54 protein-coding genes and 7 pseudogenes (2 of these 61 only partly in view) are annotated in these 56,602 nt (G+C 55.8%); 33 read left to right on the top strand and 28 right to left on the bottom strand.

Going from position 1 to position 56,602, the window contains the following annotated elements:
* The 8 genes from BDK61_RS22040 to BDK61_RS22005 all read right to left on the bottom strand — a co-directional run.
* On the bottom strand, nucleotides 1-611 hold the 5' portion of the coding sequence (locus tag BDK61_RS22040; RefSeq protein ID WP_167467421.1) for a CNNM domain-containing protein. The gene continues 457 nt to the left of window position 1, outside the view; only the first 611 of its 1,068 coding nucleotides appear in the window; it begins with the start codon at nucleotides 609-611; the stop codon falls past the left edge of the window.
* Nucleotides 612-1,159: 548 nt separating this feature from the next.
* Complete coding sequence (locus tag BDK61_RS22035; RefSeq protein WP_007189614.1) at nucleotides 1,160-1,369, bottom strand: hypothetical protein; 210 nt, start codon at nucleotides 1,367-1,369, stop codon at nucleotides 1,160-1,162.
* 520 nt (nucleotides 1,370-1,889) lie between these two features.
* Complete coding sequence (locus BDK61_RS22030; protein ID WP_121304759.1) at nucleotides 1,890-2,393, bottom strand: hypothetical protein; 504 nt, start codon at nucleotides 2,391-2,393, stop codon at nucleotides 1,890-1,892.
* A gap of 307 nt (nucleotides 2,394-2,700) precedes the next feature.
* On the bottom strand, nucleotides 2,701-3,144 hold the full coding sequence (locus BDK61_RS22025; RefSeq protein WP_121304757.1) for a hypothetical protein: 444 nt from the start codon (nucleotides 3,142-3,144) through the stop codon (nucleotides 2,701-2,703).
* A gap of 1,804 nt (nucleotides 3,145-4,948) precedes the next feature.
* Complete coding sequence (locus BDK61_RS22020) at nucleotides 4,949-6,505, bottom strand: primase-associated protein (RefSeq protein WP_121304756.1); 1,557 nt, start codon at nucleotides 6,503-6,505, stop codon at nucleotides 4,949-4,951.
* Between the two features lie 2 nt (nucleotides 6,506-6,507).
* A complete protein-coding gene (locus BDK61_RS22015; protein WP_121304754.1) occupies nucleotides 6,508-7,392 on the bottom strand; it encodes a bifunctional DNA primase/polymerase in 885 nt (294 codons plus the stop codon).
* 7 nt (nucleotides 7,393-7,399) lie between these two features.
* On the bottom strand, nucleotides 7,400-8,143 hold the full coding sequence (locus BDK61_RS22010) for a hypothetical protein (protein WP_121304752.1): 744 nt from the start codon (nucleotides 8,141-8,143) through the stop codon (nucleotides 7,400-7,402).
* A 13-nt stretch (nucleotides 8,144-8,156) separates the two neighbouring features.
* Nucleotides 8,157-8,987, bottom strand: a complete 831-nt coding sequence (locus BDK61_RS22005) for an IS5 family transposase (RefSeq protein WP_121304750.1) — start codon at nucleotides 8,985-8,987, stop codon at nucleotides 8,157-8,159.
* Between the two features lie 78 nt (nucleotides 8,988-9,065).
* Here BDK61_RS22005 and BDK61_RS22000 point away from each other — a divergent pair.
* The 4 genes and pseudogenes from BDK61_RS22000 to BDK61_RS24525 form a co-directional block, all read left to right on the top strand.
* A pseudogene (locus BDK61_RS22000) lies at nucleotides 9,066-9,227 on the top strand (IS4 family transposase); the annotation flags it as partial.
* 233 nt (nucleotides 9,228-9,460) lie between these two features.
* A complete protein-coding gene (locus tag BDK61_RS21995) occupies nucleotides 9,461-10,459 on the top strand; it encodes an IS110 family RNA-guided transposase (protein ID WP_121304748.1) in 999 nt (332 codons plus the stop codon).
* A gap of 281 nt (nucleotides 10,460-10,740) precedes the next feature.
* Nucleotides 10,741-11,541 (top strand): annotated as a pseudogene (locus BDK61_RS21990) (transposase); the annotation flags it as partial.
* A 346-nt stretch (nucleotides 11,542-11,887) separates the two neighbouring features.
* Nucleotides 11,888-12,220 (top strand): annotated as a pseudogene (locus BDK61_RS24525) (zinc ribbon domain-containing protein); the annotation flags it as partial.
* A 24-nt stretch (nucleotides 12,221-12,244) separates the two neighbouring features.
* On the opposite strand, the gene BDK61_RS21980 reads toward BDK61_RS24525, so the two are convergent.
* A complete protein-coding gene (locus BDK61_RS21980; protein ID WP_244209997.1) occupies nucleotides 12,245-14,131 on the bottom strand; it encodes a hypothetical protein in 1,887 nt (628 codons plus the stop codon).
* A 418-nt stretch (nucleotides 14,132-14,549) separates the two neighbouring features.
* Nucleotides 14,550-15,608 (bottom strand): annotated as a pseudogene (locus BDK61_RS21970) (ISH3 family transposase); the annotation flags it as partial.
* On the opposite strand from BDK61_RS21970, the gene BDK61_RS21965 reads away from it, so the two are divergent.
* The 3 genes from BDK61_RS21965 (at nucleotide 15,522) to BDK61_RS21955 (ending at nucleotide 19,421) form a co-directional block, all read left to right on the top strand.
* Nucleotides 15,522-16,301, top strand: coding sequence for a Cdc6/Cdc18 family protein (locus BDK61_RS21965; RefSeq protein ID WP_121304742.1), 780 nt, complete (start codon nucleotides 15,522-15,524; stop codon nucleotides 16,299-16,301). The pseudogene BDK61_RS21970 and the gene BDK61_RS21965 sit on opposite strands and share 87 nt — an antisense overlap.
* A gap of 572 nt (nucleotides 16,302-16,873) precedes the next feature.
* The gene (locus BDK61_RS21960) at nucleotides 16,874-17,329 is read left to right on the top strand and encodes a pilin (protein WP_121304740.1); all 456 of its coding nucleotides are present in this window, start codon (nucleotides 16,874-16,876) and stop codon (nucleotides 17,327-17,329) included.
* A gap of 7 nt (nucleotides 17,330-17,336) precedes the next feature.
* Nucleotides 17,337-19,421 carry a hypothetical protein gene (locus BDK61_RS21955; protein ID WP_121304737.1) on the top strand — a complete coding sequence of 695 codons (2,085 nt, stop codon included), beginning with the start codon at nucleotides 17,337-17,339 and terminating at the stop codon, nucleotides 19,419-19,421.
* Between the two features lie 194 nt (nucleotides 19,422-19,615).
* Here the strand turns inward: BDK61_RS21955 and BDK61_RS21945 are convergent, their stop codons facing one another.
* The gene (locus tag BDK61_RS21945) at nucleotides 19,616-20,296 is read right to left on the bottom strand and encodes an IS6-like element ISH17 family transposase (protein WP_121302507.1); all 681 of its coding nucleotides are present in this window, start codon (nucleotides 20,294-20,296) and stop codon (nucleotides 19,616-19,618) included.
* 57 nt (nucleotides 20,297-20,353) lie between these two features.
* Here BDK61_RS21945 and BDK61_RS21940 point away from each other — a divergent pair, with 57 nt between their 5' ends.
* From BDK61_RS21940 to BDK61_RS21930, 3 genes are read left to right on the top strand one after another with little or no spacing between them, the layout of a single operon-like run.
* Complete coding sequence (locus tag BDK61_RS21940) at nucleotides 20,354-21,013, top strand: hypothetical protein (protein WP_244209996.1); 660 nt, start codon at nucleotides 20,354-20,356, stop codon at nucleotides 21,011-21,013.
* Between the two features lie 2 nt (nucleotides 21,014-21,015).
* Nucleotides 21,016-22,635 (top strand): hypothetical protein, encoded by a 1,620-nt coding sequence (locus BDK61_RS21935; RefSeq protein WP_121304735.1) that lies wholly within the window; start codon nucleotides 21,016-21,018, stop codon nucleotides 22,633-22,635.
* An 18-nt stretch (nucleotides 22,636-22,653) separates the two neighbouring features.
* The gene (locus BDK61_RS21930) at nucleotides 22,654-23,505 is read left to right on the top strand and encodes an IS5-like element ISHma10 family transposase (RefSeq protein ID WP_121302209.1); all 852 of its coding nucleotides are present in this window, start codon (nucleotides 22,654-22,656) and stop codon (nucleotides 23,503-23,505) included.
* Between the two features lie 62 nt (nucleotides 23,506-23,567).
* Here BDK61_RS21930 and BDK61_RS21925 read toward each other — a convergent pair whose 3' ends face one another.
* The 3 genes from BDK61_RS21925 to BDK61_RS21915 all read right to left on the bottom strand — a co-directional run bounded on the left by BDK61_RS21925 (nucleotide 23,568) and on the right by BDK61_RS21915 (nucleotide 26,316).
* Nucleotides 23,568-24,866, bottom strand: coding sequence for a tyrosine-type recombinase/integrase (locus tag BDK61_RS21925; protein ID WP_121304733.1), 1,299 nt, complete (start codon nucleotides 24,864-24,866; stop codon nucleotides 23,568-23,570).
* Nucleotides 24,867-25,051: 185 nt separating this feature from the next.
* Nucleotides 25,052-25,447, bottom strand: coding sequence for a hypothetical protein (locus BDK61_RS21920; RefSeq protein ID WP_004965280.1), 396 nt, complete (start codon nucleotides 25,445-25,447; stop codon nucleotides 25,052-25,054).
* Nucleotides 25,444-26,316 (bottom strand): ParA family protein, encoded by an 873-nt coding sequence (locus tag BDK61_RS21915; RefSeq protein ID WP_121304731.1) that lies wholly within the window; start codon nucleotides 26,314-26,316, stop codon nucleotides 25,444-25,446. Before BDK61_RS21915 ends, BDK61_RS21920 begins: the two co-directional genes overlap by 4 nt.
* Before the next feature lie 235 nt (nucleotides 26,317-26,551).
* Between BDK61_RS21915 and BDK61_RS21910 the strand changes: the two genes are divergently transcribed.
* On the top strand, nucleotides 26,552-26,863 hold the full coding sequence (locus tag BDK61_RS21910; RefSeq protein WP_241244170.1) for a hypothetical protein: 312 nt from the start codon (nucleotides 26,552-26,554) through the stop codon (nucleotides 26,861-26,863).
* 2 nt (nucleotides 26,864-26,865) lie between these two features.
* On the opposite strand, the gene BDK61_RS21905 is transcribed toward BDK61_RS21910, so the two are convergent.
* A complete protein-coding gene (locus BDK61_RS21905) occupies nucleotides 26,866-27,372 on the bottom strand; it encodes a twitching motility protein PilT (protein ID WP_121304730.1) in 507 nt (168 codons plus the stop codon).
* Nucleotides 27,369-27,695 carry a UPF0175 family protein gene (locus BDK61_RS21900; RefSeq protein WP_014030574.1) on the bottom strand — a complete coding sequence of 109 codons (327 nt, stop codon included), beginning with the start codon at nucleotides 27,693-27,695 and terminating at the stop codon, nucleotides 27,369-27,371. Before BDK61_RS21900 ends, BDK61_RS21905 begins: the two co-directional genes overlap by 4 nt.
* Nucleotides 27,696-28,177: 482 nt before the next feature.
* Between BDK61_RS21900 and BDK61_RS21895 the strand changes: the two genes are divergently transcribed.
* Both BDK61_RS21895 and BDK61_RS24520 read left to right on the top strand, forming a co-directional pair.
* Nucleotides 28,178-28,639: a ferritin-like domain-containing protein gene (locus tag BDK61_RS21895; protein WP_004965268.1), complete on the top strand. Its 462-nt coding sequence runs from the start codon at nucleotides 28,178-28,180 to the stop codon at nucleotides 28,637-28,639.
* A gap of 174 nt (nucleotides 28,640-28,813) precedes the next feature.
* Nucleotides 28,814-28,876, top strand: a complete 63-nt coding sequence (locus tag BDK61_RS24520) for a DUF7563 family protein (RefSeq protein WP_449405077.1) — start codon at nucleotides 28,814-28,816, stop codon at nucleotides 28,874-28,876.
* Nucleotides 28,877-28,896: 20 nt separating this feature from the next.
* Here BDK61_RS24520 and BDK61_RS21890 read toward each other — a convergent pair whose 3' ends face one another.
* Nucleotides 28,897-29,748 (bottom strand): IS5-like element ISHma10 family transposase, encoded by an 852-nt coding sequence (locus BDK61_RS21890; protein ID WP_121301968.1) that lies wholly within the window; start codon nucleotides 29,746-29,748, stop codon nucleotides 28,897-28,899.
* Nucleotides 29,749-29,783: 35 nt separating this feature from the next.
* Between BDK61_RS21890 and BDK61_RS24515 the strand changes: the two genes are divergently transcribed.
* Entirely contained in the window at nucleotides 29,784-29,912 is a 129-nt protein-coding gene (locus BDK61_RS24515; RefSeq protein WP_449405076.1) for a DUF7563 family protein, read from the top strand.
* Nucleotides 29,913-29,932: 20 nt separating this feature from the next.
* Here BDK61_RS24515 and BDK61_RS21885 read toward each other — a convergent pair whose 3' ends face one another.
* A complete protein-coding gene (locus BDK61_RS21885; protein WP_121304728.1) occupies nucleotides 29,933-30,649 on the bottom strand; it encodes a helix-turn-helix domain-containing protein in 717 nt (238 codons plus the stop codon).
* 151 nt (nucleotides 30,650-30,800) lie between these two features.
* Here BDK61_RS21885 and BDK61_RS24280 point away from each other — a divergent pair, with 151 nt between their 5' ends.
* The 7 genes from BDK61_RS24280 to BDK61_RS23140 all read left to right on the top strand — a co-directional run bounded on the left by BDK61_RS24280 (nucleotide 30,801) and on the right by BDK61_RS23140 (nucleotide 36,949).
* Entirely contained in the window at nucleotides 30,801-30,923 is a 123-nt protein-coding gene (locus BDK61_RS24280; protein ID WP_279629733.1) for a hypothetical protein, read from the top strand.
* Between the two features lie 141 nt (nucleotides 30,924-31,064).
* Nucleotides 31,065-31,943, top strand: coding sequence for a sulfurtransferase (locus tag BDK61_RS21880; protein ID WP_121304726.1), 879 nt, complete (start codon nucleotides 31,065-31,067; stop codon nucleotides 31,941-31,943).
* Between the two features lie 276 nt (nucleotides 31,944-32,219).
* Nucleotides 32,220-32,996: a sulfite exporter TauE/SafE family protein gene (locus BDK61_RS21870; RefSeq protein ID WP_394337639.1), complete on the top strand. Its 777-nt coding sequence runs from the start codon at nucleotides 32,220-32,222 to the stop codon at nucleotides 32,994-32,996.
* Between the two features lie 288 nt (nucleotides 32,997-33,284).
* Complete coding sequence (locus BDK61_RS21865; RefSeq protein ID WP_244209995.1) at nucleotides 33,285-33,773, top strand: halocyanin; 489 nt, start codon at nucleotides 33,285-33,287, stop codon at nucleotides 33,771-33,773.
* A gap of 1 nt (nucleotide 33,774) precedes the next feature.
* Nucleotides 33,775-34,290, top strand: coding sequence for a cytochrome c oxidase subunit II (locus tag BDK61_RS21860; protein ID WP_004965248.1), 516 nt, complete (start codon nucleotides 33,775-33,777; stop codon nucleotides 34,288-34,290).
* A 1-nt stretch (nucleotide 34,291) separates the two neighbouring features.
* Nucleotides 34,292-36,040, top strand: a complete 1,749-nt coding sequence (locus tag BDK61_RS21855) for a b(o/a)3-type cytochrome-c oxidase subunit 1 (protein ID WP_121304721.1) — start codon at nucleotides 34,292-34,294, stop codon at nucleotides 36,038-36,040.
* Between the two features lie 684 nt (nucleotides 36,041-36,724).
* The gene (locus BDK61_RS23140) at nucleotides 36,725-36,949 is read left to right on the top strand and encodes a hypothetical protein (RefSeq protein WP_148709173.1); all 225 of its coding nucleotides are present in this window, start codon (nucleotides 36,725-36,727) and stop codon (nucleotides 36,947-36,949) included.
* 120 nt (nucleotides 36,950-37,069) lie between these two features.
* On the opposite strand, the pseudogene BDK61_RS24310 reads toward BDK61_RS23140, so the two are convergent.
* The 4 genes and pseudogenes from BDK61_RS24310 to BDK61_RS21830 form a co-directional block, all read right to left on the bottom strand.
* A pseudogene (locus BDK61_RS24310) lies at nucleotides 37,070-37,369 on the bottom strand (ZIP family metal transporter); the annotation flags it as partial.
* A 184-nt stretch (nucleotides 37,370-37,553) separates the two neighbouring features.
* On the bottom strand, nucleotides 37,554-37,757 hold the full coding sequence (locus BDK61_RS21840) for a hypothetical protein (protein WP_229380454.1): 204 nt from the start codon (nucleotides 37,755-37,757) through the stop codon (nucleotides 37,554-37,556).
* A gap of 2 nt (nucleotides 37,758-37,759) precedes the next feature.
* Complete coding sequence (locus tag BDK61_RS21835) at nucleotides 37,760-38,761, bottom strand: cytochrome d ubiquinol oxidase subunit II (protein ID WP_004965228.1); 1,002 nt, start codon at nucleotides 38,759-38,761, stop codon at nucleotides 37,760-37,762.
* Nucleotides 38,754-40,208, bottom strand: coding sequence for a cytochrome ubiquinol oxidase subunit I (locus BDK61_RS21830; RefSeq protein WP_121304718.1), 1,455 nt, complete (start codon nucleotides 40,206-40,208; stop codon nucleotides 38,754-38,756). Before BDK61_RS21830 ends, BDK61_RS21835 begins: the two co-directional genes overlap by 8 nt.
* A 122-nt stretch (nucleotides 40,209-40,330) precedes the next feature.
* Between BDK61_RS21830 and BDK61_RS21825 the strand changes: the two genes are divergently transcribed.
* Entirely contained in the window at nucleotides 40,331-40,513 is a 183-nt protein-coding gene (locus BDK61_RS21825) for a hypothetical protein (protein ID WP_004965224.1), read from the top strand.
* A 312-nt stretch (nucleotides 40,514-40,825) separates the two neighbouring features.
* On the opposite strand, the gene BDK61_RS23775 is transcribed toward BDK61_RS21825, so the two are convergent.
* Nucleotides 40,826-41,188 (bottom strand): hypothetical protein, encoded by a 363-nt coding sequence (locus tag BDK61_RS23775; protein ID WP_004965219.1) that lies wholly within the window; start codon nucleotides 41,186-41,188, stop codon nucleotides 40,826-40,828.
* A gap of 188 nt (nucleotides 41,189-41,376) precedes the next feature.
* On the opposite strand from BDK61_RS23775, the gene BDK61_RS21815 reads away from it, so the two are divergent.
* A complete protein-coding gene (locus tag BDK61_RS21815; RefSeq protein WP_121304716.1) occupies nucleotides 41,377-42,381 on the top strand; it encodes an arsenic resistance protein in 1,005 nt (334 codons plus the stop codon).
* Here BDK61_RS21815 and BDK61_RS21810 read toward each other — a convergent pair.
* A complete protein-coding gene (locus BDK61_RS21810) occupies nucleotides 42,262-43,230 on the bottom strand; it encodes a sulfite exporter TauE/SafE family protein (RefSeq protein ID WP_082229922.1) in 969 nt (322 codons plus the stop codon). The two genes, BDK61_RS21815 and BDK61_RS21810, sit on opposite strands and share 120 nt — an antisense overlap.
* Nucleotides 43,231-43,558: 328 nt before the next feature.
* On the opposite strand from BDK61_RS21810, the gene BDK61_RS21805 reads away from it, so the two are divergent.
* The gene (locus BDK61_RS21805) at nucleotides 43,559-44,155 is read left to right on the top strand and encodes a site-specific integrase (protein WP_121304706.1); all 597 of its coding nucleotides are present in this window, start codon (nucleotides 43,559-43,561) and stop codon (nucleotides 44,153-44,155) included.
* A 495-nt stretch (nucleotides 44,156-44,650) separates the two neighbouring features.
* Here BDK61_RS21805 and BDK61_RS21800 read toward each other — a convergent pair whose 3' ends face one another.
* The gene (locus tag BDK61_RS21800) at nucleotides 44,651-44,902 is read right to left on the bottom strand and encodes a hypothetical protein (RefSeq protein WP_121304704.1); all 252 of its coding nucleotides are present in this window, start codon (nucleotides 44,900-44,902) and stop codon (nucleotides 44,651-44,653) included.
* Nucleotides 44,899-45,204: a hypothetical protein gene (locus tag BDK61_RS21795; RefSeq protein ID WP_121304702.1), complete on the bottom strand. Its 306-nt coding sequence runs from the start codon at nucleotides 45,202-45,204 to the stop codon at nucleotides 44,899-44,901. The genes BDK61_RS21800 and BDK61_RS21795 overlap by 4 nt, the downstream gene beginning before the upstream one ends.
* 127 nt (nucleotides 45,205-45,331) lie before the next feature.
* On the opposite strand from BDK61_RS21795, the gene BDK61_RS21790 reads away from it, so the two are divergent.
* A complete protein-coding gene (locus BDK61_RS21790; RefSeq protein ID WP_229380466.1) occupies nucleotides 45,332-45,586 on the top strand; it encodes a hypothetical protein in 255 nt (84 codons plus the stop codon).
* 900 nt (nucleotides 45,587-46,486) lie between these two features.
* Here BDK61_RS21790 and BDK61_RS21785 read toward each other — a convergent pair.
* A complete protein-coding gene (locus BDK61_RS21785; protein ID WP_167467420.1) occupies nucleotides 46,487-47,716 on the bottom strand; it encodes a LolA family protein in 1,230 nt (409 codons plus the stop codon).
* An 83-nt stretch (nucleotides 47,717-47,799) separates the two neighbouring features.
* On the opposite strand from BDK61_RS21785, the pseudogene BDK61_RS21780 reads away from it, so the two are divergent.
* The 5 genes and pseudogenes from BDK61_RS21780 to BDK61_RS21755 form a co-directional block, all read left to right on the top strand.
* Nucleotides 47,800-48,753: pseudogene (locus BDK61_RS21780) on the top strand (ISH3 family transposase); the annotation flags it as partial.
* Between the two features lie 39 nt (nucleotides 48,754-48,792).
* Nucleotides 48,793-49,791 carry a transposase gene (locus BDK61_RS21775; protein ID WP_121302241.1) on the top strand — a complete coding sequence of 333 codons (999 nt, stop codon included), beginning with the start codon at nucleotides 48,793-48,795 and terminating at the stop codon, nucleotides 49,789-49,791.
* 28 nt (nucleotides 49,792-49,819) lie between these two features.
* Nucleotides 49,820-50,020 (top strand): annotated as a pseudogene (locus BDK61_RS21770) (ISH3 family transposase); the annotation flags it as partial.
* Nucleotides 50,021-50,323: 303 nt separating this feature from the next.
* The gene (locus BDK61_RS21760; protein ID WP_121304699.1) at nucleotides 50,324-51,826 is read left to right on the top strand and encodes a hybrid sensor histidine kinase/response regulator; all 1,503 of its coding nucleotides are present in this window, start codon (nucleotides 50,324-50,326) and stop codon (nucleotides 51,824-51,826) included.
* A 349-nt stretch (nucleotides 51,827-52,175) separates the two neighbouring features.
* On the top strand, nucleotides 52,176-52,430 hold the full coding sequence (locus BDK61_RS21755; RefSeq protein WP_121304697.1) for a PRC-barrel domain-containing protein: 255 nt from the start codon (nucleotides 52,176-52,178) through the stop codon (nucleotides 52,428-52,430).
* Nucleotides 52,431-52,600: 170 nt separating this feature from the next.
* Here BDK61_RS21755 and BDK61_RS21750 read toward each other — a convergent pair whose 3' ends face one another.
* Complete coding sequence (locus tag BDK61_RS21750) at nucleotides 52,601-53,593, bottom strand: hypothetical protein (protein WP_121304695.1); 993 nt, start codon at nucleotides 53,591-53,593, stop codon at nucleotides 52,601-52,603.
* Between the two features lie 231 nt (nucleotides 53,594-53,824).
* Between BDK61_RS21750 and BDK61_RS21745 the strand changes: the two genes are divergently transcribed.
* From BDK61_RS21745 to BDK61_RS21735, 3 genes are all read left to right on the top strand, one after another.
* Nucleotides 53,825-54,091 carry a hypothetical protein gene (locus tag BDK61_RS21745; RefSeq protein ID WP_121304693.1) on the top strand — a complete coding sequence of 89 codons (267 nt, stop codon included), beginning with the start codon at nucleotides 53,825-53,827 and terminating at the stop codon, nucleotides 54,089-54,091.
* Nucleotides 54,088-54,954, top strand: coding sequence for a hypothetical protein (locus BDK61_RS21740; protein ID WP_121304691.1), 867 nt, complete (start codon nucleotides 54,088-54,090; stop codon nucleotides 54,952-54,954). Before BDK61_RS21745 ends, BDK61_RS21740 begins: the two co-directional genes overlap by 4 nt.
* A 582-nt stretch (nucleotides 54,955-55,536) precedes the next feature.
* Nucleotides 55,537-56,602, top strand: the 5' portion of a protein-coding gene (locus BDK61_RS21735; protein WP_148709172.1) for a PD-(D/E)XK nuclease family protein. The gene runs 722 nt beyond the window's last position; the window shows 1,066 of its 1,788 coding nt (coding positions 1-1,066); its start codon is at nucleotides 55,537-55,539; the stop codon falls past the right edge of the window.

The raw sequence follows: 56,602 nt of genomic DNA, 5'->3' as shown, positions 1-56,602 counted from the left end.
CGCTCCGCAGGCAATTCACCCTCTTCGAGTACCGATCCAAGCCGGTTCCGAAGGTCAGCGCGGGTTTCGATGACTTCTTTTTCGGTTTCTGTCCATGCCTGAGTCATCTCGATGCCGAACAGGCCCAGTGTTCCCTTTGCAACCGAATCACCGACCCAGATAGCTGGAGCGAGTATCTTGGCAAACCAGTACAGCGGTCGTGATCCATACCGGGCGACCTGTTTGGAGCGTTCGACACCAAGGTAGGTAGGCGTCTGTTCCCCGTGCGTGAGGTGGACTAAGTTGATAATAAGAAAGCCGAGTAACGAGCCAGCCCCAACCGATGCGAACGTGGTGTTCTCAAACACCGGTTCAATCAAAGCCGCTAGTCCAGGTTCGGCGATAATCCCTAGTGCGATACTGGTTGCGGAAATCCAGACTTGGCAAGTGGTTAAGTAAAACTCCAGATCAGTGGTCATTTCCCAGGCAAGCTCAAGCCCAGGCGTATCGAACTCCGATTTTGAATACTGTCTGACACGAGTCAACGCGAACTCGATTGCGACGAAATACGCGTTCACCCCGATGAGAATGATACCACCGAGAATCCGTAATCCAATCTCAAGCGGCTCCATCATCCGGCCGTACCAACACCAGACAAAAAATAGTGTGCAGTTCAAGATCAGTAGACATACTCTTTGGGCGGCTGTTTCAATCCGGAGTTTGGCGAAACCAATCCACTGATTGTCTCTATAACACGCTTTTTTAGTGAGCCGTACCAGCGGTGACAGTACCTTCCGAACGGACTGTAAATGTATGTCTGAGTATCCACCGACAGATCCTCGCAGTATGCTGCTTGAAGACCTACTTGCCACGTATCAAGCCGGGGCGATAACAACTAATTGTTTTCTGCGGGTAGCAGCATAAATTATAGCCAATAATTATGTCCTTCTGTGAATATCTCTGGTACAGATGAGCATACTCAATTGGAATCTGGGGACAACAGAGCGGTATATCGAATGTCGCCAGTGTGGTCAGACGGTTGATCATCCTGACCAACCATGTTCATGTTGTGGCAGTACGGAAGTTGCCTCTTACACGTTCTAATGAGAAATTCCTGACAACGTGATTTTAGAAGCCGTCTCTTGAAGATGTTACAATGTACAAAAGAGCGGTGTAGAGATTAGATCCGGCGCATTGTCGTCACGATTTCCCGACCAGTCACACGCCAGCGACACCCGTTCCAGATGGCCTCAACGCGCTCGAAGCGACCGTCTGATCGCGGGTTGAATTGGATTTTGCGCTTCGGACCACGAACTGGTTCGTAGACGAACCCTTTTGCGTCGGTCAGCGATACGGTACGACTGTCCGTTGAGTTGTCTGGATCAGTCATTGGTGGGCTACAAGAATAGACAGAAACCGCGTTCAGTCGCGTTTAGACGGCAGGAAACGAGAGAGGATAACATGCCAGATAAATCTAATTTGGCACCGTCTGCTTGCAATTAGCACTGCTGTATTGGACGTAGACGGTGCAGTACTGCTTTAGCGCTGAATACTATTCCTGATGTATCCCGTCAGATCGGATTTATCGAGTCAGACCCTCTCGGCAGTTGTCAATACAGGCTCTTTGCCCGTCAAAAGGAGTGAAGAGGCTGCTCAGTAGACCCGCTTTCTGAACGAGCTGATGGCACAACAACTTAACGGGTCGTCAAAGTGTTGTCTGTATGGAACCGAAAGACTACGCGATTTTGTTTGTACTCGACGTGGTAGCGACCGTAATTGGCATTTTCGTGTATATCGCCATTGGGGGCTCATTCTAACCGGTGTACTGTCCATATTACGAATCGGTTCACTGTCTGAAGACTACCTGACGTGCGTTCGCTGATGACGTATTCGTGGTGCAATCACGCTGTTCAGACCGATACCACCCTATTAGTGGTACAATCAAGCTCAAAGCTGGCGTTCTGGATCTCTCCGGTGTAGACGGCTGTCGACGGGTCGAGACTGACCGGGAGGTACAGCCCACGGTCTCCGACATCGCCCAGCGAGACGGTGATCGTCCTGAGGGACTTGGTGCCCTTGCTGAGTTCGACCTCAACGAAGCTCATGCGAGCGAAGTCGCCGGAGCCAACCGAATCGGGGACGGTGGCCTCGACCGGCGGTTCGGCGTCCGGGCCGACGCCCTCGCGGTACTGCAGGTCCTCGCGAATGGCGTCGATTTCAGGCTCTTCTAGAGCCTTCGACGGCGGCGCTGGCTGGCCGTTCTCGCAGGGGGCACACAGGAGGGCCTCGTCGTTCTGGTCTGCACTGTAGGCCGTCGTCTCGTCGGTGAGGAACCCGCCGCCGCAGTTGTCACAGGTAACGCTCACCGTCTCGGGACGGGGCGTGTCCACCGTGTTGAGCGCGGTGCGGCTCATAGGAGGAGGCCTCCGAAGAGTGCGCCAACGAACGTGACCCAGATGAGTGCGATGCAACCGACCACTGCTGCCTTGGTGTACAGGCTGAACATGGCTCACTCTGGCCTGCATACTCGAATATCGCTGCGGGGCGTCCAGTTTCATCAACGGCGAGTATCGGCCAGTGACCCAGAGGCGGGACCGCCGGGCCGACTTGTCGGCCCAAGGTGGAGCGTAGCCCCGAGCGCTTGCGCTCGGGAACCGCGCGGGTGAGTGCCGATCGGGACGCCGGCGGGTGTCGGCTGCCAAAAAAAGAGCCTCGTGGGCGTCAATCGAAAGTCGCGCCGCAGTTCATGCACTCGCCGTACGTCTCTCGATGGCGCCGCCCGGGGAGCTTGGCGCTTCGAGTTGGAACCTGGACCACGTTGGGGTCGTCACAGCACGGGTCGGCCGTGTCGCCCTCTGAGTCTTCCGCGCAGTCTTGACAGTAAACCTCAATGTCGTCGAAGACATCGACGGCTTGGACTGGCGAACAGGACTGCCCGCACCCGTCGCACGTGTCGCCTCGTTCCCGAGCAATGGATAGAGCGATGTGGGCGAACTGCCGCTCGAAGCGAGCAGTGCAGTTCCGGCACTGTGCGACGACCTTCTCGAAGTGGTCGGTGCGTTCACGCAGCTGCCACGGGACCTTCGAGATGTCGGGCGTGTCACAGCAAAGGTAGTTGGCGATGTACTGTTCGTCGTTGGTCAGGTCGGTGGTGTTGGTAGTCATCTCTCTTCGAACTCCGGCACTCCCCTTGCGGGAGTGTATAATCGACCGCCGGGATTGCCGGTCTGGTCAGCCCCCGAACCGGGTGTATACGCTTCCTGATAGGTTCGGGTATCGAGCGCCTCGGGTACCGGCGCTGTCATGCTGGCCGTTGGTGCGTCTGGCCCGCCGGCTGTTTTCACTCTGGCCCCGGGGTACGCCTCACCCTCGCCCGGTGGCTGGAATCACGGTTGCGTCCCATCGCGGGACTCGCCGTTTCGTGACCTTCTATCAGGTTCTATATGTGTCTTTCCACACTTCGTGTCGCTGGTGGCTTCGTAAAATTCCAGCGTTTCTGTTGTCCGAGTCACGACACTGAATCGATTCCACAACTGGTCGTGCTGCTGGAGGGAGTCGCGTCGCTTGTCGCCGGCTATGACCTCCCCACGATGACGGGCCATTCGGAGTCGTGTGCTTCGGCGTTATCTCGACTTTTTGATATACGTCTGACGGGGCACTCGGAGCGCGTGGCGCCGTCGCCACAGCCGCCGGCTGGGTGGACTGAAAGGGGGCGGGTGGTCGATCCGTCCCGGACCCCGTAAGCACCGCAGCTTGCGAGGCGCGCAGCGCGGGTCCCGGAACGGTCGGTCGACCACCCGCGGGCTTTCGAAGGCTGGTCACTCTCGGTCACGGTCGTCGCGGTCGCGTTCCCGGTAGTCCCACCGAGGGCGGACACCCCACCGTTTCCGCTGAAAGAGCGCCCCCCGTTTCGAGTGTTGTTGTGGGCCGTCGCGACGGCGATGACCCAGTCCGATAACGCGCGAAAATGCCTGTGTTGTGAACCTGATAGGATTGCGGTCGTCCCCATGGAGTGTCTACTGTCTCGCCCACTGTGTCTTCCTCTTCGTTCAGGGCCCACTACCCCGTGTGCAAGATGACTTCCCGTGCTGCTCCTCGAGTCACCTATCCTCACCTGTCGCCATGATGGCCGCCCACCCAGTTGTCGCGATCTCCCTCCCACTCTGGCCCTGGCCCGGCCCACTGTCCCACCGTCGACGACGTCGACTGTCCGACCTCAGTCTGCACTGCCGGCGGCCCACTGCTGTCTCGCCACACCTGCCTCTCACCCTTCGCACCTGTCTAGCCATCTTGATAGTTCGCCCCTCCTGGGGGTCGCCCCCTTGGCGCTCGCCTGAAGCCCTCTTTCGGTCGGCTCTGGCTTCACCTCCGTATTGTCGTATTGTCCCCCTTCTCTTTGGACAAATACCCCGACAATACGCGAGCTTTAAGAGCCGCAAAATTAACCAAATAGTCTCTAATCAATTCTAAGCCTATAATCTATGGTGGAACAATTATTTTCGCCTGTAAAATAACGAGATATAGTCTCTGAAGGCTTGAACCGACTGTAAACTGCTGTATGTTTGTTCTGCCATCCTATTCACAGCCCTGTTTCATGGTGGAACCGTCGCGTGAAGGTGGCACTCGCTTGATTTCGGCACTTTAGCTGTTTTGAGCCAGTAGTAATCTGGTTATATCCCATGTATCGCTTCGTGAAGGTGGCACTCGCCTGATTTCGGGCATTACGGCTCTATGTTGGCTCTCATGAAGTAGCGTATATGCTGATAATACGCCTTTGAAGGTGGCAATCGCTAATTTTCACGTATTGGCTTATGAATTAGCCTTGGAGCAAAAAACAGTCCAAACTCTAATAGGATCTCCCCAATACCTCCACCAAGATAGCGCCCCACCTAGGCACGATAGAGTGGTGACTGCGAGACTGTGGCTAGCTGACTGAGGAAAATTGAGTTCTATCTATCTGGGGCTACGCTTAGTACTGACCTACGCCATCACTGTCATCGAGCTGGTCGTACATCGACTCGGGGAAGGGGAGACTCTGATAGATGTTGTATGGACAGAACGATTTACCGATGCAGTGACGCTGCATATCGTGGTTGTCACAGTTCATTGGGAGCGGGGCTTCCCCGTCGATTTCTCCGTGTCGCAATTCATAACGAGCCTGATAATCAGTAGTCTCCTCGTCGTACCAGTCCCACTTACTTTCGAAGAGATCATGTATGTCATCAACCACTGCGTCTTCGCGCTGTGACCCGTCCAATTCGTGGTAGCCTTCGAGCCAGTAGACCATCCGAACGAAGTTGAACAGGTCTTTGCGTACAGGCCCACCGTTGTCTAATTTTAGAGCGTCAATCATATTCTGGAAGCACGGCAGTTTAAATATATCATCAAGCTCATCGACTGTAATTTGCTTGTAGTTTCCACTCCCACGCCCGACAGAATAATCTGCCGGGCCTCTATCATACCGCTGGATTTCAACAGCAGGATACTCCGATGAATCTGCTATTTTTCCTAACTTTTTTGCAAGTGACATCACGCTCTTGATATTTCGTTTAGCCTGCCCCTCACCGAACCCATCGGCGTCGTATTCCTTGACCGCTTCGTAGTAGTCTTCGGCTTGGTGGAACTCGGTGGCATCTAAATCGTCGGCCTCCTTGGCCGCGTTTCGGACAAGCCGCAGGAGATTTTGCTGGGGGTCCCAGTCGGTCCAGAGGTTTTCCTGTTCGCCGTGACGTATCAGGTCCTCAATACGGTCTTTGATTCTGTCTACTTGGTTGTAGACGTACTGGTACTGCTTCTGTGGTACCGAGGTCCAGGCGATCTCAGCGATCTGTTCAAACACTTCTTTTTGTCGGGTCGAAAGGAGGGTTGCTCCGTGCTCTTCCGGCACGTAGATACAATTGTTGTCGATGTGGTAGTTCGGCTCGCCAACTACTTCGTTTGTCTCCGGATCGTACTCGCCACCCCACATGCCATTGTGGAAGCGAGCTTGGCAGATTTCGTTTGCTGCGGCCAGCGGAATTTCGATGAATTTGTCGAATTCGGGATGTTCGTCAGGGCGGACTCGGAACCCACTGGCCCCACTCATTGGCCGGGGCCGTTCGTGGTCGATCTCTGCTTTATACACCTTGTCGTAGATCTCTGCAACTGTTTGCGGCCCCATCTCGACCACGATATCCAGCAGCAATACTGTGTGATATTTGCGAACGTGCTGGATGAGTTCGATTTTCTCTGCCGGAGCGTTTTCGAGTTTCGGGTGTTGCCTGATCGCAGAGGCGGTGGTGACAGAGATAGCGACGACCCGCGCTGGGTTTGAAATCGGCGGGTCGCCTTCGGGATCTTTCGTCCGATTGTCGGGGTCTTGTGACTGTCTGAAAAAGTAGTCAACGTCGGCAGCGAGTTTGTCGGCGTCGTCGTTATACCAGTTGAATCCCCGGTCAAGCAACTGCAGGATCTCTTTCTCAGAGTGGATATCAGCGAACAGTGCCACTTCGATGGCTTCACGGTCAGTCTCGATTTGCTCGTGCATGGTTACTGAGTTGTTGAGGCGCTGTTGAGAACCGATGGAACGGCTTCTGAGCGGTAGTCAAAGTCTGGGCTCTCGATTGGTGTGACGACCCGAGAGACGCCGGCATGAAGCGAATATGGGAGTCTGATGACCCGTGATTCGTCGGTCGTCACTGGCGTATCGATGGGGATGCCCTCCTTCTCCTCAAGTGCGGTGGCGATGTGTCGGCGTGGGATCTCGCTGTACCGGTACTCCGACGCTGGGTCATACATATAGACGTGACACCCTTGCCCAGAGTAGACGACCTGTGTGGCGTCGGTATCAAGACTACTCTCGAAGTAGTCCTTCACGTCAAACCCGTACTCAAGTGCGTGGTCGATATCCTCGAACCGGTACGGGTAGCCCTCTGGTGGGGCGTCGAAGACGCCAGCACGCCGCTTGAGGGCATCGTTGGCGGCTTCTTCGTCGTCGCCAACAACGAGCTTCGCATACTCCAGGGCAACGTCTTTGGCGTCAATATCGACGATGAGGACCCAGTTCCGGTCGTGGAAATCAGCCGCGAAGTAGACGGCTTCCGGCACGGTGGGTTTGTCGGTCACTTCCGGCGACCCGAGTTTGTGCTTCCCACTGATCGGGTCATTCGCTGGCGGGGACTTGATGAATTCGGTGATCCCACCGCTGCCGGTCCACTTTGTGAAGTCACTGCTACTGTCACCGAAGGCATCTCGACGGACGAACTGTTTGGGAGGAACCGTGTCGCCTTTGACGGGATACGCTTCTTGAAAGGCGACTGCGATTTCTTTAGGCTGAGACTCTCGGATGAACGCCGGTATCTTCTCGAAGTGGTCGTCAAATTCGGTCTGATAGTACTGTGCGATTTCGTCTGTTGTGGCTTCTTCCCAAGTCATTGCTGGTTCAATTGAGCTTCCCGTAGGTCTTTGCAGTGATGTCAGAGATATTGTTCCGGTCAAGGAATTCTTCTAACTCGTGGGTCCTGTGGGCTGCTTGCTTGGGAAGGTTTCCATCAAGGGCGTGCTCATTGATCATCCCCCAGACTTCTGAGAATGCCCGCTCACTTGGATGCACCCAGATCATGTCTCCAGGGGCCTCCGAGAGTTTCTTGTAGTCCTCGACGACAGCTTTCGCGTTGTTGCTTTCTGTCTCTACTTCGCCGGTTACTACGATATTGCCACTGCTGTCGTATCCGATAACATCGTATGTTTCGCCGTCATATCGTTCGTATGACTCTGCCGATTCTACATCATCTCTCTCTAAGATATATTGTGACAACAGGTGGACGCCAACGCGGTGGGGCATCTTTTCCATGTGGTCGCCAAATTCATTCCCGGGGACGCTTTCGCCGATTGTCCTCCATCCCTTGCGCGTAAGCGAGTAGTACCGCTTGTTTAGAAGTCTGGAACTATCGATGTACCCGCATTCGACTAAGGCGTTAACGTTTGGTTCACCGGCACGATCCCGCACACTGGTCATTGATTCAGTTAGCGAATACCAGTCTAACTCATTGCGAAACGCGGACCCAATGAATGCCATGAACTGCTTGTCGTCATCAGAGAATTCATGATCGTCGTGGCGGTCGAGATTGAAGTCTGCGTATGCCTCCGGCAGTGGAGTGTCTAAAGGGCTGTGTTGAATCGCCATAAGGCGGTGGAATTCACTGTTTGACGGCACGTTTGATGTTATAGACGACACACATCAGGGCGATTTCTCGGAACTCACGAAACCAGGAACGCGCTCGCACGGCGAAGCCGAGCGAGCGCTTCACGGCCGAATTAACGGTCTCAGTCATAGAGCGCTGATTGTAGCGTCGTTTGTCGATTCTGGCGTTGTGAGCGTGGTCGTAGGGAGCGAAGATGCGGTGCTTGATGAGCGGTCTGATGCCGAGTTCACGCAGTGCTTTACGGAGCGCTTGCTTGTCGTAGCCTTTATCGGCCGCTAGAGACCGCAGATCGCCCGCGTTCCGGCGGACGATCTGCTCAGCGAGGTCTGCGTCGCTTCCTTCCCGAGTCGTTGAGCAGTGTACGTCAAGGATTGCTTGGGTCTCTGTATCGACGAGTTTCGTGACTTTCAGCTTCTGGACGCGGTAGCTTATGCGCTGGCAGTAGTGACGGCTCGCTGCTGAGCGTTCGTAGAATGTAGCGTCGATAGCAGCGTGTTTCGATGGGTCGTGCAGCTGCGCCGACTGGCGCAGCAACACTCGGCAGACGCTCATTTCGATTCGGTCGAACGCTTTACACAACGTAGATGGAGAGGGGAGATCGGCCGCGCTGAGGCCGATCTCCCCGATTATTTGTGGCATCTCTTTGAGCAGGTCAATCGTCATCCGGTAGGATGTATCAAGATAGATCCGCAGACAATGCAGGGAAACGATGGCATAGTCGGCGAATCCGCCGCCGCCTTCCGGGGCGGCGGATTCGTCTCCATCACCGGTAACAACTTGAGCAATCGGCACAATCTCACCAGTGAAGCGGGAGATTTGTGTCATAGGCAACCGAATCATCCCGCTTCAACTCCTTTGATTTAGCGACCTATCCCGACGCCGTCTAGTGATTCAACAGAGCCGTTCAGACGCAGCTACAACTCTACAGCCGACGAGACGATCTCTCCCGGTGGATTCTATCAGCGGTTGACGCCGATGCTGGCGAAGTACCTCCGCGACCTCGTCGAGCACGGCCTCGACGAGGTCGCTGTTCCCGATACTGTTGACGCTGATATCGGCCGATTCTGCTGTGTTGACTTGATGGAAACGCTGCTATCCCAAGAGAGCGTGAACTAAGACATGGGGCGCAAGAGACCGACCGCTATTCCGTGCCATCGAGCACGTCGTGTTGACTGGTCCGTGTGCGAAGGAAGCCGAGTCATGGGCGTTACAGCCCGGATGCCGCGCCCCGCGGCATCCGGGAAAGCCCGAATAGGTGAATCTCTGCTTCACGCACTGGCGTCCCGGGTGAACAGACAATGTACCTCGGAATTGATGTCCACAAACGGTACGCACAGGTGGCAGTAGTGGATGAGGCTGGTGAGATCGTCGAAGAGGTTCGCGTCGAGAACGCGAACCTCGACGACCTCGCCCAGCGATACGCTGGTGCTGAAGCCGCAATCGAAGCGACCAGCAATTACTACCACATCCACGATACGCTGTCGGAACATTTGGATGTGACTGTCGCTCACCCGAAGGAGCTGAATCAGATCGCTGACACCGACAAGAAAACTGATCGCGTCGACGCTAAAGAACTAGCGCGGATGGTACGGCTGAACTCTGTCCCTGAAAGCTATGTTCCAACCGACGAAGTCAGGGAAGCCCGCGCACTCGTGCGCGGGCGACAGACGTTAGTCGAAAACCGTACCAAATACGCCAACAAGATCCACGGGCTCCTTTCCGACCACGGTATCATTGAGGACGTGAAGCCGTTAACCATAGAGGGACGAGAGTTCCTGCGGGAACTCTCGATCCCGTCACCATGGGACTCGTTACTAGAGTCGTACATCGAGTTGATTGAGACGCTCACCGAGGAAATTCAGAACCTCGAAGAAGCGATCGAAGAGCGCGCTGGGTCTCTGAAGGAGACCCAGCTGCTGATGACGATTCCCGGCGTGAGTTACTATACGGCGTTGTCGATTTACGCCGAGTTAGGCGAGATCAGTCGGTTTGACGGTGACAAATCGGTCGTCAGTTATGTCGGATTGAACCCGGTGATCCGCGAGTCAGGCGACTCGCGGATCGAGGGGAGTATTTCGAAACGTGGATCCGGTCGTGTCCGGTGGTTGCTCGTCCAGGCTGCAAATACAGCAGTTCACACCTGTAACGATGAGTATCTAAGCCGTTTCTATGAGCGGCTAGCAAGCCGGAAGAATTCACAGAAGGCGATCGTAGCCTGCGCTCGGAAAATGCTGGTGTTGATTTACCACATGCTAGACCGAGGCGAGGTGTACGATCCACCTGATGTGAGTGCGTAGACGAGGGAACTGAGGGCCGCCGGGCGGGCGGCCCTCAGTGGTCGGTCGGGGCCAGCGTTAGCGACAGCTATCGCCGTATCGCGACCGCACCGCCTGAAGATATCCGCCGCCTGCCAGCTGGGAGAACGGCAGACCACAGTACGGCGAAACTATTTTTTCGAAAACGGTGGTTTGTGTAGACAGCAGCGTTTCCATAGGTGAATAGCGGCCTCTGAGCCACACTGAGACTATCTTGGTCTTGAGACCACTAGCGTCAGCTACTAACGAGCAACTCAAACTCCGACTACCCCGACCAACACCGCTATTCAACAGAGCAGGGGAAGCAAGCGGGCAAGCCCGACTCGGGCGGGCTTGCCCGCGAGGCCCACATAGTCGCTCACTGCATTCGTAAAGAAGAAGGCCACAGCCACGCCGAGCTTGTTGATCGGCTCGGTCTCATGCCGGAGATATGCGACCGACTCGGCCTTCACTCGGATACGTTACCTGATCCAACCACGTTCTACCACTCACTCGACCGGTATGCGATGTACATCTGGCGGGCGTTGCTGCGCGTTTCAGCGCAGCAACTCCCGCAATCAGGCCACGTTGCCTTGGACAGCACATTCATGGAGCGGCAGCAGGCTTCTCAACACTACCTCCAACGCTGTGGCCGGCGCGTAAAAACGATCAAAGCGACGACGCTGACCGATACAGAGTCGTTAGCAGTGCTGGACGTACATTGCTGTATCGAGCGTGAACACGACACGAAGGCTGGACCGCGGGTCGTCCACCGGAACGTGGACGACCTGCGGTCTGTCGTCGCCGACAATGGGTTCCAAGACTGGAACAGGGAATACCAAGTTGCTGCGCTCAATGTCGAGTATCTCGTTCACTACCGCGGATCTTCGATGATGGCAACCGCCAATAACGCACTCATCCGAGCAAAGGGCTACACGCAACGCTGGATGGCTGAAACAACGTGCTCCTCGGTCAAGCGAACGCAGGCCGCTGCCCTGCGTTCGCGGTTCTGGTACCGACAGTTCCGTGAAATCGTTCTTCTCTTCGCTCTCAACAACATCAAGAAACTCGCTAGAACGCTCTAATCGTCTTTCTGTCTTGCAGTTTCAATAGAGCACACTAGACGACTCCTATGACCAGCGCGTGCGCAAAGTGAGTCTTTGCACCTCACGGCGACGCTCTAATTGAGACAACGATACCTCTATCTTTTTGTCGACCTGCGTACGTTTCTAATATGGGTTGCGGTAACTCTTGGATCTATTATCCGTTGTGACAGACCGCAACCCCGCGCCAGGGCCTGCTTTTACGCAGGTCCATGATGGCGCAAGTACGTGATTGTGACTGACGAGCGATTGATATGTGCGCCTTTGGACATTTAGGATCGACGCGTGCTAATTGACAGCAGGTGGAAACGGCGGGCTATATCGGGATGTAGGAATCCATCGGCTTCAAGTCGGCTCGGCGTACACGTCATAGCGGCGTTCTGATTGCGGATTCACGGTAGATGAGAATCGCTTGTCGCGCAACGACTTCCAGTGCATGAACTGTGGATTGGAAGCGAATTCAGATCACAACGCGGTAAAGAATATCCGTATACGGTATGCCCGTTGAGGCCAACAGTCGTCTTGGCGGACTGGCGACAGTCAACTTGTCCTGAAGTCTGAAACGTTGAAACCGAACGCCGGATTTACCGGCTACCTCGATGGGTTCAATCCCGAGTTCACGGACGAGCCCTACCCTCTACGAGTGAAGTCGTCAGACTGAGCAAAGTAGGGTGGGGTAGTTGAGTTAGTACCCGAGGTAGATAGCTAACGATTTGAGGATTAAGTACCCACCTATGACGATGCTACCGAATACGATTAGTCCGTTTCGAACCAAATCCAGAGGAACAAGTCCCGAATCCTCACTAACACTAATTTTTCCGGCAGGAGCGCTACCAACCTGTAGTGAGACATTTCCGGGTTTATTTGCAGTATACTGGAGACTCATATTTATAGTCGAATTCTTAGGAATCGTCTTATTTTGAGTGTAGATTACCTCCCCATTGGCAGCTACTGGAACCACTACGTCCTGATTTATTCTCCTTCTGTTCTCGATGGAGGCATTAACGGTAACAGTATCACCAAGCTGTATTTGCGTTTGATTTATTTTGGCAACAACTACCGAGACACCAGTTGCCTCTATTGCCGTGCTGGCCGGTATTTCAGTTGGTTCAGTCGTGGCTCCTGTTGTTGTGGCAGTAATCGTCTCTTGTATTGCTTCATCTGTACCTGGTGTGTTTGAGCTGTTCGAGTCGTTACTACTCTCATTACTCACAGCCTGTGTCTCGGTAGCGGTTTGAGCTGACCTCTCATCAGCTAACGAGGACTCATTAATAAATACCTTTTCAGATCTATTATCAGCTACTAGTACATTAGTATGTAGCTCCCCCTCTGAGTCAGTGGCACTCACTTGTACTTGGGTTCGGCCACCGGCCAAGGCAATAATCTCACCAATATCAACCCGCTCTCGCACGGTACCGCTATAGATTAACTGGAGGTCAACTATATCATTGGTAGTGAGATTGATTGTTTCAACACTTACACGCGTGATCTCGCCCTGAATTACTGCGGCTTGGAGGCTTAGGTTGCCATTTGTTATTTGGGTCTGATTGCGGTAGATAGTTATTTTCGGCTCAATCTGTCTGTTGTAGGTAATCGTAGCTGACTCTGAGGCGCTATTGCCGTCGCGATCTGTTGCAGTGACACTAATGTTGTTCTTTCCCTCATCTAAGCTGATGTTTCTGCTTATCTTAGTTGATAATAGGCTCGGGTCTGGTTCTGGATTGCTCTCTGTAATTGGCCGAAATCCTGTCCCATCAGGCCGTTCTACCGTCACCGTCTGGAGTTGGACATTGTCGGTGACTGACACCTGCATCTCAACCTGCTGGTTGAATGTTCTGTTCGGCACTGTCAGGCTTATTTTCGGGTTTTCGCTATCAGAGACAGAGATTGTGAATTCATGGCGTCTAACGTTCCCCATCTCATCTGTGTATCGGGCTAGCAGTTCGTTCTCGCCACTGCCAAGAAACAGCTGTTGGTTGAACCTATTGCCAGGATTGTTGATTCTATAGGTTCTAACAGACTGACCGCTTGATGCGTTAGAGCTATGTTGATATGTCCGACGGATGCTTACAGTGTTAACCCCGGTAGTATCTGATATATTCCCAGATAAGTTCACATAGGCATTCTCTACGGTTACGTTGCTTGGCGAGGATCTACCACTATATCTCTGAACTGGGCTTGTATACTCTATAACTGGTGGTATACTATCTTGTACGATTGTATAATTGAATGTGGTGACCCTATCTGAACTAACGATTATTTCCACATTTTGCTCTCCGTCTCCGGTATCGGGAGTGGTTGTCTTTGAGAAGGTATTGGATTTTGGCTCATACGTTTTGACAACATCTCCATCTATTCGAATCTCGACAACAGTAATCATTGAGTCCGCAGCTGCGTTGATATTGATTGTCACCTCATCAGTAGTTTTGATTGTTTCTCCCTCCGATATCTCTCCACTTGCTGTTGAAACAGTGACCACCGGCTCAGCAGTTGCTGTTCCCGCCACTGTTGTGGACAACAGAACTATAATGATAAAAATTCTCATTATATGTCGTGGAGCAACTTTCTGCATATATCATGAACTCCGTATGCAATCATAGCCGTTTGATACTATTAATCAGTTTGCGTGTACGCTTAATGCATCGGTCGGTTCGGAACCCACTGCCAGTAGTTGACCAGTGCTCCTATGTAGGGAAGCCGCGCCGTTGACTGCGCGGAGACTGCTACCTGTCGCATTCTCAGCAAATGTCAACATCGAGTCCAGTCCATGACGAAGATATGCAGTAACTCGACTTCGAAATGCCGTCAGTCGATCACATTGACAGCCGCGTAACCCCGTTTGATGGCGGTGAACCAAACCGAACTAGCTGTGGAGCATCTTCGAACCGTTGGTGAGCATGATTTTCGGGATGGACCGTCGCTGTCGGCGGCGGACTGCCGCCGACGCGACAGTGTCACCACTGACGACCGCTGTCCGGCCCGATGGACAGTTACCGGAAGAACCGGTCGTCAAGTGGTTGATTCGCTGGAACAGACCTGCGGACACCGAGTGCTGTCCAAGCCGCGCGAAGCGTCATTTCGTAAAACTCCGTGAACGACCACTGCAAGAGGCGGCGCCCCCCGCGGCGGGGCGCCGCCGCGTACCTCCAGTGGAGATATCGCCAGTTGTTCTGAAGCAGTAGGCTCACTACAAACATTACCAACCGCAGCCCAGCATCCTGAGAACTAGTGAAAGCGAGGCTCTGCTTGGCTAATCGGTAGCTTGATTCGATGCCGAAGCGCTTGCTGTAGTGCTCTCGTGCATCTCGTGGCGTGTCGATAAAGGGCGCGTCAGCGGCGTAGCCGTGACGCGCCACCCCATGTTCGTCGTACCGTCCCTGCTGGTACACGCAGTCGATGAACACAGGGAACTCCACCTCGCCAGCGAGATCGCGTTCGATCTCGCGGCTCCAGCCTTCGCTGAGTTTGTTTTGAATCGTCTCACCCCACTTGACGATCGGCATCACATAGGCGTAATTGTGCGCGTACAGCAGCTTGAGACAGGTGCTGTTGTAGAAACCTCGATCAAGGTAGACGGCCTTGACGCCGAGGTCAAGGCCGTCAAGGAGTTCAAGAAACTCACCGAGGACATCGCTGGTGGTTTCGCCAGCAACGAGCTGGCGAACCGCCAGCGTGTATCGCTTGTTGCGTACGCGCACGTAGAGCGTTGCATAGGCGTGAAACGTCGTTGTTCCACGCTTGGCCTGTGAGGAGTACAGAGCCTCGGTTTCGTCCTCATCACCGTAGTAGGGATCGAGGTGGAGGTCTGCGCAGACCTCCACCGGTCGATCTGGAAGTGTCTCAAGCGTATCTCGTTGAAGCAGCGTGTCTCCAACCGATTCAACCGAATCCAGTTCAAACTGATCGCTGAGATGTCCACGGACGGTATTAGCGTGTGGTGAGTCGTCAGTCGTTTCGCAGACGTGATTGATCGAGGTCCCGCCGGCGCTGGCGCCGGCGAGGACCTCATAGAGCGTCTCTGCCGTGATCTTGACATTCTCGCCGAGATTGTCGTGGTTGTCCTTGATGAAGTCGACTCAATCGGCGACAAGCACGACATCCTTTATTCGATTCCTCAAGCCCGGAAGCAGGGAGATGTAAAAAACACCAAGCTTGGGATTATCGGGATCACGAACGATTCCACGTTTCTCTCGAATCTGGACCCGAAAGTCAAGTCCTCGCAGTACGACTCAGTCATCCAGTTCGACGCGTATGAGTCGGAAGAACTCCAGCAGATTCTCTCGCGACGCGCTGACCGTGCATTCGTTGATGGAGCTGTCGATGACTCGGCTATCTCGCTGTGCGCTGCCTTCGCCGCACAGGACAAAGGTTCTGCTCGGCAGGCAATCGACTATCTCTACGAAGCCGGCGAGGTTGCGCTTGATCATTCGGATGATCTCATCGTCGATGACCATGTCCGAGAAGCTGAAGAGCGCGTTGAGAAACCAAACCTCTGTTCGGAAATTGGCGTCAATAAGCTAGCCTTTGACCGTATGTGGGACCTCCTTCTTGAGTTGGATATGATCGGAACAATCGACGGGAAGAAACGCACGGGCGACGGTCAAGGTGGCGAGAAGTACTACTGGGAGATGAGTACGGGTACAGGGACGACTATCGAAGTCCTCGAATCAATTAGTCGCCTTGACGATGTCATTGACATTGTCGTTTCGTCAGCGCAGCACTCGAATATCACGAACTACTGAATATTCCTTCGAGGTCGGCTAAACGACTGATATCGTCGATATTGATGCAAATGGCTCGTCCAGAGTTTACTATCACCCAGTGCTAGCCCTCCACATCTAATCTTCTGTAGTCTGGTTTCAGTCTGGCTCGCCTCATACCCTGATTTTGCCCTTGTATGAAACTAGCTTAATCATGTTCTATTGGTCAGCTTCTATGCCCTCCTTGTATCCAATTATATTAAATATAACACCAGTTAGGACTGTCAATATACCTCCCCAACTGCCGTAATTTCTGATATACTGTTTGGAAACTTTGCGGCTGATAGTTTAGTTAACGAAGTTACTAGTTGATGTACTAATATATATGTATATTAGCATTATCATTCATGCGACCCGAAAATTAAGGCATTGCCGAGTAAGACTACCTATCACAATCCAGAACTCTTCATCTTGTTCACAAGTTTTTTGATAGTCCCACTGTCAATACGTGCTGGCGAATTCAGAATAGGATTCACCAACTGTGTAAGAAAATCAACACAAGATCGGTAGCGGATTACCGGTGGGCAAGCAAGACCGCAAAACCAGAGACATCTATGTCAACGCAAACCAACGCATCGAACGCATCGAACACACAACCAACACTCTACACTCACGCGAAGCGGCGGTTTGCTGACGCCTGGCTCACGCCCGGCGTGCGACAGGCGACCCAACTGCTGCTGGTCCTCACGCTGTTTGCTGGCTCGGCGATGGGCCAGACCGACGTCGGGAACATCTACTGTGACACTGCTGTCGAGGACGGCGTCAACGTCGTCTTTGGCGCACTGGCTGGTCTTGGCCTGCCAGCAACGATGGTATTCGTCGGGCGCAGCGGCCTGTCGTATATGCGCGCCTCTGGCAACCCGAACCAGCAAAACGAGGCCCGCCGGGACCTCATCCTCTCGCTGGTTGGCCTCGGCGTCGTCGTGCTGGCAATCGTGGCTCCAGAACTCATCACGAAGTTCGGGGACAACGTCGGCTTCGGCTTCTCTGACTGCGTGACGCCATTCTGAAGATAGGATGCCATCACTCCGCTCACTGCTGATGATCGCGGCCCTTTGCTCGCTGCTCTCGACAGCCGTAGCTGCGGGGCCGGCGTCCGCTGGTGGCAACCCAGCCCAAATTGAGCGGGGGACGGCACACTCCCTTCCCGACGCGAGTCACGGTGGCGTGGGGGTACTCCAACAAAACGCCACCGCGCCGAATGGCTCCAACAGCGAGGGAACACAGACGAATCGCACCGAAAACAACGAATCTAGCGTCCAAGACCCAGCAGGCAACGAGACAACAGCCAATGGAACCGAAGGCAACGAGTCTGCCGACCAGGGACCAGCGGCGAACCAAACAGGCGTGAACAGGTCCGTCGAACTCGGAGCAAGGCAGAACCTCAGCGCGCACGTCTCGTGCTACGAGAACGCCTCGAACCCGCCGGCCAATGCCTCTGTCGGGGACAACGCGACAGCAGGCGTCGTGCCGCCGAACCGGTCCTACAACCACAACCACACGTTCTTCCGAGCGCTGTGGTCTGGCGACCCTGACCATCCGAATCTCACACGGGCCGGCCGAGCAGAGGCTGAGAACGGCACACTGGCCGTCCTGCCCTCTTGCACGGGAGATATGGTTTCTCGCGAGCCATCGAACACAACGCTGTGGAACCGGCCCGAACACGACTCGTTCCGGACTGGCATCGAGAACGCCTCGCACCCAGTGAACGTCACGGACACTCGCTCTGGCATCTGGATTCGTGACGCCTACGTCGCGTTCTTCAGCATCGAGCCGTCGACGGTCGTCCACGAAAAGTCGGGTACGGAGCGTCTGGTCCGTCCGAACGGAACCGTGCGTGCCATCCACGACTATCGAGTATTCATTTCGGAGTTCTTCGAGGACGACTTCCGAGTAGTGAACACGTCGACGAACACGACGCTGTATGCCAACGGCACTGCGATGGACAACAGCACTGCCGCCCAGCCCACGCTCAACTACACGGAGATCAACGGGACCACGGAACTCCAGTTGGTCACGACGATCTCGACGAATATCTCGGAGATTGGCGATGACGAAATTGACGAGTCCGAACTGACGGTCACGGACTCATGGACAGTCCAGGTGGAAAACCTCTCCGAGCGGGAGATGGTCGTCGAACCCGGCGTCGTCCCCAACGGCAGAGGGGCCACGACCGACGACTATCGCATCGGGACTGTAATCCCCGGCAGCTGGCAGAGCGTCCAGTTCGACGGGGGATACGAAGTCCAGAGCAAGTGGCGGTTCTATACTCGCTCACCGCCGGGCTGGGCGAACTGGTCGGAGAACACGACGACCCCAGTACGACCACTCGAAACCCACGCTGTCCGAACCACGGAAGGCCCGGCAGTCACGGTCAACCGCGTCCAAAATGGGAGTTCCGACGGCTGGCGGTTCGTGCCATCGCTCGAAGCGACGTATCCGACGGATGCGACTGTGAACACGAGGGCGAACGCGACCGCTAACGCGACGGCGAACGCGACCAATAGGACGACGCTCCCGCCGGAGATTCGGATCAACCGTTCGGAGACGTTCACGACGGCAGATCGGTTCACGATTCGGAGTGCGGAACAACTCCGGACAGAGAACTTCGAAATCAACGGACTCGTCCGTGGGAACAGCATCGAACAGCCAGCGGACTCGACGAACCCGACGCCAATCCGGGAAGTCAATATCACCTCTGAGGTCGTCAACTCGACCGACAACTCGACGGACGTGCTGGTCCGTGTCGAACCGACGGCTGGCTTCCCGATTGCGGCGGGGAACGTTACCGTCGCAACGGGGCAGTCCCGAGTCGAACGGTCACTGTCTGGCGATGATGAGATTACGGTCACCGTCGACCAGGGCGAAGTCTCCTCGGCGATCATCCAGTACAGTCCGACTCAGATCTGGTGGGAGCAAGGGCGTGCTGTCCCGGTACGAGACACCCAAGAGCGGGTCGCGTATGAACTCGATCTCCCAGACCTTGCGGAGTTCATCGACCTCGCTGTAGTGACGCTCCTGACGGTGTTGCCGGCTGTGCTGGCGCTGTATGGCTACGACGTCTGGACGAGAGGCAGATTTGTTGGTTGGTATAATCCATGACACACAAGACTATACCACGAAACAGCAGTATCGACCGCAGAACAGTGCTTGGACTCCTTAGCGGGAGCCTTGCCGCGCTTGCAGGCTGCAGTGGGCTGTCTGATAGCAGTGACGGAGGTGACGGAAGCGCCGGCCCGCCAGAAGACCAGTCCGACTACATCGAAGAGACGAAAATTAAAGTGGTGAGGCACTGTCTAGTTCTGAATCTCTTCAGCTGGCGTTTTTCCGTCAAGAGCTTGGTTCGGCCGTTCGTGGTTGTAGTGGTGTCTGAATCGTCGTAACCACTGTTTCGCGCTTGATTGACTGCCCCTCCAGAAGGAGTGAAAGCGGTCGATGCGCATGGTCACAGTCTGGAACCACTTTTCAATGTGGTTCCGGATTCGGTAGTCGAGCCGACCGCTCAAATCGTGACGTGAGAGGGCAGTCAGATAGCCGCCAGCATCAACGAGAAACACTGAATCGGCGACATCGTGTTTCTGAGTGAGCCGATGCAGGAACGCCGCCGCGGGGTCAGTCCCGCGGCGGCTGAACACGTCAACTTCAAGCAGCAGCTTTGATTCGGTATCGACAGCGGCGTACAACCACTTCTTTTCGCCGTCAATCTCGATTTGTTTCTCATCGACCGCGACCCGCGACGGCGACGCCGTCGGCGGGTCGCTCTGTGCTTCAGACAGTGTATGCACCCAATTCCAGACCGCGCCGTGAGAACGATCGACACCCAGCAAGTCTAAGATCGCAACCGTCTCCCTGATCGACAGCCCCGCAGTATGGAGACGCACCCCAAATCGCCGGACGGGTGTCGGAGTGCGCTCATTCTCCCAAACGTCTTGGCTGTCCTCATCTAACGTTTCTCTGAGGAGGTCTGCGAGTTGCATAGGCACTTCTCGCTACGACCTCCTCGCTTCTCAAACTCGCTCAACTAGACAGTGCCAGTGGTGAGAAATAATGAACTGGCCTTAGAAGTCGCCGTAACTGATGACATCGACCCGTCATCGGTCAGTATCATCACAGAGTCCGGTCGGGAGTTCTCCAGCGATTACTTCAGTTCCGGCGAAACCTGGACCAGCCTATTGCTAACGGAAGGAGATGATAACAACGAGCCATTGCCCCGGGGCCAGCACACGCTCTATTTCCGTGGCGATGGTGTCGAAACTGAAATTCCACTCGAACTGGGCACTACGTTTGAGTTTGAGAAGGCCGTCCCTGGAACTGAGCACGAAAAGATCCGCGACGATAGCTTGGGGGTGGTTGTCCGGAATGTGGGCCAGCGAACTGGCGCAGCAACGCGGACAATCCTCAACGGAGAGAACAAAGCCAACGCCCCGTTTGAGCCAATAAAGCCGGGCGAAACCGGTATTGTCGAATTTACTTTTCTCCTCGCCAATGGCTCACAATGCGTAAAAGTCGAAGAAACGACTGTGAGAGAGGAGGAATTGACTGTTGGATTCTTTTGGAGTGACCCGGTTACTGTCACCCAACCTATCAAGTATACCGACAGGTTTGACTCCACCGGTAACGGGTGCAAACGAACCCTAGCTGGTGAGCCAGAGGTAGTCACTGCTACCTCAGTAGAGACGGAGACGGAGACGTAGCAATGCAGTCGGGAATTGCGGGGGATATCGTGAAGGAAATCGCTGAGAGGCTGGTTGGAGAAATCTCATCGGCAATCGCGTCCGGTATCCGCGGCTTCCTCGATAGCCTCAGAACAGACATAGTCGAGTATTTGCAGGGGTTTTTCCGAGTCATTATTGATCCGATGGTGCGGACGCCTGCTCCCGAAGGGCCGAATTCAGCAGCCCCAGTTGACATTGCGTTCGAATCTGCGAGTAATACCCCGTGGAACTCGTTAATATCGGGCATCTACTTCGACGGGATCGTTGGGTTGGCACTCGGACTGCAGTTCATCGTCTTGGCAATGATCGGGCTCAGGTACGGGTCGATGAACCCAGTTATTCGGAAGAAACTCCTACGCCGACTCGGAGTTGCCTTCCTCTCACTATTCTTCTGGCTCCCAGTGGCCTCACTGGGGACGCAATTCTTCGATGCTATTGGAAAAGCAATCTACCGCTCCGGTCAGTCGAAGGAAGAGATCGCCGCAATGATCGGTTCAGTTCAGGAAATCGCTTCGTTCAGCCTTGGGATCTTCGTCGTCCTCATGGTTGTTGGACTGTACGTTTACCTCAAGGCGGCGTTCATCTTCATCACTCGGTGGCTGCTGGTCTTCCTGCTGACGCTGTCGATGCCACTGGTTGCGACGTTCTGGGCGGTCGAGGTCTGGCCGCTGAACCGCTTCTCGGGACTGGCGAAACAGGTCGCCGGCGCGTATCCCGGAGTCCTCGCTGCGGGCATTCCGCCGGCAATCTTGATCCGCATGAGCTTTGAAGCGACAAACTGGGGACTTCCCTCTAAGTTATCGCTGTTCATCAGCCTCGTTACGCTGTACTTGGCGGCAAAGTCCCAGAAGGTCCTCATTCAGCGCAGCAGCCGCGTGGCAATCCAAGTCAGCGAACAGGCGCTCGCCGGCGGCAAAAAGCCACTCAAGATCGGTGCGGCGGCTGGTGGTGCGGCGGCGACAGCCGGCGCTGGCGCGGTCGGTGGCCCCGGCGCAGCAATGGCGACGGGTGGCACGATTCGAGCTGCCTCAGGCGCTGCAAAAGGGCGTGTCGGCAGTGCTGCTACGGGTGCCCAGATGGTCCACCGCCAGATGGCAGCCAACCCCGCCGGCATGAAGAGGGGTTCTAGCGGCGGCCCCACCGGTTCCGGTGGCGGCAGTAGTCCCAACGGCTCCGGAGGTGGCGGCAACAATGGCTCCGGCGGCGGTGGCTCAGGCGGCTCCGCTCCACCCTCTGGTGGCGGCAGTGGCAGCAGCGGGTCTGGTGGCTCACCGCCCTCTGGCGGCGGGAGCGGGTCCAGTGGAAGTCCCCTCAACAGCCGATTCACCAACAGTGGCTCATCCGGCTCGTCTGGCTCGTCTGGTGACTCCGAGAGTGACGACACTCCGATTAGCGAACGCCAGACGAAGATGGAGCGCCAAACACAGATCAACTCTGGCGATACCAGAGTCTACGAGTCTGAGGTTGACCCGCCGTTCTCCGACGACGACTTCGACGAAAACGATACCGAGACCACGGAGTCCGATGAGTCCGAGTCGTACGACTCGCTCAGGGATGTGTTTGCAACGGCTCAATTGAATCCACAGACGGCGCCGGGATAGGTCGTTAGAATCACGGGTATGAAGCGGGAGAGTAATGTTATGCACAACACCCTCTTCCGCTTCGTGAAGCAAGTGGCTTCGCTCGCTCAAAAGCTTACTGACGCTGCGCTGATGGAACTGAGTGATCCAGCCGGCAACGGGTTTGCCGGCTGGAAGCACGCAGTCTTGCTCTATCTGCGCGAACACATGAGCGCGGAGTACGAGGAAATCATCGACTGGGCCGAAGAGATGGAACGTGTTCGAGCGGTATTGAATCTTCAACGCGGGGAGTTTCCCGCGCCTTCGACGCTGTGTAAGGCGTTCAAACGGGCATCGATGACTGTCTGGCGACAGCTGCTCCGCCGGTCGGCGGAGCTGCTGGACCAGAATGGTCACGCCGCAATTGATGCCACCTACTTCGACCGTCAGCAGGCATCGTCTCACTACTTGCGACGGATTGATCGTTCCGTCAAAACGATCCAGACGACGTTTCTCGTAGATACAGCTGAGGGAGCAATTCTTGACTTACACTGCAGCACGAAGTGGCCTGACGAAACCAAGATCGGCCCGAAGGTCGCCCTGCGGAACGCGGGCGACCTTCGAAGCTTGGCCGCTGACAAAGGCTATGATGTCATGAGCTTCCGTGAGGAGCTTCGAAACGCCGGGATTCGTCCGCTGATAAAGCACCGTGTTTTCGCTCCTTACGATCACGCACACAACGCCCGAATAGACGACGAGCTCTATGGTCAGCGATCACAGACCGAGTCCGTCAACTCCTCAATCAAGCGCTCGCACGGCTCCGCCGTCCGAGCGCGTGACTGGTTCCGCCAGTTCCGGGAGATAACGCTCATAGCCGGCGTTTACAACGTGGAGCAGGCAATTGAACGCTGAAACGCCGAAATTCGCCGGATTCAATTGAGCCGTATGAACCAGAGTTTACCGTTCACTCGGATCTATTCGGTCGTAAACGCCGCGCTCAGCTTCTCTCGCATAAACTCTCGCCGGAGTTCTCGCTTTCGCTCGTCGGTCAAGTAGTCCTCAAAGACCACCTTCGCGCTTGCACTGCCCTGTTCGTCGGCGATATCTTGGACGTGTTCCAGCAAATCCTGCGTCGTCTGTGAGTAGGCATCGTACCAGAAGCGTCGGCCCATGTGTGGCTTCCGGGCGACGCCGTCGATCTCTTCGGGCACGCCGGCCTTGTCGGCGAGGTCATGGAACCAGCCGGCGATTGTCGTCCCGTCGACGTGACCGGTTTTCGAGCGCTCCGAGGGGAACAGGTAGCCATCCACCTGAGAGACGTGCCGGCGAGCCACGTCTTCCCCGAAGACGATTGCGACGGTCCCGGGGCCGTTCTTTCGTTCGTCGAACTGGATGTGTGGGTCGTCGGCATCGAGGTGCAGCTGGCCGTGGTGCAGCGCCGCGACTTCGCCCGCCCGGAGGCCCCAGCCAGCGAGGGCAACAACGAGCATCCGGTCGCGGCTGGTCAGCGCAGCGTCGAACATCGCCCGGACGTGGTCGGCGTTGAGGGCGACAGGGTCGGTGTCCGAGGAGCGGGACCACGAGAACCAATCCTCCGCGCCGTTGGTGGGGTTGACCGTCGCCACACGCCGTTCGACGAGCCAGCCATACCATGTTCGGATTGCATCATGGACGCGTGCAATCGTGGACTCAGCGTACTCATTCGACATGTAGGCGAAGGTCTCCCGGCAGCGGTCGACAGCTTCGGTCTCGGTAATGTCGCTGTCGGCGTCGACGGGCGAGAGAAGATTGTCAGTGCCGTGGCGTTCCCGGTAGGAGCGAGCATACCGTGCGAGCCGATAGCGGATGGTGTCGCGGGTGCTGTCCGTCCAGTCGTCCGCCGCCACTTGCTTGGCGTCGAGATACTCCTGAAACGACTCGCGTGTCTCGTCGTGTTCGATATCCCAGTCGTAGCCGCTGGATTCAGTGTCGTACTCGAGTGTGTTCTCCCAGAACTCGGCGAAGGTCGTGTCGTGGTACTCTTTCAGCGCGTACGTGAGCCCGCGGAAGCCGTTGTTCGAGAGCCACTCGTAGGATGGCCTGTCGGTTTCGGGGTCATACCCGTCCCGCCGCAGCGCCGGGACGACCACAGCCTCGTAGGCGTCGGCGAGCTGGTCTTCTGTGAGTAGCGTCCAAGGGACGTCGTCGGCGGAGTGCCACGGCTTCGTCCGCTCAATCCCGGGGGAACCCTCGTGCTTTCCCGGTTCTGAATCTGAATCAGCCGATTTCGGCATACTGAGGCAAACACATTGAAACTTGATAGTTCTGTTGCCACAGCAGACCCAAACCAGACTTACAGTTCTACGGTGGTCTGGCAAATATTGCTTTAAACTGCATATCGCTGTATGGAATGTCCATAGATTCTTTCTGACAGGAATCGCCTCTAGAGATAGTCAGGCGTTCGAAAACAATCGGTTCGCTATTTCATCCCGTAGCCCATCTTCCGCAACTCGTCTGCAACTGTCCGAGAGTCTTCGTTGGCAGCCAGAACAATGGCTTCGAGTACGTCGATTTTGTAGACCGACTCAGTCTCGAAGGTTTCCTCCATCGCATCCACGACGTCCTCGACGTGCTCTTCGGCTTCCTCCCGTAAGAAGAGATTAGCATGACTGCGGCCGTCTTGGACGCCATCGCGGCGGTACTTGTACGGGAGTGAATCGCTGGGTTGGCTTGTCTCCGAACTCGTGTCGGATTCCGTCTTCGTATCCGTCGCGATGGATTCAGTTTCGGCTTCGACTTCAGACGATTCGGATCCCTCAGTGTCCTCTTCTTCGTCGAAGTCGTCCTCAAACGGAGAGCCAGCACCGGACTTCATGCGTCGAACGCCTCCTTGATCTCCGCGGCGAGTTCGTCGTACTTTTCGAGCGTTTCATGCTCCCGGTCAGGAACACGACGAACGCCCTCCTCGCCGTCCTTGTACGCATTTTCAACGACCTGATAGGCAGTGGCCTGTGCGTCCCACATCTCCTGCATCAGCGACTCACGCTTCCGGAACACCGCCGGAACGTCGTATTTGATATCCTCTTGCAGCGTTTCGAGATGTTGCTGCTGACCTGTCGTGTCGCCGAACGCGACCGGAACCACTCCCAGTACGCCAACTTCGATGTCGAGATTGTTCTCCAAGCCGTCGACGAGTTGCTCTAGGCCGTCGATACTGAGCGAGCCCTTACCCGAAAGTTCGACTGGTATCAGGACCGTTTGCGTGACCATGACCGCGTTGTACAGTCCCTGGCCCTCGGAGGCCTGCGGGTCGCAGATTATCGCGTCGTACTCTTCGTGGATGCCGTTGCGGCCGAGTAGCTGGTAGAGTTGCTCCTCTTCGACCCACTCGACATCAGGATTCATTTGCTCCTCGGTCTTTTTGGCGCGACGCATCGCCGTGTCCAAGCCCGAGAGCATATTGTGGGCTGGGATGACATCCAGATTGTCGACGCCCGTGTCCTCTCGAATGAGGTCCTTGAAGGGGCCTTTCGCTCGTCCGACCATATGCCGGACGATGTTGTCAGCTTCGCCGTCATCGCGATCGCCATCGACGCCGAAGACGTAGGAGAGTGAGGCCTCCTGTGGGTCAAGGTCGATAACCAGTGTCTTGAGTCCGTTAGACGCGTGGGCGTGTGCGAGATTCGCTGCGGTCGTCGTTTTGCCGACGCCGCCAGCCTCGCTATACACCGTATATGCCAGCATGTGTTATACCTGTGTGTTGCTATCACTAATAATTACCGTGAGTTACTAATGCTTGTTAGTAGTGTATATTAATAATAGTAGCAATTAGTGTTAGTAACATACGTTATTAGCACTTGGTAGTACTGCTTGGAAGTGATGGGGTGTGAACACATTGATCACAGGGCGTCTGGCTAACCAACACAAACCGCTAATAGCCCGCCAAAAGCCCTATTTTGCCGATTGTGTTGGTTAGCGTATGAGCGACGAAGACTGCACCCACCAAGCCCTGTCGGCGTTGGAGCGTATCGACGTCGAGGCGCTTGACCAGAACACTCGTGAGGTCCACGACGACGCGGTCGCCGTCGACACGCCCGAAGAATGGGCCGACGACGCGGGGGAGTGGGATGAGAAGATCGAGGTACCCTACGAACAGGCCGAGATTCCGCGCTCGAAGGGCACACTGACAGTGAAGACTATAGATGATCGAGAGAATAACCACCGCAACCCGAACCCAGCCACCGTCCAGATCTGCACTAAGCGTGAACAGGATATCAGTCGTTCATCCTGACGCTATTCGTCGAGGAACCCATCGAGATCCCTAGCGGGTGAGTGAAACCCAGCCTCGTCGATCCAGCGTTTAAGATACGTGTCTGCGGTCGTTGCTGTAATGCGATCAGCCTCAACAGAACGGACAAGCAACCCAATCGAGCCAGTTAGTTCGATGCCCCGTTGATTCGCAGTCGGACGTGCATCACCATCATCGGTGATCACCGTTCCAGCAACGTCATCTGCAACTGCCAGTTCTTGAGCCTCACCCGGGTCAAGCGTTTCCAAGAGAGACTGCTCGATTTGGTGTGCCTCCGCTGATGGCTCAACGACAGGAATATTTTCTTCAAGCGCAGTTACTGCGTGTTCGAGATAGCGATGTGTTTCAACTCCTTCGGTGAGTTCCATCTGGACAGCAGGAACCGTGACGAGTCGTGGCAGATCCACTATTAGTTCGATATGATCCACCTGCGCGAAGTTCGATAAAACAGTTGTATTGAGAACGGTCGCGTTAGCAGGCGCACCTGTCATTCGAGATTCCGAGCCACGTCTATTTCATCGCGTGCGGCGTCCATGTCCTCCGGTCCAAATCGAAGTTCAACACCCTCCTCGCGAAGGATGTCTCGCATCTCGAAGCGGTTAAACCCAGCAAGCCGAGCAGCAGTCCCGAGTGTAATTCGCTCCTCTTCATACAATGAGACAGCAGCCGCAACCCGTGCATTCTCGTGTTCTTCGAAGTATTCACGGAGTACATGGCGGATTGCGTCGCTCTTATTTTCGAAGATGCCCGCTTTGACCGCCCCCTCCATGAGGTCCGTTAGATCATCCGGAATGGTGGCAGTAGTTCGAGACATGGCTTACTATATTCTAACTCTGCATACATTATATGAATTGCGGCGGAGTGCCGGTGAGCCTGTCATCGCGAGCACGAGACCCATGCGACATCAGTCAGACCAAGATTGGTTGTGTACCGACTTGTCCATTAGTCGTAACAGACATCCCCGATTTACACTCGAAACCCGGTGTGTGGCCGGCAGATTGATACACTTGCCAGGGCCGTTATTCAAGTACAGCCACGCATAAATGCCACCAGCGACAGAAGTGCCTATCAACGCTAAGTGATGAACTTTCACTTGCATTCTGGTACCAGTATAAGCGTCACTGACGACTCAGCAGCTATTATGTGTCCTCCGTGGGATGTGTAGGTTCTGTCAACGCTGATATTTATTAAACAGTCCAGCAGGTCCACCTGCTCAGTACCGGTGTCTTGGTCTAACGCTACGCTTGTCACAGGACAATACAATTCTTATATTTCCACCAGTCTAACACTTATCCGATGACCTCGACTACAGATGAAGTGATCTCGGTACTCCAGAGCGCGTACTTAGAAGAATTGGAGACAGTCATGAATTACAGGACTAATTCGATTGTTCTCGATGGTGTTCGAGCGCAAGAGATCAAAGAGAGTCTCGAAGAGGATATTCTAGAAGAACTCACACATGCAGAGTTACTGGGACAGCGACTCAAACAACTGGACGCTCGACCACCTGGATCCGCCGAGTTTACTGCCCAGCAGGAAAGTCTGCAACCCCCTGAGGATTCGACTGATGTTCTGGCAGTCATCAGGGGCGTTCTCGACGCTGAAGAAGACGCGATTTCGACGTATAGACAATTAGTGGATCTTGCACGTGAGGCTGACGACCCGGTTACGGAGGACTTGGCAGTAGAAATTCTCGGGGACGAGGAAGCCCACCGGACGGAATTTCGTGGATTCGAGAAGGAGTATAGCGAAAACTGAAACAATAGTTGCGGTGTTTCGGTATCTCTCTCGCTCAAAGTGAGAGTGGTATTGGTTTGTCGTACGACAACCACGTAGCTATGGGTGTACGGTCGTAATACACAACCGGCCTGTGGAGGTCCCTGACGACCAAGTCCTGGACCTGCCACTGACGACTCTATGGAAAGCTAACCGATGCCTCAATGTGCCACCTGTGGTCATCACGTATCCGAACAGTTCCAGCGTGGGCTCAATTGAATCCGGCGAATTTCGGCGTTTCAGCGTTCAATTGCCTGCTCCACGTTGTAAACGCCGGCTATGAGCGTTATCTCCCGGAACTGGCGGAACCAGTCACGCGCTCGGACGGCGGAGCCGTGCGAGCGCTTGATTGAGGAGTTGACGGACTCGGTCTGTGATCGCTGACCATAGAGCTCGTCGTCTATTCGGGCGTTGTGTGCGTGATCGTAAGGAGCGAAAACACGGTGCTTTATCAGCGGACGAATCCCGGCGTTTCGAAGCTCCTCACGGAAGCTCATGTCATCATAGCCTTTGTCAGCGGCCAAGCTTCGAAGGTCGCCCGCGTTCCGCAGGGCGACCTTCGGGCCGATCTTGGTTTCGTCAGGCCACTTCGTGCTGCAGTGTAAGTCAAGAATTGCTCCCTCAGCTGTATCTACGAGAAACGTCGTCTGGATCGTTTTGACGGAACGATCAATCCGTCGCAAGTAGTGAGACGATGCCTGCTGACGGTCGAAGTAGGTGGCATCAATTGCGGCGTGACCATTCTGGTCCAGCAGCTCCGCCGACCGGCGGAGCAGCTGTCGCCAGACAGTCATCGATGCCCGTTTGAACGCCTTACACAGCGTCGAAGGCGCGGGAAACTCCCCGCGTTGAAGATTCAATACCGCTCGAACACGTTCCATCTCTTCGGCCCAGTCGATGATTTCCTCGTACTCCGCGCTCATGTGTTCGCGCAGATAGAGCAAGACTGCGTGCTTCCAGCCGGCAAACCCGTTGCCGGCTGGATCACTCAGTTCCATCAGCGCAGCGTCAGTAAGCTTTTGAGCGAGCGAAGCCACTTGCTTCACGAAGCGGAAGAGGGTGTTGTGCATAACATTACTCTCCCGCTTCATACCCGTGATTCTAACGACCTATCCCGGCGCCGTCTGTGGATTCAATTGAGCCCCAGCGTGTGTTCAGTGATACAAAGGGAGAAGTCTACGCGTGTCCGAACTGTTCGGCGAACGCAGGTATTGGGGAAGCGACCCAAGAACGACGTGTGAGCCAGTCAGAATAGGGACCGTACCCTGGGACCGATTACTTCCTCGAGATATAGGACTCAACGAGGCTAGCCTCCGCTTTTCGCAGCCTGTACGAAACCGTTGAGCGTGGCCAATCGAGTTCCGCTGCAAGCTCATCAAGGGTCGTTTCGCGTGGGGTTTCGTAATATCCCTCTTCGGCGGCCAGTTCAAGCACTCGGCTCTGTTCAGGTCGAATAGAAACTGAGTCAAACAGCGTGAGCAACGGCCCAGTCGCGTCACTCACGTGGTCGAAGTGAAAAGACAATCCGTCTTGGAGCAGACCGCCTAACGTGTCGTGCAGCATACCGACTTTTTTATCGTCCTCCATAAGGATGCGCCAGCGTTCAGTGTCCCCTTCACGGATAATCTCGAAGAGGAGTGCCCCGGTTATATACCGGTTAGTGATAGTCGGGATTGAATCGCAGTGGACGAGATTTTCAAAATAGCTGTAGACGAGGCTTCGCTGTGGGCTGTTTTCCAGTACGTCACAGTAGTGACGGCCACCACAGGCGCGGTCACTGATACTCAACTGATTGTACGTCGACCCTGTCAACAGTGCTGTCGCTTGTTCGACGAGTGAGGTGGGACCGGTTATGCGGTCTAACCGCCAGAGCTGCGCGTTTCCCATCGAACAGAGGAACGTCGTGGAACGGGCTTCCGGTGTCTCGATGAACAGGTCCATCAACTCGTCAGTGTTGGCTTCGTACCGGATTTCGAAGACGAACTCCCGCATCTACTGTAATTTACGCATCAACGGTACAGTCAATTTCGGTTCGAATCGGACCGCTATCCATGTCGGTATGCTGGAGAGTGGGCACGCTGGATCCGATTACTTGTCGTAGGACAACGAAAAGCTCAGGACGTCATGGTAACAAAGGTTGAATATGAGTAATACCACTGCTGATGGCTCTCTGCCGTGGTTTGTCAAAGTCGTCATAGCTGTCGCACTCATGATCGTTCTATTCATCATCGGTATCGATCTGCTCACGTTCGCTGCAGCGTGGTAGCCAAACAAGGCTGACCGCGTAGGTCACAGTCTGACAGTTAGTTCTTGGCTGATGATTGTCGGCTACCAAGGCTAGAGTTATGTGGACAGGTCAGATGTTCTTAAATAGACCAGCTCCGCCGCTGGCAATGGTGAGTTGCATATGAATGCACGGCTGAGTGGAACTATAGAGTCTGTGAGAAATGCTGTCGTTACTCCCGCGTGGCTCGAAGAACACCTCGACGAGGCCGAATCTGAGTCCCATGAACTATGCTTAGTGGAGGTAGACCTCAACACAGCGTTCTACGAGCAGGGGCACATTCCAGGTGCGGTCTGTATCGACTGGCAGCAACAGTTACAGCACGCGACTCGGCGGGATATCCCGTCGGAAACCGCGTTAGCTAACCTGCTCGGTGCGCGTGGCATCACAGAGGATTCGACGCTAGTCTTGTACGGTGATAACTCGAACTGGTTTGCAGCCCATCTGTACTGGATGCTTTCGTACTACGGCCACGAAGAGATGTACCTACTAGACGGAGGGCGGGAACACTGGCTTGAGTCGGGCCGGCCGACAACGACTGCTGTGCCGTCCTATCCGACACAGTCATATCGCACACGTGGCCCGTTTGAACACGTCAGAGCTTATCGTAGCGCTGTCAAACGGGCTCTATCAAAGCCAACAAAACTTGTCGATGTCCGGTTACCAGAAGAATACGACGGCACTATCCTTGCCCCGCCTGGAATGACGGAATCGGCCCGGCGGGGCGGTCACATCCCCGGCGCGAAGAACATCGTGTGGTCAGAGAACCTCCAGTCTAACGGGCGGTTCAAATCTCCCGAGACACTGGCGGAGCTCTACCGAAATCGAGGCATCGATAGAGACAGCGATGTCATCGTCTACTGTCGCATCGGCGAGCGGTCGTCATTGACGTGGTTCGTACTGTCCGAGTTGCTCGACTACCCGTCCGTCCGTAACTACGATGGTGCGTGGACAGAGTGGGGGAATCTCATCGGTGTCCCGATTGCAACAGGCTCAGACTAACGGAGACCATTTCGGTAGCATGATACTATTGTCATAGGCCAACCGGATAACTAAGCCACGGAGGACGCGACTATTTGTTATGCTTTCGATGCCTGCCTCGCGATTGCCCCTCGTCGGGCTACTTGCGATTCCATTCGTAGCCGCGTTCGTTATCGCCCTCGAACCAGTTGCTTTCTTGGCAATTATCAATACGGTACTCATCGTTATCGCTGTCCGCCTCATGTTTGGATCAGACGATCTCGACACGCTTGAGCGCGAGTGGTCTCGGATACGATGATGGCCGGCACCCACGGGACAGGCGTTATCACTGGTGACGTTAGTCTCGTTGTCTTCGCCATCGTTGGTTTGCTCGGTGGGGTGCACTGTCTAGGGATGTGTGGGCCACTTGTCACACTGTACGCCGACCAGCTAGGGGATGACGGGCCAGTAAAGTGGACCGAAATCCGCCAGCACCTGCTGTTCAATTTCGGACGGACGGCGAGTTATGCGCTATTGGGGGGACTCATGGGACTGCTCGGTACCGTCATCTACGACACTGCAGCAGTCTTCGCACTGGCCGACACCCTTCGGGCAGTCGCCGGAATGGCTGTTGGTGGGTTTATTATCGTGACCGGGGGCATGTATCTCCGAACCGGGACAACCGCCGGTGCTATCGCTAGTCTTGGTTCAGGGTCGTTATTCTGGCGTCTGAGCACACGGCTTCACCAGCACATCGACCAATGGGTCGGCGGTCCGCGTATCATCGCGTTGGGTGCGGTTCACGGCATACTCCCGTGTCCACTTCTTTATCCGGCGTTTCTGTACGCCTTCGCTATCGGTTCGCCGGCCTACGGTGCGCTCGCACTGTCGGTGCTCGGACTGGGCACTATCCCCGCAGTGTTTGGGTACGGTGTTGCGTTCAACTCGATGTCGCCGCGGTTTCAGTCTAGGCTACATCGCACACTTGGGGCCGTATTCCTCGTCCTGGGATATTTGCCGCTCTCGCACGGACTGATGATCTTTGGTATCGAACTCCCCCATCCATCGATTCCGATATATCAACCGTTGGGGTGATTCAGTGAGCGACTAGCCGCTCGTGGAGTGCTGACACCGGATTCGTCACACGCTGCTTCGGTGGTCAAGGCCATTGGGCAGCATCACTAATATCCCGTCTAAGGCAACGATGGCCGTCCTGATAGTGACGAATAGCCTGCTAGCCGTGCTCGACTCGTCAGACGCTGTCGGCTACTACGATACCTCGGCGCCGTGGCCAGCAGACAGGAGCCGTCGAGTTGTCCTGTGACAAGTGAGAATACAACTCTATCGGGTCGATTCAGACGAAACAGCATGGATACTAACAAGATGCAATCAGGCACTAACAGGTCGATACCCGACCGCAACGGATTGCTTGGTTGTCGGCGCGTCCGTAGCGCGATTTTCCGAGGGGCGGCGTCAGTGGCTGCACTTGGGTTCGCCGGCACTGCAAGCGCGCAGGAAGCGAGCGGGGGTGCCGTTGGCGGTGGCAGTGGCTCCGGGCTGTTCGTAACGGCGGTGGCACTGGGGCTCACTGGACTCACCATCGGCGCGGTCTACCTCCTTAGCTGGCGAGACAGGCCAGAGCAGTCGTTTTCTCCCGCAACAGCCACTGAAGACCGAGTCGCCAATCAGCACACTGGACAAATGTTTGAGTCCAACGTCGCACAACATGAGACCGAGTCAGTCGCCCACGACGCATTCGACCCAGTCGGGACCGGACTGTTACTCGTGATGTATTTCGTCATCATTTCGCTGATGTGGCTGTTCATGTACTTCGTCGAATTCCTCGGTAACGGGCCATCGGTGGTGGGATAATATGCACGTCCACAGATTCGAACGGCTGTGGCTGGTGGCCGCGCTCGCGATGATTGTCCTGTTCATCGGAACTGTGACCTATGGCGCTGTCGGCGCCGGCTACGGGATGGTTGATGACACTGGTGGCCAGGTTGACCCCACAGACGCCACGGCCAGCGAGAACTTCCGAGAACCGGGCGTGTACAACGGCAGCGAACCGGGCCACTACGACGTGTATATCGAAGCGAAGCAGTTCCTGTTCGTTCCCGGGACGAGCGACCCAGTCCGCGTTCCCGCAAACAGCACCGTCACGTTCCACGTGACGAGCACAGACGTGGTCCACGGCTTCGAGGTCGTCGGCACGAATATCAACACCATGGCTGTTCCTGGGCAGGTGGCGACGATTACCGTAGAGTTCGACGACCCCGGTCAGTACGGGCTCGTCTGCAACGAGTACTGCGGGAGCGGCCACCACACGATGGAAGGGTCGCTGGAGGTTGTCCCACCCGGGCAATTCAACAAGAGTGAGGTGAACTGAGATGGCACATCCACACCGGTCAGAGCAGCCACAGGCGTACGAGGCAGACGAGACATCTCTCAAAGACCGGCTCGCTTTCATCGACCGGTACCCCAACGCCGCACGCATCACCCGTCTCTGCATGGGCGTTTCGTTTACTGCATTGACTATCGGTGCTCTCTTGGGGATCGTTCAGGCGCTCCACCGGACGAACGTCTTCCGTGGAGTCATCAGCTCGGCTGACTACTACTCTGTGCTGACGGGCCACGGCGTTCTGCTCGCGCTGTTTTTCACGATATTCTTCCTGACCGGAATTTTCACTTGGGGGACCAGCAGAAGCCTCGGCATGGGATTACCGTCACCGGGGTTCTCACTGGGGTGGTTTCTCCTCATGCTCTCGGGTGCAGTGATGACTGCTACAGCCATCTTCGGTGGGTTGGTCGGCCAGATTCCGTTCTCGGCCGACGTCCTGTACACGTTCTACGCCCCGTTGCAGGCCCATCCACTGTTCTACGCAGGGCTGGCAGCCTGGCTCGTGGGGACGTGGCTTGCCGGGGCAGACTGGATACGCACCTACTACCACTGGCGACAAGACAACCCCAACGAGCGCATCCCACTGCAGATGTTCATGATTATGACGACGATGCTGATGTGGTACATCGCCACGCTCGGCGTCGCCGTTGAGGTACTCGTCTTTCTCTTGCCGCTGTCCCTGGGTCTCATCGACAGTGTCGACCCGCTACTCACAAGAACGTTGTTCTGGTTTTTCGGCCACCCCGTCGTCTACTTCTGGTTGATGCCGGCCTATTTCGCATGGTACACTGTCCTTCCGAAGCTCTCTGGCGGGCGTTTGTTCAGTGATCCGCTAGCTCGCGTCGTCTTTATTCTCTTTCTCATCCTCTCGACGCCGGTCGGCTTCCATCACCAGTACGCCGACCCTGGCGTGCCAGAAGGGTTCAAGTTCATCGCAATGACCAACACGATGTTCCTGTTGCTCCCGAGTTTCCTCACCGCTTTCACCGTCGTCGCGAGCATGGAGTACGGCGCTCGCCAGCGAGGTGGCACGGGCTATCTGAGATGGCTGAAGGCGCTTCCGTGGGGGAACCCCGCCTTCGCCGGCTGTGCGCTGGCCGGGATGATGTTCGCCGCCGGAGGCTTCTCGGGCATCATCAATGCCGGGATGAACATCAACTCGCTCATCCACAACACGTTGTGGGTCCCTGGGCACTTCCACCTCACCGTCGGGACGGCAAGTGCCCTGACGATGATGGCGATTAGCTACTGGCTCTACCCACAGATTACCGGCAAGCGCCTGCAGTTCTACGGCGTCGCCCAGATACAGCCGTACATCTGGTTCATCGGGATGGGGCTGATGTCCAACGCGATGCACCGAGCGGGGCTGGCCGGCGTCCCCCGACGGACCGCCGAACCGCAGTACCAGCAGTTCGACTTCGCGCCGGTACTGGGCTCGATGCCAGAGATGCGTCTCCAGATTGCTATCGGCGGGACGCTACTGACGCTTGGAGCGCTCATGTTCGTCCTCGTGATGGTCGGAACGTGGCTAGCCGAGCGTGGCCGGGGTCGGTTGCGCGTCGACAGCCACCTCCCCGAACCCATCTCCGGACCTTCGGACAGCCCACGGGTGCTCGACAACGTCAAACTCTGGTTCCTCATCGCCGTTGTCCTTGTTGCCATCGCCTATGGATTCCCAATCTACTCTATGGTTGCCGACGGCGCGTTCAACCCCGCGGCCCCACCATTCCCCGTGTGAACTACCCTACCTACTTCACTTGGGGGCAATGGTCCTGATCGCTGTTTTGGGATGGCTTTCGTGTGGACTCACGCGCTACGCCCCAGACAAGATGGGACGTTCAAGCTCCTAGTTATATCCAATTTCCAGTGATTCAAGCGTACGTTTGCAGATGCGCATCAGCCGTCGCCGCGCTAGATCACTTGCTTGCAGTTTAGCACAGGGTTTGAATTGCTCGACAGTCTCCCGAAGAGGTGCAGCCAAACTCTCGGGCGTGTCAGGCTTGATTACGGCGGTACGACGGTACTCCACAGGATTTCAAATATATGATTGTGGTCACTCATTGGGAGCAGGTATGCAACAAATATGATGAGTGGTCAGTACTGGGTCGCCTTCGGATCACAGGCTGCAGGCTCGTTCGCACGGCCAGTGAAGCTTCGCTCTATGCCCCTACTCTCAATCCTATTCGCTTGTATTTCTGCCGAAAATGTGTGCAGCAGGGGGGCGATTCTTCTATACCTCTGTCCTGAACCTCGGTATCGAAGCAGCCAGCCTGAGCGGTGGTGATGCGCTCTACGAGACCGTCAAGCGCGACAGGGATCCCAGAGGCTGACCTGCCGGTGGTCCCCGCCGATAACTGGGACGGAGTGACCGTTGTCACTCGACAAGACAGGATATAGGATTTTCTGGCGTGAACATGTCTGTATGCCCCTACGCATTACGGTCAAACGCCGGGTTCTGGGCTGTCGTCTCTGTCTGCCGGCGCTGTTCACCGCCGGTATCGCCACCGCCGCTATCGTTATCGGCTTGCTAACTGGTGACATGGTGTCGGCGCTCGGTGCGTTCCTGTTGGTCCCGAGTGCGATACTACTCTTTGCGATCGGTCTCAAACGGGAGACTACTGCATTATCGGACCATCGAACGCACTGATCTGCCGGAATTGAACCGGGTCGAAGCCAGACTTACGCGCCCGCTCTGAGTGGAGTCAGGATCTTTAGGGTCAGCACCCTTGCCTTGTGGGGCGTCTCCGTGATTGCTCACAGGATGGTCGTCCGTACCGAGATCAATCCGATCAAGCAGGCGATCAAAGACTTCAACCAGTGCGACTCCAGTCAAGAGGCCGCCAATCATCAGTGTCGGAAGCCCCCCAGCGGTGTACTGCAGTCCCTCGCCAATCAGCCCGAATAGCGACGCTGCCACCATGATGCCGGACGCAATGCCCCAGAGCGCGACGTTCCAACGGTCGCTAAACTCGTCAATAAAGAAGAACGGGATCGCTCCCAGCCCAGTGGCTACCGCAGTGACTAGACCGGCAACGAATACGAGTCCAATGTGGCTAACGAGTATCATACTAACTGTTTACCCCTCTGAACAAAGTAATATTCCTAAAAGCCAAAAATATTTTTGGCTAGACTAAAATATACAGAAAATCTCGACTGTCTATATCTGGGCGGAACAGAGCCGGTGAGGCTGAATGTCCAGTCAGCACGCCACTGCGTGAATGAGCCGCGAGCTGTGACAACGATGTCACTACTTACCGACTCTCGGCGATACGTTGCTGTACCAACTTGTCCACGTTGTACAGCAGCGCTCCCACGGAAGCAAGCACGGTCGCAAGATAGACGATTAGCTGTGGTGGGCCGGAGGCCGCCCCGCCCAGCGCCGCGCCGGCAAAGCCGACGACAATGACCTCGACCCAAGTGACAAAGACACGCGACAACAGCATAGTCCCGGCCACGGTCAGTACGCCTCCTCAGGCGTGATGGGACCGCTGAAAGCCGAGTACAGCACTACGAAGTACACCGCCACCAGCGGGAGCAGCAGCGACGCACCGATAGTCATCAGATTCAGTGGCAGTGTCGAGACGATAGCTCCACGAACTGTCGTGCCCGTCGCCGGGTCGATGGCGGGATACATGAGTCTCGCGACGACAGCGACGAGACCGTAGGTCATAGCCGCTGCCGCGCCGAGTGCCCGCAGGCTTTGCTCGCGCCGAAGCGCGACGGTGTAGCCAACCGCCAATCCAATCGAGAGCATGACGAGGGCCACAATCGCCGGAGAGAGAAGCGCCGAGAGGCCGTCTGGAAGCCGTATCCCGAGTACCCCAAGCGTGGCGACCACAGCAAGCAGGTAGCCCGCCGTCGCCGCCGTCCCATAGGTCGTCACCGAATCGGGGAGCTGTGCTCGTCCCTTCAGTTGCAGGAACGCTGCCCCTGAGACGACCGTCAGCAGCGTTAGCGTGACGCCGACGATGAGGCCGACTAGCGTCAGCGATCTAGTGGCCCCGACGAGCCAGTTGCCGGCAAACACACCCAGCAGGAACGGTGCGAGGACGCTGCCAGCGACGAACGCCCGCCCCCACCACCGCTGCCACGCCGCGTCGTGGCGCTGTTCGTACATCTCCGGGGCGAGCCCGCGTAGGATGAGCGCGCCAAGGATACCGAACATCAACAGGTAGTGGCGACTGAACAGGCCAGCATACGCCGGGGGGAACGCGGCAAAGAGAGCGCCGCCGAAGACCACTAGCCACACTTCGTTGCCGTCCCAGAAGGGGCCAATAGCCGCCAGCACTGTCTCGCGTTCGTCGTCAGTCTCCAGGAGCGCGAATATCGCGCCGGCCCCGAAGTCGAACCCATCGAGAAAGAGGAACGTCGCGAGCATGGTAAACACTAGCCCGAACCACAGCTCCGGCAGTGGGAGCCCAAACAGCGGGCCGGCAGCAAGCGAATCGACGCTAATCATCGTCGACCGCCCCGGGGGTCGGCTGGCTCGGACTCGGATCCAAGTCAGGAGTCCGCGTATCGTTCTTGACCGACCGGAGTTCGTCATTGCCCGGGGGCCCGTTCCGGATGATGCGCCAGATGACGTAGGTGTACAGACCCAGTAACGTGGTGTAGACTCCGATGAACCCAATAAGAGTGATAGTCGCCTCAGTCCCGGTCAAGCCCGGAGAGACGCCCGCGCTGGTTTTCATCACATCCTGAATCACCCACGGTTGGCGGCCGACCTCTGTGACTATCCAACCAAGTTCGACAGCGAGAATCCCGAGCAGAGACGACCCCATCAACGCTTTGTGCAGGAGACCGTCCTCGAGCAGTTGGCCCTTGTACCATCGGTAGCCGCCCCAGAACGCCAGCAGGATGAACCAGAACCCGAGTCCGACCATCGCACGGAAGGCCCAGAAGACGATAGCGACAGGCGGGGCCTCTGTGTCAAAAGAATTCAACCCACGTATCTCGGCTGTCGGATCACCTCCGCTGGCCAGCCACGAGGCCCCGCCTGGAATACCGATGCCGAACAGTTCCTTTGCTCGCGGGTTCAGGAAGCCGTCGATGCTCGTTGGTACGGCAAAGATGTATTCGGGGACGTACGACTCAGTCTCCCAGACAGCCTCCATTGCGGCGAACTTCTGCGGTTGGGTCTCTGCGACGTGGCGGCCGTACATATCGCCATGCAGTACCTGTAGCGGTGCGGTGATGAGCAGCGCGACGAGACCGATTTTTAGCGTCGCCTCCCAGAACTGTGGATTCTCTACGGGGTAGCCCCAAACGTGGTGGCGGAACACAAAGTAGGCACCGACACCGGCCATGAACAGCGCTACTGACTCGACGGCCGCATTCTGCATGTGGACGAACATGTATCCAAAGCGGGGATTGAGATACGCCGCCAGCGGGTCGACGAGGTGGACAACCATTTGGCCGTTCTCGGTGACGAGTTCGTAGCCACGCGGCGTCTGCATCCAGGAGTTTGCGATGAGAATCCACACTGCCGACAGCCACGTCCCCAGGCCAACGGCCACGCTGGAGACGAAATAGAGTTTGTCGCCGACCCGGTCACGGCCGAAGACGAACACGCCAAGAAAGGTAGCCTCAAGCATGAACGCCATCATCCCCTCGACGGCCAGCGGGCCGCCGAACAGTTCACCGGCCGCCGTCGCGAACGCGGCGAAGTTCGTCCCGAACTCGAACTCGAGAACGATGCCGGTAACCGTACCGACAACGAAAGAGATGGCGAAAATCTTGGTCCAGAACCGACGCAACTGCTCGTATATCGGCTCGCCAGTCCGGATATCTCTCCACGTGAAATAAATGAGAAACGGGGCGAGTCCCATGCTCATCACCGGGAAGATGATGTGGACGATGGTCGTGACTGCGAACTGGAGCCGACTTGCAATGACTGGGTCGATCATGATGTGAAACCGTGTGGTCGCGGAACTGCCGTATATCGGAATGTAATCGAGCGAAAGTCTTAGATCCAGTTTTGTCGTAAGACAAGGGAGCGATTTACTGGTGGAATCGCCTGTATCCTGATATGGACACTCGGTGGGCGGTATTCGCACTCGTGGTGGTCGTGACAGCGGTCATGATCGTCCGGGGAATCGTCGGTATCCAGAACGGCGAGTTCGGCACCGTCGGGCGACAGTTCGGAGTCGGTGCTATCGTGTTCGCTTTCGGAGTCGCGCTCGTCAGGTATTGGGATCGAGTTGGCCGCTAGTCCCAAGCTAAGAGCCGTCAGATAGACTTGATAGCCACTTGCCGTAACCAAACGCTGCGTTGAGACATGTGCGTACAACAGGTATCACCGACAAACAGGCCAGACAGTCAGCAACCGATACATCTCGTCTGTGAGGGCGTCGGCAGCACGCATCCGGTATACGTAGCGACAACTCGGCCCGCTGTCGTTGCGTGTCATCTGTTCCCGTCTGAGTGTGGGCGAGCAGATGATTTAATAGTGTATAATAATCCCAAGTCTATGAAAAGTCAGACGAACGATACGACCATGGCGGCGAGTGGACTGGATGACCAGTCAGTCGCGGTATCGTCTGACGACAAAGACGAGCAGCGCGAGGACAAGGACTACCTGGACGGCCTTGTCGACGTAGCCGACGAGCGTGTAGTTGCCGGCCTTGATCACGACCCATAGCGGTATCTGGATGGCTGTGTAGGGTATCGCCGCAATGGCGAGGGCGTCCCTGCGGACGCCGCGGACGTACAGCGCCGCCCCTCCGAGAAATCCCAGTCCGGCGAGTACGAGCGGCGGCGCGCCCTCGACGACACCCGGATAAATGTGAGTCACCGCGGTGATACCGACCAGCACGACGATCCCCTTTTCAAGCGTCGATAACGACGTTGTCGGGCGGTCAGCCGACCGGGACTGTGTCTCTGCCATGTCGAGTAGAAGACCCGAGACAAATATATAGCTGTGGTTGGCACACGCCAACGGCCAACTTCTCCCCTATTGTATTGTGACAACTAAACATTTTTGTGTCGATGGTCGATTCTCCCTACGTACGGCGTCCGTCGCTATGGTGCCGGGCGGCATACCGGTAGCGCGCGTCGAGACACCGCCTCAGAACAATGATACGGAGACTCCTCGAGACACTGAAAGCCGACCTCATCTACGTCGTCGTCGGTGCGCTGGTCACCGGACTCGCTGCCGGCCAGGTGGCGGGTGAGAGCACTCGGGGACTGTTACAGACGGCCGTTGTCCCAGTGCTGTTTCTGATGATATATCCGATGATGATCAACATCGATCTGGATGAGATACGCAACCTGCGGGCACACGCGCGGCCCGTAGCGCTCAGTCTGGTGGTGAACTTCCTGTTTACGCCGTTTGTGGCCGTCTTGTTGGCCCGGGCCTTCTTCGGCGGGAACGTTGAGTACACTGTCGGGCTCTACTTCATCGCCCTGATTCCGACATCCGGGATGACCGCCGCTTGGACCGGGCTAGCCAACGGCGACCTAGAGTCGGCGCTGGTCGCCATGGCTGTAAACCTGCTGGCCGCGGTCGCGATACTCCCGGTATATCTGTCCGTGCTGATACCGGGCAGTGTCGGCTTCGAGCCGACGGCGCTGTACCGACAACTCGCCCAGGTCGTCGTCGTACCGATGCTGGCGGGGAACGTCACCCGGCGACTCCTCCTCCGTCGGTACGGCTGGGAGGGGTTCAGGGAGCTGAAACCCACGTTCGGCGGCCTCAGCTCTTTTGGCGTGATGCTCATCGTGTTCATCGCAATGACGATGCGGTCGCGGGCGATCCTCGCCGACCCCCTCACTTCGGCCAGTGTCGTCCTCCCGCTCGTCCTGTTCTACGTGGCCGTCATGGCCGTCGGCTCGGGGTTGGGGAGCGTGTTCCTTGACGACGGACAGCGGGTCGCGCTGGTGTACGCGACGAGCATGCGGAACCTCTCTATCGCCGTCGCCGTCGTCGTCGCCGCCGAGACGTTACCGACCGGGGCCGTCCTACCCATTGCACTCGCGTACATCCTCCAGCCGCCGCTGGGGGTCCTTTACATGCACTACCGCCGCGACATCGTCGATGAGGGGCTCTCCCTCCGGGAAGCCGCCGCTAGGCTGGTATGACCCCCGGTGTGGCGTGTGATACTCGGAACGCCGCTTCCAGCCGACAGTCGCTGTGTCCGCGGGGCACGTCGGGCGGTCCATTCCCGACCACAGCGATGTACTGCGTGGTCGGTCACCACAGCTGGAAGTGTGGTAGCGGGACGGCCGGAAGCGTGACGCCGAGTGCGGCCAGGCTGTGCTGGAGCTGGATGTAGCCAGCGCGACGGAGGCGACATCGAGCATGCGGTGCAGTCGCTGGCGGCCACCGATGTACAGCCCCTCGAACACCGTCACGGTCAAGAAGACGGCCGGAACGGTCCCGAGCCCCAGCGCATCAAGGGCTGCCATTCCGCCTAGTGCAGACCCCTGTACGAACGCGTACAGGTACACCAGGTACAGCAGTGGACACGGCAGGAACTCGTGGACGGCACCGAGCCCGGCGATGCGGTAGTCGCCCACCCACTCGTCCATCCACGAGAGTAGGGCCGCCCGCACCAAGCTCGCGATGCGTTCGACACCTAGGGGCGGAACGGACCGTACTCCGCCACCGGTGACGTAGCTGGTACCGACGACGGCGACGGTGACAGTGAGATCCACGGCGATACCCGTCAGGGCGCGGACCCCCGTCGCGACGAGAGTCACCGCCCAGACACTCACGAAGGCCAGCTGGCCAGCGAGCCCGAAGACACCGTCTAGCAGGGTGCAGGGGGCCGTGCGTCCGAAGTTGAACACTGCGTGCTGTCTGATTTTCCGGAACGAGAGGATGTCGTCGCGCCCGTCTTCAGCCATCCAGTCCGCGTAGATAGCGATCGGCGGCCTACACATTCTGATGCAGTGTGTGCCGCCGAGCAGGCCGACGAGTGCCAGCACCAGCAGTCCGGACGTTCGGTCTGATAGGCCTGGTCAACGACGCCGGTCAGGTTCCGGAGGAAGGTGAGCGAGAGGTGGCGGAAGTCATAGGCTGCTATCCGGTCGGACTCTGCGGCGTCGATACGTTCGAACGTCACGCCGGGTTTCTCGTCGACGATGGCCTTGGCGGGAGAATAATGGCCAGCCTCGGAGTAGAAGTGGAATTGGGAGTAACGACTTGTATCACAAGTCGTAACAGATTCGGTGTTTGACAGCGGAAATCCGGTGTGTATACCCCTATTCCTACCAACCACTAGATACTTTACTAACGGAAATAAAAGTAATCGTAATGCGTATCGAATCGACTGCTGGAAACGAGCATAAGGTGTGGCTCACCGACGGTGAAATCGAGGGTCTGCGCCGAGCTACCAACAGCCAACGCGACGACATAATCATTCAACTCGGGGCATTTGTCGGCCTTCGGGCATTCGAGATTCCACAGGTATGTCCTGCCGACGTAAAAGAAGCTGAGAGCGGCCAGTACCGACTCAGAGTCACAGCGGGGAAAGACACCAGCGGTAACGGTGGAAAGCCTCGCGATGCCTACCTCCCCGACCGCGTTGAGCGCGATCTCAAACGGTATCAGAACGAACACAACATCGCTCCCAACGACCCATTCATCGATCTGACTCAACCCGGCGTTCGCGCGGTTGTCAGGCGTACCGCCAACCGTGCAGCACAAACGACCGGCGAGGACGATTTCGAGAAAGTGAGTACACATGACCTCCGGCGCCGGTATGCCCAGCGACTCCTCGTCGACGAGCAAATGAACCCCCGCGTGGTGATGGCTGTCGGTGGTTGGGACAGTTTCGCTGCTATTGAACCATATCTGAACGCACCGAGTGAGGAGGTTATCGACCAAGCCTTTGCAGAGGCCAAACTCTGACTGAGGGCAATAGCGAGTTCAAGCGCGCAATTCTGAGTGGTCGATGAGAACCCTGCTGCAAGCGGTATGCAGTGGTCAGTACAGGTAATATGAATACTATCCAAGAATACACATAGATGTGAATTGTCTATACGATAGATGGACAACAGAGCCCTCGGAATGCTTGCCTGTGGCAGTTTACTGATAGCGCTGAAACCGTCTGTTCCAGGGCCGATATCTACAGTACCCACCCAGTCGTTCGTACTGTTGCTCGGTGGTGTACTATCCGTAGTCGGCGGCTTCCTTCTACTTCGAGATGTACTTCAATCACAGAGGTCGACTAGTTGAACCCCTTTTGTGTGAATAGAGAGAATAGTTTCCTCTTCAGTACGCAGACTTACTGAGCGGGTATTTCTAGTGAGATCCTGAGAAACAAACGAGGGTCAGAAGCCAAACGGTTCTCGGCTAACCAACAGTCGAGGGCATCGGTCAGCTGTTGTTGGTTAGCGCTTTTCGCTACACCGTCGCCGCCACGTGCTGATACTCGGCTTGTGACGGCGTCGGCTGGAGCGTCAACTCGGCCAACGCTAACTCCCTGAGCACTTCTGGAGGCACACCCTCACAGTCCCGAAACACAGCATCAAGCGTCCATTCTCCGTACTGACTCGCACTCGGCGCAAGCACATCCACGGACTCAGTAGCTACCTCCTCCTGAATCGCCCGCGCTGCACGTCGGACCCGCTTGCGTTCTTCCACAGTGCAGCTCATGCCTCAACACCTCGCACGAGATCGCCGACCAGCGACCCGCCGACGTGCGGGCCGATATCCCAGCCACGCTCGCCACGCGTGTATTCGCACCACTCAGCAAGCGTCTCGAAGGGCGTCTCTGCAAGCACGACCTTCTCTGCCTCACCGTCAGCCTCGACAACAGCCACAGCGAACTCGTAGCTGTCCCAGTAATGCGCTGCACCCTCGCCGTCAACGCCCAAAAAGAGCGGTCGGCCTTGGGTGAGTAGTTCGCGTGCGGTACAATCAGTACAGGTCGCACACCTACCACGCCCGGCGAACACTCCTCAGAAGCCTACCGGAAACGCCGTGCAAGATATAGAGGGTGAGTTCAGCAAGACGAGGGTGACGAATAGCAGCCCAAGTTAGTGGGTCGTCATTTTATTATCGTCAGCTATGTTATGCGGCATTATGGAGCCCTCCGACAAACTCAATGAAGAGAACGTTCGTGCTATCGTACGTGACGAGCTTATTGGTACAAGTCGCACACTGATTGGAACGATATTCTGGACAATCCTCTCTGTATTTACTGTTCTCGTGGGTCTTCAGCTGTTCCAGCTTGCATTTTCTACCTCGTCAGTTCTCGGCTTAGTCGGACTCCTTCTCGCGGGAGTGGTCGTTCTTGGAGCAAGTCTCTACCTCCTCTATCTCCTTCACTGGAAGTAGCAAGAATTGTTTGAGCCGAGCCTTCCACTCTTCGAATCATGGTTGCCTCGAAGTGACCGACTCGCGCGTTCTATTCAGCACTTAGCGGTGTACCAGACTCAAAATGAGTCAACCAGATAGCTGCTGAATTTAGAGATTGCACGCAGTACGACGATGGTAGCCATGCTATTCCTAATCTGCTGAATTACCGGGGTATCTGGGGTGTAGGTTGGATATACAAAAACACATATTACGATTGGAAATCACAAAGGCTGTTGAAAGTGTTCCGAATATTGACAAAAATACACTATTACCGACTCCCAATTTTAGGTGTATGCGGGACAATAATGACCATTGTGCTCTCTAATCCAGACAATAGTCCGGCCACTGTTGGTCCACTCAGTGTAGATATGTTCTGGGTTTCTCTGGCTGTGAATGGGATACTGATACTGTCTGTACTCGTTCTCGGTGCGTATGATCCAGAAGAATATGGATTAGAACCTTAGAAACGCAAGAAGTAGCACTTCTGTACCACCGATTCGGATTCCCTTCAGTCCAGAGCGAGGTCATGTAAGACTCGCGCTTTCCATCTTGCACGGCTATCAGAACACCGCCCTGAGTTGGTAGAAACCTCGACGGTCAATTCGCACACTTACTGAGCGGGTATTTCTGGTGAGAAACAAACGCTGGTCAGAAATCAATCGGTTCTCGGCTAACCAACGGTATGGGTATTGGTCAGCTATTGTTGGTTAGCACTCCGCTGGTCTACACTGTCGCCCCGACGTGCTGATACTCTGCCTGCGACGGCGTCGGCTGCAAGGTCAGTAATTCCGATGGCCTGCCGCTCCGTTCGAGTGCCAGACCGTGTTTTGTGGATGGCCACTGGAATGGACATAATGACACAGCCGGTCAGATAGCAAATCACGTCGTGTCAGCAACTGAGCGTGCAATACGTAGTAACGTGCTGTCGTCGGCTGTGTCGGCAGGGAACCTGCTCAGGTAATAAGTGGTGCCATTCACCGACCAACTGATGCGTACCGTCCTATTTGTCTGCGTTCGTCTTGCTTCGTACTCACCCACTTGCACGGGCGTTCCTGTAGTTGTGTTCTGTGTCCCGTTGAGAATGCCGATTCTGTAGTGTGTATCATTGCTAGTGGACTCATACCTAAGCATCACTACCTCTGGATCAGTTGAGCGGTGCGACGCAACTGCTAACTCGAATCCCGCTGGGATGTCCGGGTTCGGCACTGGAAGTGAAGCAGCGTTGGCCAGCGCCGCTCGTGACTCGTACGTATTGAATTGAATCTGTTGTGCGCTGTCCGGAACCTCTTGCGATTCGAGTTGGAAAGTTCCGGGTTCGAACGTCGGATTGAACGTTATATTCTGATATGTAACTGTGTATTCGTAGGCATCGCCGTTAGCCACAAACTCTGTGTGTCGCTTGATCGGGAACAAATACTCACTATCTAGCCACAGCGTCTGTGACTGTAACGAGATGCGTTCGCTGACCGGAGCCAGTTCCAGCCGGTAGGTTTTCCGCCCGTCAACTGTCTCTGTGCCATTATATACGACTGTCACGTTCCCACCACGATACGCGGACGAACTGTTCTCTCCAGACTCGTCTTTTTGTGGCACTACTGGCAGGGATGAAATGCCTGGTGTCGGCGTCGGCTGCGAGACAGGGTGGTTATTTTTCGCAGCGGCGAGAAGTTCTGGATACGTCGTCTCTGTAGCGCTATCATTGGTCTGGAACGACATTCGGTGGAGTTCGTTCGACTCTGGATCATAGGACATAAGCGTTGATCCGTTTGCAATAATAAATCCGTCTTCACCAACCCGCGGTGGTCTTGTTTCCTCCGCTCTAGTAACCGATATCACTCGCTCAAAATACGCAAATGAGTGAACTCGTTCCCGCTTTTGAGTGACGATTGTTGTTGTTTTCTCGTTCCGGGTTCGGACTGTCGTTACCGTTGCGTTGACAGTATCTAGTGTCGCGTAGCGGTCAGCTGCTTCATCCTCCGACGGAAGCCCCTCATCCTCACTGGATGAAACCCCGATTGCGCTGCATCCGCTCACTGTAATTAGTGCCACTATCACAAGTATGTGCACAAGCCCTCGAACACTGAATGGGGTCCCCGCAGACCTATCCATATGTTAAAAAAGACATAGTAATTGAGTGGATATAAAATCAGTCGATCACATCGGGTTAGAGGAAGCGTCTACTTGGGAAGAGTGTGGAAGCCACCCAAGCAGACAGCGAGATAGAAGAAGAGCACCTGCTTAATTTTGTCGTCAATAGTCTTGACGAGGAACTTTCATTAGATCTCGGCGAGAATGTCAAGGTCACGGCAGAGACGCTCTATGAGGTCCTCGCCGGCGCCAGCGCCGGCGGGACCTCGATCAATCACGTCTGCGAAACGACTGACGACTCACCACACGCTAATACCGTCCGTGGACATCTCAGCGATCAGTTTGAACTGGATTCGGTTGAATCGGTTGGAGACACGCTGCTTCAACGAGATACGCTTGAGACACTTCCAGATCGACCGGTGGAGGTCTGCGCAGACCTCCACCTCGATCCCTACTACGGTGATGAGGACGAAACCGAGGCTCTGTACTCCTCACAGGCCAAGCGTGGAACAACGACGTTTCACGCCTATGCAACGCTCTACGTGCGCGTACGCAACAAGCGATACACGCTGGCGGTTCGCCAGCTCGTTGCTGGCGAAACCACCAGCGATGTCCTCGGTGAGTTTCTTGAACTCCTTGACGGCCTTGACCTCGGCGTCAAGGCCGTCTACCTTGATCGAGGTTTCTACAACAGCACCTGTCTCAAGCTGCTGTACGCGCACAATTACGCCTATGTGATGCCGATCGTCAAGTGGGGTGAGACGATTCAAAACAAACTCAGCAAAGGCTGGAGCCGCGAGATCGAACACGATCTCGCTGGCGAGGTGGAGTTCCCTGTGTTCATCGACTGCGTGTACCAGCAGGGACGGTACGACGAACACGGGGTGGCGCGTCACGGCTACGCCGCTGACGCGCCCTTTATCGACACGCCACGAGATGCACGAGATCACTACAGCAAGCGCTTCGGCATCGAATCAAGCTACCGATTAGCCAAGCAGAGCCTCGCTTTCACTAGTTCTCAGGATGCTGGACTACGGTTGGTAATGTTGAGCGTGTCATAGAAAGGGTCACATACGAAGCAGCAGGGTGCGGAAAGTGTGTCCAGCACAACCGCAACCCTGCAAGATTTGGATTCGGTAGACGCCTTCTTGAATGTCGCGGCTACCGAGACAGTACCGCTGTTTGAGCATCTTGAGTTCGAGTTTCTGCTAGAGTACGACGTGTTCGCCCCCGCTTCGAGGGGGCGAACACGGGTGCATCAGCCACCAGACCTCTTTCGCGGCTTTCTGCACTGCTACTACGAGGATGTCTACGGTACACGCCCGGTTGCACGAGAACTTCAGCACGGCCTCGTCTGGTACTATTGCGGGCTCGACAAACCGCCATCCAGAGACACAATCGACCGGTTTCTCACCGACCTAGAACACGTCATCGATGATGTTTTCCAGAGGCTCGTCGAGCAGGCCGCCGCCCGCGGCCTGCTCAACTCAACGTACTCTATCGATTCGACGCACGTTGAAGCGATCCAGTACAACGACGATGCGTCGTGGAACTACGATTCAACGGCCGAAGAGCACTACTACGGGTTCGGCTGTACGATCGTTTCGACCGGTTCAAAGATCCCGATTGCAGCAGAATTCACCCAACGCAAGCAGGCAGACGCTGAGACGGCGATGCGCGTCACAAAAGACGCGCTCGCCGTCGGGACACCGATCTGGATGCTTGGAGACAGTGCCTACGACATTCTTGAGTGGCACGACTTCCTGCTGGAAGTAGGGATTGTACCAGTCGCCCCGTACAACCCACGAAACACTGATGACCCGCTCGATATCGAATACAGGGTCGAAGACCGTATCAAGGAACACAGTGAGGAGGTTCAGCTCAAGCAATCAGTCTTGGATGAGACGTACAACCGCCGTACAGGAGTCGAACGCACCAACGATGCGGTGAAGGACTGCGGCCTCGGGCACGTTCGCGCCCGAGGCCGCGTCCACGCACGAACAGAGGTGTTCATTGCGCTGTGTCTCCGCATCGTTGTCGCAATCACAAATTTCGAGCGAGGAGACGACCCGGGTCGTGAGAAGCTCACACTATGAGGAGGATTCTATGACACGCTCAATGTTTGTAGTGAGCCTACTGCTTCAGAACAGCTGGCGATATCTCCACTGGAGGTACGTGGCGGCGCCCCGCCGTGGGGGGCGCCGCCTCTTGCAGTGGTCGTTCACGGAGTTTTGCGAAATGACGCTTCGCGCAGCTTGGACAGCACTTGGTGTCCGCAGGTCTGTTCCAGCGAATCAACCACTTGACGGCCGGTTCTTCCGGTAGCTGTCCATCGGGCCGGACGGCGGTCGTCAGTGGTGACACTGTCGCGTCGGCGGCAGTCCGCCGCCGACAGCGACGGTCCATCCCGAAAATCATGCTCACCAGCGGTTCGAAGATGCTCCACAGCTAGTTCGGTTTAGTTCACCGTAATCAAACGGGGTTACGCGGCTGTCGATGTGATCGACTGAACGTTGATCCGCCCGTCTTTCTCCCTGGGAAAATCGATCTATGCATATCATACAGAGTGAAACCCGACTGCCTTTATCAATCAAGATACTACGTAGATCAACGCAGCTGTTCCAGAGTATGACCTGTCCTGATGAGACGCCCAAATGGCGGATACTACACCTTGACGATGACGAACCGTTTCTTAGCCTTACTGAAGAGTTTCTCTCTCGAGGCCTATCAAAGACTGAAATACTGACCACAACATGTGTTGAACAGGCAAGGGCGTGGCTCAATGAATATCAAATTGATTGCGTCGTTAGCGACTACGAGATGCCAGAAGCTGATGGCCTCACATTTCTACAAACGGTCCGAGATCACGACACGGATTTGCCATTCATTCTTTACACAGGAAAAGGAAGTGAAGAAATTGCGAGTCGTGCGGTTAACGCAGGTGTGACCGGGTATCTTCAGAAAGGAGGCGCTGAACAACACCGGCGTCTTTCCAACCGCGTTGAACACGCAATCAATGAGTACAGGTCTCAAATCGAGTCAGAACGGTACTCTACTGTGCTTGACGCATTAGGATACCCAGTCTATGTAGTTGGCGCCGATGGCTGTTTTGAGTACATCAATCAGGAATTCGTTGAGTTAGTCGGGTACGACCGCGAGACGCTTATCGGCGCGGAGCCTGCAATTATTAAAAGCGACGACAGTGTCACCCGCATTGACGACGCACTTAGCCGAGTGGTGTCTTCGGATAGTCCGAATTCCGCACAGGTCGAAGTACGTATCCAACCACGCGAAGGGCGAGACATCCCCTGTCGGGACCACATCGCTGCACTTCCTTTCGAAACGGAGTACCGCGGTTGCGCAGGTATCCTTCGCAATATCTCCGAGCAGCGACGTGATAAACAAGAGTTAGTGAACCAGAATGAACGGCTCGAAGAACTGGTCTCAGTTATTTCTCATGACCTCAAGAAGCCGCTCACAACTGCAGACACCGCGCTCTCACTAGCTGAAGAGACCGGTGAACAGGAGTTCTTTGAGCGCGCCAACCGTGCCCATGAGCGCGCCGATGCGATCATTGAAGAGGTGCTGACGCTAACAAAAGAGGGTGAGCAACTAGTCACAACAGACGCAGTGGCAATCGAAACAGTCGCAGAAGAAGCATGGGAGACTTCATCGCGCGGCAACGCAAACCTGTGCATAACTACTAATAGTATCATCGAGGGCGATCCAAGCCGACTCCAACGTCTCTTTGAGAATCTCTTTGCGAACGCCATTGAGCACGGAACAACAACCACTCGCTCAGAGGAATCAAACGAAACAGAACGCGAGAATATAGACGTTAACATAACCGTTGGGAGCATCAACTCCAAGCATACCGGCTTCTACGTCGCTGACAATGGCCCTGGAATACCAACTGACGAGCGCGATCTCGTTTTTCAGCCAGGGTTTACCACAATTGGCGACGGGACTGGGTTCGGCCTCGCCATTGTCGACCGTATCGCCAACGCCCACGGATGGAAAGTTCAAGTCACGGAAAGCGAAACCGGAGGTGCGCGTTTCGAGTTCACCAGCGTAATCGTCATTGACTCTGAAAACTCAGAAGAGTCGTCGGTCAGTGATGAATCAGCTTGATACGTCTACTAATTGTGGAGGTATTTGCAATACCGATATAGACCTCGCCGTCAAAGTCATAAGCTATTTTCAAGCAGTCGCAAGAATCCTCTATTAGTTCCTCGTGACTGTTTAGGTGGTACCCCCGTTCAGGCGTAATAGCTACTCAAGTACCTCCGTGGGTCGTGTAGAAAGGGTGGGGTGGTGGGGGTGGAATACAGGCACCAAAGGTGGATTCAGGGTGGTGCCTGTAATAGAATTTTCGGCGCTGGTGATATCAGCCTTCTGAATAAGTGCAGAGACAGAGCTGCTGCCCGCTTAGGTAGTTAAGTACAATTATTTGTACATTGAACGTAACAAATTTGCACGTATGCAGACGGTCCTTGCAAGCACGCTCTCCAATATGCGAGTAATGAGTACCGACGGCCAAGAACTCGGAACCCTACATAACGTCACGTTCCACACAGCCGGTGGTAGTCTCAATCAACTCGTTATCGAAACCGACGTACAGAACCTCTTCGGAAAACAGCAAGACGGCGACGGCTATGTGCGACTTCCAGCGGAACTGATTGAATCACTGCGTGACCATCTAATCATCCGGCCGCCTGATGAGTCTCTTGAATAACACCAGTGCTACACAGCCAGAACCGGGTTCAGTCAATACAAGGACCAGTCACAATACCGTTGCCCAGTGAACTACTGAGAAGAGAGTGAAGACTCTATAGAAGTGGTGTATGAGTTGTTGAATACCCACTAAAGAGACGATTGAGATACCCGTTGTACGCGGTGGTTGCCCTACCCGCCGGCCGAAGATTCGTGGAATGACCGGCCGGATCGGAATTCGGTCAGTTCAGCGATCCGGTCTTCGAGCGCTTCGATTTCGTTACGGAGTTCGTCAGCTTCGTCGCCCTCGGTCGCCTCAAGTTGGTCTTTCAGTCCTTGCAGGCGCGTTTCTTTCTCTTGCTCGTCCACATCGGCCTTGCGAACGTACTCGCTCGGTTCGATATCGTAGACATCGGTCTCGGAAAGGTCGGTCACCGCAAGTGCGTCGTCGACTTTGCTGGAGTCGACCGTCGTCAACCGCTCGCGTTCGATGCCGGCGGCCTCGAACGCGTTCAACACCAGCTCGTCGTCTTTGAGCGACCGGTTCCGACGCGTAGTCCGCTGGACGGAGCCAAACTGTCCAGAAACCGGCTGGTCGTGATGTAGTCGGTCAAGCAAGACGCTCCGAACATCTGTCCGGAGGTCGTTTGCATTGCGCTGGACGTCCGATAGCAGGGTGTAAATGTTCACGAGTGCAGGCGTGTCGACAGCTTCGAGCGTCGTCAGGTCGTGACGTTCGAGGGCGTCAATCAGCAGTAATGCGTCTGCATACACGTCCAGATCCGGCTCTTCGCGCTCGGTCTCATCGAGTTCCTCACTCCCACTTTGGGCTTCTACTAGCGGCGACCCCGTTGACTGATCGCTTTCAGTCAATGTCCCAGCCCGGTCGTCAACCTCGAAGCGTGGATGGAGAGACAAGACAGTCGCGTACGGTTCCGCGTCTGGCGGCAGGCGGTCAACATCGAATTCGCCACGAGCATCACTCACGCGCTCGTAGAGCGTCTCAAATTGGTCTTTCTGGAGTGGAATTGTCTCGTCGTCGTCCCGATACTGAATCAGGACGCGATGTTCCTGTACATCCTCGATGCTGAAGGCTTTGCGTGACAGCGGGGTAACGAGGATTGCATCAGACTGCAATGCATCAACATTGTCACGGAGATTGTTCCACGTTGGTCCGAAAGTCATGTCCAAAGGTAGGTGGTGACCGGAGAAAACGATAGGGAACGTGACTGACCCAGATACCGTCCGTTTGGCTGCAGCGAATGGACAAATTCTAGCCGGCTAAAGGCTCTCTGTGTTGGGTTGCGTCGAATTGTATTCGTGCATCCGAGCAAGACCGAGGAGAGTCAGCAGTGAGCACGCCGGCGTCGGTCCCGAGTACAATGCTTGCTGGTGCCAGCTCTTCTCACACACAGTATGACACGAACTAAATCACCACCAGTAGATCGCCCCGAACAGAACCTAAACACCGTTCTGGTCCTCTCGTTTGAGCAGGACGCCAACGACCAGCCGCGGCGTATTCGATATCTCGCTTGTCGTGGGAAGGAGACAATGTGGCGGGTCGAAGAGCGTCGCTGCGGCGTTGGCTGGCAGACCATCGACACTGAGCCTATCGAGAATCTGCAACTGAGCCAGCCAGATCAGACACCGAAGACAGAGCGACAGACGGACGTAGGCGTATGACCCAGACCGCATCGACAACTGATCTGGACGACCTCGTCGACGGGACGACCCTTACGCGTTCGACTGAGCAACCGTATGGCGACCGTGCCCAGGTGTTGTCTCAAGCCGACAAGCAGTCCCCGCTGTTGGATGTTCCCGTCGCAATCTGTTGTCCGAATTGTAGTGAGGCGGTCACACTGTATGAACGAGGCCTCTCAGGTGTCGTCCCGTACTTCGATACTGCATGCACACAGTGTGACATCGACTTACGGACGTGGTGTGCTGTTGGCGTTGACGCAGCCTATCTCCAGATTGTCGAACCCGCGACCCTCACGACGATGATTCAGCACTTCTGGGACGACTGGCTCTGGAGCGGGATCACCAACAGCAAGGGCGAACCACGCACCGACGAGTATACCGAACGGTTCGCGACGAAAACTGCAGCCATCGGGTGGGACTGGGAGGTTACCTGTCCGCTGTGTCGACGTACGCGGACTAATCTTGAACGCGACTCAGCACTCGTCGGCGGGAATTTAGACTACCACCACTGGTCACATGACCCTGATCAGGGGGTCTGTCTCTGTCGGGAGTGTCACAATATCATCGGCTTCGACACCTACGATACCGAACTCGAAGAGCGAGCGGCAGCGTGGGGCTTTGACTCTCGCCACGACCTGCAGGTCATTCGCCTTGGGCTTCGTGATGCTGCAGTCACTGGTCGGTCAGTTATACCCCGATTTGCAACTGCCCTCGTCGATCGGTATAACCTCCTGCACTCTCCCGAGCGCGTTCAGCAACTTCTCGAAAGCATCAGTGAGAATGAATCGCTTCGAGAGCGGTTCCTCGATGAGCGGCTAGTGGCTGGCATTGAAGCGAACTGCTGACGAATATCAGAGAATAGTAAATCAATCAGGGTCGCAACCTCTGAAAGTGTCGTAAACAAGCGTTTGAGATTGCAATTGTACTAGTGGCTCTGCGTAGCGAGGTGGCTACTAGGTGAGTAAGCGTGCGTCCCAAAAGAGATGGCGTGGAGCGCCAGTGTTGTGTGCACACAATAGTAGCCGGCTTGCTCATAAATAGGTATGCACTCACACCAGTTTCTATACCATGCGCGCTTGTACTGAGTTACGTTCACAAAACTAGAGAGTATGAGTAGCCACCTCCATTCAAAGTCGCCCGTTGACGTAGAAAATATCCATATTTGTGGAGGAGAGGAGTTGATAAACCGCGCTCGCCGTGCCCAGCAGCCGACAGATATTGTTCTTGCCCCTGAACAGTTTCATCGGCGAAACCTGAAACGAGTGATTGCCGATAGAAATCAGCCGCGAAGTTCACTTGCATTGCTCACGCCAGCAGCCGTGGCGACCGAGCTTCTTTCATCACCGGAGGAATCAGATCCGGCGGTTCTTGATCGAATGGATCGCCTTCGGGTGCTCAAAGATCTGTTGGAGTCTCCGTCTGGAGATGTGTCTCGGTTATCTCGTGTCCTTGGAACGTCACTTACAACCCAGTTGGATCGGATCGAAGCAGCGCGAGAAGAGCTGTCGCTACTCACAGGCCATCATTCAACACGCCGTTCCGCACTTGAGACGGTCTGTGCTGAGCTTGACGGCGTTGCTCGTCTGGATGCACTTGACCTTCTGACGGGCATCAGCAGTCTCGAGGAGCAACTTCGCGACCGCGTCGAGGAATACATCTCCACAGAGGCGGTGCTAGAGGCAGGCACTGAAGTCGTAACAAACACAGGAGGGGATGCTTGGCAGAAAGAGTACGCTGGGATTGAGCGGGTCAACGTCGTCGGAATTAGTACGTTGGGGACGCCGCTGCTCGCGTTTCTGACAGCGATCGGTCGCGAGACGTCGAGTACCGTCCATCTCTATCTCCGTGCACGCACTGGCCCGCGGATTGCCAGCCGAGTTCAGTCGCGATTGGACGGTAGTAGTACTCCGAGTTCGTCAGGTTCGATTGAGCGCTTGCAGATCGATGAGTTCCGGACTACGCCAGCAACGGAGATCGTGGCCGCAACACGGGCTGAGGAGGCGAGGGCTGCACTCGCGGTTTGTGAGGGACTGCTCCGAGAGGGCGTCTCCGTGAGTGATATCGCGATCGTTGCTCGTGATATCGACAAGTACGAACGTGACTTGACCCGTGCGTCGAACACATACGGACGTCATCTCTCGTTTTGGACGCAGCTAGAGCTGAAGCGATCGCTCCCGTATCGAGTCGTGGCTGAGACCTGTTCAGTGCTTGCCGCTGCGTCTGCCGGCACTATCGATGCCGAGACCATGTTCCGGCCACTGGAATGTCAGTGGCTCGTCACGGAGGATAACGCGGAGGGAGATGAGAGCGTCACACCGTTTACACCTGCTGAGCTTAGTGAAATCCGGCAGGGCGTCGGCACGGACTATTCCGGAACGCTGGATCAGTGGCGTGACACTATTGCCATGACGACGTCGATTAGTCAAAAGGTCCAGCGTCGCTTCGAGAGCTATCTTGATTGGTGCCAGCGCCATCGATCTGCGCCGGAACCAG

The sequence above is a fragment of the Haloarcula quadrata genome (assembly GCF_003634715.1).
Taxonomy (GTDB): domain Archaea; phylum Halobacteriota; class Halobacteria; order Halobacteriales; family Haloarculaceae; genus Haloarcula; species Haloarcula marismortui.
This window is presented reverse-complemented; position numbering and strand designations above follow the sequence as displayed.

Bases quoted from the DNA above. Each gene is read 5' to 3' on its own strand.
- BDK61_RS22035 (WP_007189614.1), bottom strand. From the start codon at position 1,369: ATGACTGATCCAGACAACTCAACGGACAGTCGTACCGTATCGCTGACC.
- BDK61_RS22030 (WP_121304759.1), bottom strand. From the start codon at position 2,393: ATGAGCCGCACCGCGCTCAACACGGTGGACACGCCCCGTCCCGAGACG.
- BDK61_RS22025 (WP_121304757.1), bottom strand. From the start codon at position 3,144: ATGACTACCAACACCACCGACCTGACCAACGACGAACAGTACATCGCC.
- BDK61_RS22020 (WP_121304756.1), bottom strand. From the start codon at position 6,505: ATGCACGAGCAAATCGAGACTGACCGTGAAGCCATCGAAGTGGCACTG.
- BDK61_RS22015 (WP_121304754.1), bottom strand. From the start codon at position 7,392: ATGACTTGGGAAGAAGCCACAACAGACGAAATCGCACAGTACTATCAG.
- BDK61_RS22010 (WP_121304752.1), bottom strand. From the start codon at position 8,143: ATGGCGATTCAACACAGCCCTTTAGACACTCCACTGCCGGAGGCATAC.
- BDK61_RS22005 (WP_121304750.1), bottom strand. From the start codon at position 8,987: ATGACACAAATCTCCCGCTTCACTGGTGAGATTGTGCCGATTGCTCAA.
- BDK61_RS21995 (WP_121304748.1), top strand. From the start codon at position 9,461: ATGTACCTCGGAATTGATGTCCACAAACGGTACGCACAGGTGGCAGTA.
- BDK61_RS21980 (WP_244209997.1), bottom strand. From the start codon at position 14,131: ATGCAGAAAGTTGCTCCACGACATATAATGAGAATTTTTATCATTATA.
- BDK61_RS21960 (WP_121304740.1), top strand. From the start codon at position 16,874: ATGTCAACGCAAACCAACGCATCGAACGCATCGAACACACAACCAACA.
- BDK61_RS21955 (WP_121304737.1), top strand. From the start codon at position 17,337: ATGCCATCACTCCGCTCACTGCTGATGATCGCGGCCCTTTGCTCGCTG.
- BDK61_RS21945 (WP_121302507.1), bottom strand. From the start codon at position 20,296: ATGCAACTCGCAGACCTCCTCAGAGAAACGTTAGATGAGGACAGCCAA.
- BDK61_RS21935 (WP_121304735.1), top strand. From the start codon at position 21,016: ATGCAGTCGGGAATTGCGGGGGATATCGTGAAGGAAATCGCTGAGAGG.
- BDK61_RS21930 (WP_121302209.1), top strand. From the start codon at position 22,654: ATGAAGCGGGAGAGTAATGTTATGCACAACACCCTCTTCCGCTTCGTG.
- BDK61_RS21925 (WP_121304733.1), bottom strand. From the start codon at position 24,866: ATGCCGAAATCGGCTGATTCAGATTCAGAACCGGGAAAGCACGAGGGT.
- BDK61_RS21920 (WP_004965280.1), bottom strand. From the start codon at position 25,447: ATGAAGTCCGGTGCTGGCTCTCCGTTTGAGGACGACTTCGACGAAGAA.
- BDK61_RS21915 (WP_121304731.1), bottom strand. From the start codon at position 26,316: ATGCTGGCATATACGGTGTATAGCGAGGCTGGCGGCGTCGGCAAAACG.
- BDK61_RS21910 (WP_241244170.1), top strand. From the start codon at position 26,552: ATGAGCGACGAAGACTGCACCCACCAAGCCCTGTCGGCGTTGGAGCGT.
- BDK61_RS21905 (WP_121304730.1), bottom strand. From the start codon at position 27,372: ATGACAGGTGCGCCTGCTAACGCGACCGTTCTCAATACAACTGTTTTA.
- BDK61_RS21900 (WP_014030574.1), bottom strand. From the start codon at position 27,695: ATGTCTCGAACTACTGCCACCATTCCGGATGATCTAACGGACCTCATG.
- BDK61_RS21895 (WP_004965268.1), top strand. From the start codon at position 28,178: ATGACCTCGACTACAGATGAAGTGATCTCGGTACTCCAGAGCGCGTAC.
- BDK61_RS21890 (WP_121301968.1), bottom strand. From the start codon at position 29,748: ATGAAGCGGGAGAGTAATGTTATGCACAACACCCTCTTCCGCTTCGTG.
- BDK61_RS21885 (WP_121304728.1), bottom strand. From the start codon at position 30,649: ATGCGGGAGTTCGTCTTCGAAATCCGGTACGAAGCCAACACTGACGAG.
- BDK61_RS24280 (WP_279629733.1), top strand. From the start codon at position 30,801: ATGAGTAATACCACTGCTGATGGCTCTCTGCCGTGGTTTGTCAAAGTC.
- BDK61_RS21880 (WP_121304726.1), top strand. From the start codon at position 31,065: ATGAATGCACGGCTGAGTGGAACTATAGAGTCTGTGAGAAATGCTGTC.
- BDK61_RS21870 (WP_394337639.1), top strand. From the start codon at position 32,220: ATGGCCGGCACCCACGGGACAGGCGTTATCACTGGTGACGTTAGTCTC.
- BDK61_RS21865 (WP_244209995.1), top strand. From the start codon at position 33,285: ATGCAATCAGGCACTAACAGGTCGATACCCGACCGCAACGGATTGCTT.
- BDK61_RS21860 (WP_004965248.1), top strand. From the start codon at position 33,775: ATGCACGTCCACAGATTCGAACGGCTGTGGCTGGTGGCCGCGCTCGCG.
- BDK61_RS21855 (WP_121304721.1), top strand. From the start codon at position 34,292: ATGGCACATCCACACCGGTCAGAGCAGCCACAGGCGTACGAGGCAGAC.
- BDK61_RS23140 (WP_148709173.1), top strand. From the start codon at position 36,725: ATGCCCCTACGCATTACGGTCAAACGCCGGGTTCTGGGCTGTCGTCTC.
- BDK61_RS21835 (WP_004965228.1), bottom strand. From the start codon at position 38,761: ATGATTAGCGTCGATTCGCTTGCTGCCGGCCCGCTGTTTGGGCTCCCA.
- BDK61_RS21830 (WP_121304718.1), bottom strand. From the start codon at position 40,208: ATGATCGACCCAGTCATTGCAAGTCGGCTCCAGTTCGCAGTCACGACC.
- BDK61_RS21825 (WP_004965224.1), top strand. From the start codon at position 40,331: ATGGACACTCGGTGGGCGGTATTCGCACTCGTGGTGGTCGTGACAGCG.
- BDK61_RS23775 (WP_004965219.1), bottom strand. From the start codon at position 41,188: ATGGCAGAGACACAGTCCCGGTCGGCTGACCGCCCGACAACGTCGTTA.
- BDK61_RS21815 (WP_121304716.1), top strand. From the start codon at position 41,377: ATGATACGGAGACTCCTCGAGACACTGAAAGCCGACCTCATCTACGTC.
- BDK61_RS21805 (WP_121304706.1), top strand. From the start codon at position 43,559: ATGCGTATCGAATCGACTGCTGGAAACGAGCATAAGGTGTGGCTCACC.
- BDK61_RS21800 (WP_121304704.1), bottom strand. From the start codon at position 44,902: ATGAGCTGCACTGTGGAAGAACGCAAGCGGGTCCGACGTGCAGCGCGG.
- BDK61_RS21790 (WP_229380466.1), top strand. From the start codon at position 45,332: ATGGAGCCCTCCGACAAACTCAATGAAGAGAACGTTCGTGCTATCGTA.
- BDK61_RS21785 (WP_167467420.1), bottom strand. From the start codon at position 47,716: ATGGATAGGTCTGCGGGGACCCCATTCAGTGTTCGAGGGCTTGTGCAC.
- BDK61_RS21760 (WP_121304699.1), top strand. From the start codon at position 50,324: ATGACCTGTCCTGATGAGACGCCCAAATGGCGGATACTACACCTTGAC.
- BDK61_RS21755 (WP_121304697.1), top strand. From the start codon at position 52,176: ATGCAGACGGTCCTTGCAAGCACGCTCTCCAATATGCGAGTAATGAGT.
- BDK61_RS21750 (WP_121304695.1), bottom strand. From the start codon at position 53,593: ATGACTTTCGGACCAACGTGGAACAATCTCCGTGACAATGTTGATGCA.
- BDK61_RS21745 (WP_121304693.1), top strand. From the start codon at position 53,825: ATGACACGAACTAAATCACCACCAGTAGATCGCCCCGAACAGAACCTA.
- BDK61_RS21740 (WP_121304691.1), top strand. From the start codon at position 54,088: ATGACCCAGACCGCATCGACAACTGATCTGGACGACCTCGTCGACGGG.